The following is a 54,859-nucleotide window of genomic DNA, read 5'->3' as shown; positions in this document are numbered from 1 at the left end:
GCGGGGTGGAGCAGCTTGGTAGCTCGTCGGGCTCATAACCCGAAGGTCGTCGGTTCAAATCCGGCCCCCGCAACCAAATACAAGACGATAGATTGAGTACTTATTTAGTATACAATTGTTAAGTCGTCTACGGATGCGCCGCTTGATTCAACGCCTGCTTCTCGCAACCAATCACATCGCTCTTTTCATAATGCTGCGAAGCATGAATCCCCAAAAGCTAAACTTTTATCCGCATCATATGATGTCGGACGATTTCGTTTGTGTTTAAAACACGATATGAATCGGCTGACGTACAAGTATGATGAGGCTTCGCGTGTTTTATCTACTTTAATTAACAGAGTTATCCACATACGTCGTTCTGTGGATAAGTTGGTTGATAAAGTGTTTTTAGCTTGACTTTTTATGATGGGGAAGAAAGATCTTTTCTCTAAAGTGAAGTGGAAACAACAAAGAAATATCAATTAAATCTTTGTTATATAAAGAAAAAATAAGTTTTTTGTCGGATCGAGTACGTTAAAATACGATCATTAACTGGTATTGTTTTGATCCTAGTCATTTCTCCGAGCTGTGTTTAACTTTTTTCTGCTAGCTTGTTTTTCTTGAATCTCAAATTTTTTTCCACATTACAAAATTGAGAACAAGGTCATGAATTGAACATGCAAAAGTACTTTCAATCTCTTGCATATAGACTACGCTCTATGCGTCTCTCGGCAGTCCCTTCTCGACTATCCTTATTAAGCGTTGCTTTTTCGTCTCTATAGATGAATTACTCTCAGTGGGGAGTTGATTCAGTTGCTCTGTCAAAGCCCATTTAATGTGCTCATCAAGTAATTTATTTTCACCTTGCCGACTTTCCAGCGCATCTATGATTCGCTGACTATATTCTGCATTACCAAGTGCGACAGCGATGTTACGTAGCCACTGTATATGACCAATACGACGGATAGCGGAGCCTTCCATATTTTTTAGAAAAGTCGCTTCATCCCAGTTAAACATGTCGACGAGGTCAGGGTTTTTGAAACTGTCACGACGGTGGAAATCATCTTGCTCCGTTATGTCGGCGTAGCGGTTCCATGGGCAAACCAATTGACAGTCGTCACAACCATAAATGCGGTTACCCATTGGCTTTCGAAACTCTTCAGGAATCACGCCACCGAACTCGATGGTGAGATAAGAGATACAACGCCTGGCATCGACAACTTTGTCTTCAACGATGGCTTGTGTTGGGCATGATGTAATGCATGCTTTGCATTTACCGCACTGATCAACGCTTGGCTCATCAACGGGTAGTGGTAAGTCGATAAGTAGTTCACCTAAAAAGAACCACGATCCACAGTCTTGATCTAAAATCAGGGAATGTTTCCCGGTCCAACCTAAGCCCGCTTTTTGGGCGAGAGGTCGCTCTAATATTGGTGCGGAATCAACGAAAGGTCGGTAACCATATTGACCAACCTCTTGTTCAATAAGTTTGCCGAGCTTATTTAGCTGCTTTCTGACGAGCTTGTGATAATCGCGCCCTAGTGCGTAGCGGCTAATATAGGCATGACTTTTATTCGCGAGGTTCGAAGCGAATTGAGCCTCTGGTGGCAGATAGTCCATCCGGACGCTGATAACACGAACGGTTCCCGGGAGTAGCTCATGGGGTCTAGCACGCATCATACCGTGACGAGCCATCCAATCCATTGAGCCGTGATAGCCTGCATCAAGCCATTTTTGTAGTGCTGCTTCATGTTCACTCAGATCAACGTCGCAGATCCCAACTTTTTGGAAGCCGAGTTCTTTTCCCCAAACTTTGATTTGTTGTGCGAGTTGTTCGTAGTTCATGTTAACCACCGGAATAAAGGGGGGCGGATCTTAACGGATCTCTGGCTTTGGTGCTACCCAGTTAGGTACGTTTTTGATGTTGTGAATACTGCTTATTGACGTCATTTGCATATATTCTAAATCTAGGTCGATACTAAGATGATTAAGATACCGTTTATTGGATACTTTTTTCGCACATATGACATTTGAAAGCTTGTCTCTCAAAACCAACACGGTTTACTATTCCTGTTCTTTTGATTTTTATATAGTCAACGATCATTAGTTAGAGAAGCATCAATGAGCACGAAACAATTCAATTTAAAAGATGAGCATGAAACGGTTGCACTAGGCACCGCTTTGGCTCAGCTTTGTTCCCAGCAAACCACAATTTATCTGCATGGTGATTTGGGTGCAGGTAAAACAACCTTTAGTCGTGGTTTTGTCCGTGCTCTTGGTCATCAAGGTAACGTGAAAAGTCCAACTTATACTCTAGTCGAACCGTACCAGTTGGATCAGTGGCAAGTATATCACTTCGACCTTTATCGTCTTGCGGATCCTGAAGAGCTTGAGTTTATGGGTATTCGAGACTATTTCACAGACGATGCGATTTGCTTGGTTGAATGGCCTGAAAAAGGGCATGGCTTACTGCCACAACCGGATCTTGATGTAAACATTCGCTACCAAGGTGAGCAACGTGTAGCCGAACTAACAGCTAATAATGATTATGGTGTGCAGTTACTCAGTCGATTGGAGCTATGTTGAGTTTTTCAAATTTTAGAGTAGTGGCGACGTTTGTCGCCACTTTTCTCCTTCTCATCCCCAATTTAGCATTTGCTAACGTCGTTAAGAGTTTTCGAGTTTGGCCTTCACCTGATGAAACACGTGTTGTCATCGATTTAGGCTCGGAAGCTGACTATTCCTATTTCTCTTTATCAGGGCCGGATCGCCTTGTCGTGGATTTAAAAAGCACGACGATGCAGGCCAAACTGCCTGTTACTGTTACGGATAGCCCTGTTTTAAAACTGGTACGAAAAAGCTCGCCTCCAGAGAAGGGCACTTATCGTTTGGTGTTTGAACTAAAAAAGAGCGTTCAAGCGGAATTATTTAAATTAAGCCCAACACCAGGTGGGCAGTATGGTCACCGCTTGGTGATTGATTTACCGCACGGTAAGAAGGCATCGACCTCTAAACCGAGTAAGCCAGCGGCGGCCAGCAAAGACATGAGTTCAGTTCAACGAGCTCAAGAAGTGTTAATTGTTATCGACCCTGGTCACGGTGGGGAAGACCCTGGCTCTATTGGCCCTTCACGTCGTAAGTACGAGAAAGATGCGGTATTGAGTATCTCAAGAAAAATTGCTGCTCAGCTCGATGCGACTCCTGGTATTAAAACGCGCATGACTCGTACGGGAGATTATTTTGTAAACTTAAACCGTCGTGTCGCGATTGCTCGTGAAAATGATGCGCACTTGCTGATTTCCATTCACGCAGATGCGTTTACTTCACCGAAGCCTCGCGGTGGATCGGTCTTCGTACTAAATACTCGTCGTGCAAATACCGAAATTGCTCGTTGGGTCGAGAACCATGAGAAACAGTCTGAGTTATTGGGCGGCTCGGGTAATGCGTTCTTCACGAAGACAAAAGATCGTAACGTGAACCAAACTTTGTTGGACTTGCAGTTTAGTCATTCACAAAAAGAAGGCTATAAACTGGCAACAGAAATCCTAGGTGAGATGGGACGTGTTGCGCACCTGCATAACACCAAACCGATCAACACCAGCCTTGCGGTTTTACGCTCTCCACAGATTCCGTCTGTGCTAGTGGAAACGGGCTTTATTTCTAACCCAACAGAAGAGCGTTTACTGTTTCAACGAGCGCACCAAGATAAGTTAGCTCAGGCTATCACTAAGGCGGTCGTCAAGTACTTAAAAGATAACCCACCAGAGGGTACGGTGTTCTCGCCTTCAGCGAAGCCAATGGTACATATTGTAAAGCGTGGCGAGTCATTATCGGTGATCGCGAACAAATATGGGCTTAGCTCTAAAGCGCTGATGTCGGCAAACAACTTGAAGTCGACAGGCTTGGCAATTGGTCAGAAGCTCAACATTCCTTCTGCTGGTACGATTAAAGTGCCAAGTAAACCGATTACTGTTGAGACAGAAACCATTACGCACAAGGTTAAGTCTGGTGAGTTCTTAGGTAAGATTGCGAATCACTATAAAGTGAAGGTTTCAGATATCCGCCGAGAGAATAACTTGAAGTCAGATACCTTGTGGGTAGGGCAAAAGTTGAAGATAACGGTCGCGGTAAAAGATAAACCGATTCGTAAGCACAAGGTTTCTCGGGGTGAGTTCCTTGGCAAAATAGCGTCCAAATACGGCGTTAGCGTATCGAGCATTCGTAAAGCGAATAACTTACGCTCTGATCAGCTAGCGGTTGGGCAAGTCCTGATCATTCCAAACAAGTAGGTGAGCTTCTAACTCATTATGACGATTAAAATTTTGCCAGCCAGACTTGCAAACCAAATCGCCGCAGGGGAAGTGGTCGAAAGACCTGCTTCTGTGATTAAAGAACTGGTTGAAAATAGTCTTGATTCTGGTGCAACTCGAATCGATATCGATATCGAGAAAGGAGGCGCAAAGCTGATTCGTGTTCGTGATAACGGAAAAGGTATCGCGAAAGATGAACTTGGCTTAGCGCTCAGTCGTCATGCGACATCTAAGATACATACCTTAGATGATCTCGAAGCCATTATGAGTCTAGGTTTTCGCGGTGAAGCGTTAGCCAGTATTAGCTCAGTCTCGCGTTTGACGCTCACGTCGCGTCCTGCGGCACAAGAAGAAGCCTGGAGTGCCTACTCCGAAGGGCGTGATATGCAGGTGAAGCTTAAGCCAGCAGCGCACCCGATTGGCACGACTGTTGAGGTGTTGGACTTATTTTTTAATACTCCAGCGCGTCGCAAGTTTCTTCGTACGGAGAAAACCGAATTTGCTCATATTGATGAGTTATTGAAACGTATTGCGTTAAGCCGCTTTGATGTCACCATCAATGTGCGTCATAACGGCAAGATCATCCGTCAATATCGCGCGGCGAAAAATCAGCTTCAAACCGAAAAGCGTATTGCTGCTGTCTGCGGTAATGCGTTTGTGCGGCATATGCTCAGAATCGAGCTTGAGCATCAAGGGTTAAAGCTACATGGGTGGATTACCACGCCAGAGGGAGCAAGGCAGCAAAGCGATTTACAATATTGCTATGTGAATGGCCGAATGATGCGTGACAAATTAATCAATCACGCGATTCGTCAAAGCTATGAAATGAGCTTAAAGCCAGATCAGTTTGCTGCGTATGTGCTCTTTATTGAGCTAGATCCGCACCAAGTAGATGTGAATGTTCACCCTGCTAAGCATGAAGTGCGTTTCCACCAAGCTCGTTTGGTGCATGATTTCATCTATCAAGCTTTGACGGATGCACTTGCGCAAAGCGCCGTGATTGATAAACCACAGGTGAATGAATCGGCATTTCATCGCGTGGAACCGACTGAGTCCGAAGAGATTGAGCATTCGCCAGAGCCTGAAAATGTACAAGAGCCAGCATCTTCACCAGTACCAGAGCGGGTTTATCAAGCGATAGAGAGTACACCGGCTTATCCTGGACGCAGTGATTATGAAGTGAAGCCTCGTAATAGCGGTCCTAGTGAAACCTCCGTGCGAGAGGCGCGCGTAGTGGAGTCATTCAAACGTAATGATTGGGTGGAATCCAAACCTGCACCAAAGCCAAGTCACAGTAAAGAGCGCCACGTAGAACCAGCGCCAACTAAACAAGAAGTACGCGCTTATCACGAGCTGTTGAAAACGCCAGAGTTTGAGGCTCAGGCAGTCACTCCAATAGCGCCCCAAACGATAACTTCGCACACATCAATGCCATCGATTACTGCATTGGGCAAAGCGCTGATGGTGGTCGATGAACAATTTGTTTTGATGAGCAGTGACAGTGGGGCGGCGTTAGTCTCGTTACCTAGAGCAGAATTTTATCGTGTAAAAGGCCAGCTTTCTCCAAGCGATGGTGCACTCAAGGCACAACCTCTGCTTGTTCCTCTATCTATTAAGTTAGAGGCCGAATTAGTGAGACTGGCCCAAGATTATCAACAAGATTTGGCATTGCTTGGTATTCAATTGAAAGCGAGAAACGAGCACGCCTTAATGGTGATGGGCGTCCCAGCTCCGCTGCGTCAACAAAACTTACAAAATTTAGTACCAGATCTGTTATCTTACGCGCAATCTTGTGTGAACGAAGGTATAGCAGCGGCTCAGATGCTGTCTGAGTTGATAGATTGGCTCGCATTACAGGTCACGACAGTGAAGAGTCACTATACTTTTTCTGAAGCCATTCAAATTATTGCGGAACTTGAACAGCTAAGACATGGTCAATTGCCATTAGAAGATACAAAATTCGTATCCGCTGTTGATTTCTCTGCCACGATAGCCAAATTAAAACCATGACAGATAAACTACCTTTGGCGCTATTTTTAATGGGGCCAACTGCATCAGGCAAAACTGAGCTGGCGATTCGTCTTCGTCAAAAATTTCCGGTTGAGATCATCAGTGTTGATTCTGCTTTGATCTACAAAGGGATGGATATCGGTACGGCGAAACCGGATGAAAAAGAGTTAAGTTTGGCGCCTCATCGCTTGATAGATATTTTGGATCCAAGTGAATCTTACTCTGTCGCCGACTTTCGTCGAGATGCATTGAAAGCGATGGATGATATTGTTGCAGAAGGAAAAATTCCACTTCTTGTGGGTGGAACAATGCTGTATTACAAGGCGTTACTTGAAGGTTTATCACCACTTCCTGCTGCAAATCCTGAAATTCGTCAGCAAATTGAACAAGAGGCATTGACTAAAGGTTGGTCAGTGTTGCACGATGAACTCAAAGAGGTTGATCCTGTGTCAGCCGCGAGAATCCATCCCAATGATCCCCAACGTTTATCTCGGGCATTGGAAGTTTTTCGCATTTCAGGTAAAACTTTGACTGAATTGACTCAAACGAAAGGTGAAAGCCTACCATACCGAGTCAAGCAGTTTGCAATAGCTCCCAAGGATAGGGCAGAACTTCACCGTCGGATTGAACTCCGTTTCGAGAAGATGATGGAAGCGGGCTTTGAAGAAGAAATGAAAGCGTTACATTCGCGAAAAGATCTTCACCCCGATCTTCCTTCCATACGATGCGTCGGTTATCGACAGATGTGGGAGTATTTAGATGGGGAGTGTACACGTGACGAAGCGGTATTTCGTGGCGTATGCGCGACTCGTCAATTGGCCAAGCGTCAAATCACCTGGTTACGCAGCTGGGATGATTTAACTTGGTTGGATAGCGAGAACATTGAACAGGCATTAGAAACGATGTCGGAAGCAATAGCATCTGATTGACATAGCTGTGTATAATGTGATCGTTTTTGCGTGAACGCACTCTCAAAGGATCTGTTGTTGGCGGTTTTTATACTATGCTGCTAATTACTTAGAGTGCATTTTTGATTCGTTTAGCTCAGATGCAAAAGCCGTATCTTTTGCATTGCACCACTAGCTAAATAATTACAACTACAAATTAAATAAGGAAAATAAAAATGGCTAAGGGGCAATCTCTACAAGACCCATTTCTAAACGCGCTACGTCGTGAGCGTATCCCGGTATCTATCTACCTTGTGAATGGTATTAAACTACAAGGTCAGATCGAATCATTCGATCAATTTGTGATCCTGCTGAAGAATACTGTTAACCAAATGGTGTACAAGCACGCGATCTCAACAGTTGTGCCGGCTCGTCCAGTGAGCCATCACAGCGGTGAACGTCCACAAGGTGAGCGTCCACAAGAGAAATCAGAAGATTAATTCTTCATCGAGTATTTTTAAAATAAGGAGTTGATTGCTTGTTTGACCGTTATGAATCCGGTGAGCGAGCCGTACTTGTTCATATCAACTTCACGCAAGAAGGTGAATGGGAAGATCTGGCTGAGTTCGAAATGCTGGTTTCTTCTGCTGGGGTAGAGGCGCTACAAGTGGTAACTGGTAGTCGTCAATCCCCACACCCGAAATACTATGTCGGAGAGGGTAAGGCCCAAGAGATTGCTACAGCGGTACAATCAACGGGTGCCGAAATTGTGATTTTTAATCACGCCCTCTCTCCTGCCCAAGAACGTAACCTCGAAGCACTGTGCCAATGTCGAGTTCTCGACCGCACTGGTCTTATTCTCGATATCTTTGCTCAACGAGCTCGAACACACGAAGGTAAGCTACAGGTAGAGCTGGCTCAACTTCGTCATATCTCTACTCGTTTGATTCGTGGTTGGACGCACCTTGAAAGGCAGAAAGGTGGTATCGGTTTACGTGGCCCGGGTGAAACCCAGCTGGAAACCGACCGTCGCTTATTGCGTGACAGAATCAAAGCCATCCTGCGACGCTTAGACAAAGTAGCGAAGCAGCGTGAACAAGGGCGCCGCGCCCGAAATCGAGCTGAAATCCCAACGGTTTCACTTGTGGGTTACACCAACGCGGGTAAGTCGACACTCTTCAACCGTATTACAGAAGCTGGCGTGTACGCGGCTGATCAATTATTTGCTACTTTGGACCCGACTTTACGTAAGATAGAGTTAGCAGATGTTGGTCCTGCCATCTTGGCAGACACGGTTGGTTTTATTCGACATTTGCCACACGACTTGGTTGCGGCCTTCAAGGCAACCTTGCAGGAAACGCAAGAAGCTGACATTTTGTTACATGTTGTTGATGCCAGTGATGAGCGTTTTCGTGAGAATATTCAAGCTGTTCATGAAGTACTAGAAGAGATCGACGCGCATGAAGTGCCGACTCTGGTTGTCATGAATAAAATCGACAATCTAGATTCGCAGAAACCACGTATAGAACGAGACGAGGAAGGCGTACCTCGCGCAGTTTGGGTTTCAGCAATGGATGGGTTGGGCATTGATGTCCTGTTTGAGGCGCTGACGGAACGTCTGGCGTCACAAATGGTCGAGCATCAGTTGCGAATTCCTCCACAGTATCAAGGACGATTCCGTAGTACCTTCTTCCAAATGAAGTGTATTCAACGTGAGGAATATGACCAGGATGGTAACTTGTTGATCGATATTCGAATGCAGCAAGTAGATTGGTCTAGACTTGAAAAAAGAGAAGGGGCAGTTTTGACTGGCTTTATAGTCACTTAAAGGACTGCTACAGTATAACGTCATATCAAATGATGGAGCTTTCTAATGGCGTGGAATGAGCCTGGAAATAACAACGGCAACAATGGCCGCGATAATGACCCTTGGGGTAATAATAATCGTGGTGGCCAGCGTCCTGGTGGCCGAGATCAAGGTCCGCCAGATTTAGATGAAGTGTTCAACAAACTGAGTCAAAAGCTGGGCGGCAAGTTTGGTAAAAAAGGCGGCGGTGGTTCTCCAATCGGCGGCGGTGGTGGTAGTGCAATTGGCTTTGGCGTGATTGCTCTGATTGCTGTTGCAGTTTGGTTCTTCGCTGGTTTTTACACCATCGGTGAAGCAGAGCGTGGTGTTGTACTGCGTTTAGGTAAATACGATCGTATCGTAGACCCAGGTCTTAACTGGCGTCCTCGCTTTATTGATGAGTACGAAGCGGTAAACGTACAAGCGATTCGTTCACTACGTGCATCTGGTCTAATGCTGACCAAAGATGAAAACGTTGTAACAGTTGCGATGGATGTTCAGTACCGAGTGACTGACCCATACAAATACTTGTACCGTGTAACCAATGCAGACGACAGCTTGCGTCAAGCAACGGATTCTGCACTACGTGCAGTAATTGGTGACTCATTGATGGATAGCATTCTAACCAGTGGTCGTCAGCAAATTCGTCAAACTACGCAAGAAACACTGAACCAAATCATTGATAGCTATGATATGGGTCTGGTACTTGTTGATGTGAACTTCCAGTCTGCTCGTCCACCAGAGCAAGTGAAAGATGCGTTTGATGATGCAATCGCAGCACGTGAGGATGAAGAGCGTTTCATTCGTGAAGCTGAAGCATACAAGAACGAAATCTTGCCTAAGGCAACGGGTCGTGCAGAGCGTTTGAAGAAAGAAGCACAAGGTTACAATGAGCGTGTCACTAACGAGGCTCTTGGTCAGGTAGCACAGTTCGAAAAACTACTACCAGAATACCAAGCAGCGCCTGGTGTAACGCGTGATCGTCTGTACATTGACGCAATGGAAGAGGTGTACTCAAGCACTTCGAAAGTGTTGATTGACTCGGAATCAAGCGGCAATCTTCTTTACCTTCCAATCGATAAGTTGGCGGGACAAGAGGGCAAAGCAGATACCAAACGTAAATCGAAGTCATCTTCAACTTATGATCAAATTCAACTTGAGTCTGATCGTACACAAGAAGACACTTCGAACACGCAGTCTCGTTCAACAGGTTCACGTCAAGGGAGATACTAAGAATGCGTAAGTTAATGATCCCTGTACTGGTAATCGCACTGGCATTAATGTTGATGTCTTTGTTTGTGATTCCTGAAGGTGAGCGCGGTATCGTGGTTCGATTTGGTCGTGTCTTGAAAGACAACAACGACATCACTCGAATTTACGAGCCTGGTCTGCATTTCAAGATGCCTTTGTTTGACCGTGTGAAACAACTTGATGCACGTATCCAAACAATGGATGGTCGTGCAGACCGTTTCGTAACGTCTGAGAAAAAAGACGTTATCATTGATACCTACGTGAAGTGGCGTATTGAAGATTTTGGTCGCTACTACCTCGCGACAGGCGGTGGTAACTCGCTAACAGCAGAGGCACTACTTGAGCGTAAAGTGACGGACGTGCTTCGTTCTGAAATCGGTGCTCGTGAAATCAAACAGATCGTATCTGGTCCACGTAACGATGATGTGCTACCAGAAGACGCAAGTGCCGATGTTGTCGCAACTGAAGCGGCTCGTGAGGCGCTTGAGATTGATGGTGAACGCGACCTAATCATGTCTGAAGTATTGAAAGACACGCGTGAAAGCGCAATGAAAGACTTGGGTGTTCGTGTCGTTGATTTCCGAATGAAGAAAATCAACCTGCCTGATGAAATCAGTGAGTCTATCTACCGTCGTATGCGTGCGGAGCGTGAGTCCGTTGCTCGTAAGCACCGTTCTCAAGGTCGTGAAAAAGCGGAAGTTATTCGTGCTCAAGCAGAACTAGAAGTAGCAACTATTCTAGCTGAAGCTGATAAAACTGCGCGTGTGACACGAGGTGAGGCGGATGCTGAAGCTGCGAAGATTTATGCTGAAGCATACAACAAAGACCCTGAGTTCTTTAGCTTCCTACGCTCGCTACGTGCGTATGAGAAGTCCTTCAGCTCTAAGAGCGATATTCTGGTACTTGATCCGAAGAGTGAGTTCTTCCAATACATGAACCAGTCGAAGGGCAGCATGGAGAAATAATCTCCGCGTCTCATTGAAATAAAAGGCTCCTTAGGGAGCCTTTTTTGTATCTGATGCTAAGTGCTAGCTCATCATGATGGCGATTACGGCTCCAGCAACTACTAGGCAGCCACCGATGCGTCGTAGCTGATTGTTGGGTTGTTCACTTAATTGAGCCACCATATTCCGCCAACCGTTAGGAGCAATCAGTGGCCCAATGCCTTCCACGATCAAGACGAGCCCAATCGCCAACCATATGGATTCAGACATAGCGCTTTCCAGTCGAATAGAGAAAGCTAAATACTATCAGTGATATGCTGATTTCAAAATGAACAAAGCGGCAAGATGACATTCTGGTAGCAACTCTGTGAACAAAAAATGACTGCAAGAAGCGTGATTCGGTGCTAGAATCCATTTTTAACTAGCAATCAGACTTGGAAAGATGGGAAATAACGTAGTCGTTCTAGGCACCCAATGGGGTGACGAAGGTAAAGGTAAAATCGTAGACCTTTTAACTGAAGATGCAAAATACGTGGTACGCTACCAAGGCGGTCACAACGCAGGTCACACTCTCGTAATTGACGGTGAAAAAACCGTTCTTCACTTAATTCCATCAGGTATCCTTCGCGATAACGTAAAATGTGTTATCGGTAACGGTGTTGTACTATCACCTGAAGCTCTACTTAAAGAAATGAAGCCTCTTGAAGAGCGCGGTATTCCAGTACGCGAGCGTCTTTTCATTTCTGAAGCATGTCCGCTAATTCTTCCTTACCACGTTGCAATGGACCAAGCTCGCGAAATCGCTCGCGGTAAAAAAGCTATCGGTACTACTGGTCGTGGTATCGGTCCAGCATACGAAGATAAAGTTGCTCGTCGCGGTCTACGCGTTGGCGACCTATTCGATATGGCGACTTTCGCAGAGAAGCTAAAAGAAGTCATGGAGTTCCATAACTTCCAACTAGTTAACTTCTACAAAGCGGAGCCAGTAAGCTACGAAGAAGTACTTGAGCAAGCTAAAGGCTACGCTGAACTACTAACGTCAATGGTTATCGACGTAACTGACGAACTAGACGCAGCACGTAAGCGCGGCGACAAGATCATGTTCGAAGGTGCACAAGGTACACTACTTGATATCGACCACGGTACTTACCCGTACGTAACGTCTTCTAACACGACTGCTGGTGGTGTTGCTGCAGGTTCTGGTTTTGGTCCTCGTCACATCGGTTACATCTTGGGTATCGCAAAAGCGTACTGTACTCGCGTTGGTGCTGGTCCATTCCCGACTGAACTATACGACGGTTTAGATAAGCAAGATCCAATTGGTAAGCACTTAGGTGAAGTTGGCCACGAGTTCGGTGCGACAACTGGTCGTCTACGTCGTACAGGTTGGTTCGATGCTGTTGCTATGCGTCGTGCAATCCAAATCAACTCTGTATCTGGTTTCTGTCTAACTAAACTAGACGTACTAGATGGTCTAGAAGAGCTAAAAATCTGTACTGGTTACAAGATGGAAGATGGCTCTGTGCTAGAAGTTTCTCCGATGGCTGCTGAAGCATTCGAAAAAGCAACGCCAATCTACGAAACAATGCCTGGTTGGTCTGAGAACACATTTGGTGCTAAGTCACTAGATGCTCTACCACAAGCAGCTCTTGACTACATCAAGCGTATTGAAGAGCTAACTGGCGTTCCAGTAGACATCATCTCTACAGGTCCTGACCGTAACGAAACTATCATCAAAGTTCACCCATTCGAAGCTTAATTGATAGCCGTTAAAGATTGCAAAAGCCGACCTTCTGGTCGGCTTTTTTGTATCTGAACAAAAACAGCGTGACTCTCATATGGCAAGCTTTTGCCGCTGAGCCTAAATCAGAGGCAAAAATTGTCTAAAGCTTAGCTGTTTTTTGCCGATAAGGTTATCAAGCAGAGGAGATCCTTCATCGATCTTTGGTTTCTTAGATACCTTAAGGGTACGTTTATGAAGTTACGAACAGTGGCTGCTTCACTGTTGTTGACCTTGGTTGCTACCACAGTGAAAGCCAATGTTGCTGATGTGGGGACACCAGTTCCGATCTATACCGAAGCAGAGCTGATAAAGCTTATTGAGCAAAATAAGCACTTACAACGTGTGCGCGCTGATAACTGCCAGCTGGTGGAGGATATCGTAGCTCGTGCGACTCGAATTAACTTACCCGCTTATGAATTTCTGTACGGAGATATGTTGGCTTGGGGGGTGTGTGTCGAGCAAGATGTCGAACTGGGTCTTTACTACATCGAAAATGCAGCGCATCAGGGGTTACCTGCTGCACTAGAGCAGATTGGCCGATACTATTCGCGTGGCACTTTAGTACAGCAAGATAAAGAACGTGCAATTCCATATTTGCGAGAAGCTGCGTCAATGGGAAACCTAAACGCGCGTATTCATCTGGCCGAGTTGCTTTTACGTGATTATGGCAGTCCACTCGATTACGAAGATGCGTATCGTTGGTTATATAACTCTGTCACAGCAGATAAGCGGCAGCATAAGCGCATAACTGTATTGAGAAACGGCCTTGAACAGCGCATGCCACAAAACGTTATTGCTCGAGCTAAACGGCGAGACACCTTTTGGTAACGCTTCAATATTGCAAACAACTTCATACAACAAAGCCCACGTCACGTGGGCTTTGTTGTTTTCCCGATAGTTGGTAGCGCTTAAACCACTTTGTGTGGACCGAAGCATTCGTAATGGAATTGCTCTTCTGGTACGCCAAGTTCTAATAGCTGTTTCGCTACGTGCTGCATAAATCCTACAGGACCACAGAAGTATACCTGCACGTTATCTTGCTTTAATGCAGCTTCAATTTCATACAGATTGACAAAGCCCGTGAAGTGGAAGTCTTCGCCTAGCTTGTCTTCTGCCGTTGGTTGGTTATACCAAACGAGCGCGTTCATATTTTCTTTTTCTGCAACGAGTTGGTTTACGTGTTGCTTGAAAGCATGCTGTTGGCCATTTTCTGTTGCATGAACCCAAGTTACAGGTGCTTGATGTGCTGAGAGACTTTCTAGCATTGACAGCGTTGGAGTAAGTCCCACACCAGCAGAAATTAGAACAAGGGGTGTTTGTGGTTCGGCATCCATAAAGAAATCACCGGCAGGGGCCGCAAGCTGCACTTTTTCGCCAATGTTCAGGCTATCGTGCAGGTAGTTCGACACTTTTCCGCCTTCTTCACGTTTTACTGAGATACGGTAGGTGTTCTCTTGGACCGCAGAAGACAGGCTATATTGGCGAATTTCTTGGTTTTCTAACTGGTCACTGTTGATGTAGATGCCAAGGTATTGTCCCGGTTTATACGGCGCCACTTTTTGGCCATCGGTTGGCTTGAACACAAAGCTGCAAATGTGCTCGCTCTCAATCTTTTTATCGACTAATTCAAATTCGCGTAGACCGCGCCAGCCGCCTTCCAAAGCTTCATTTTGTTGGTAAATTTGTTCTTCGCGCTGAATAAATACATTCGCAAGTACGCCGTAAGCCTCAGCCCAAGCATCCAACACTTCTTGACCTGGATTAAAAAGCTCATCGATTGTCGCAAGTAAATGCTTACCAACGATTTGGTACTGATCTTCTGTGATCAAAAAGCTCGTGTGCTTATGCGCAATTTTCTCTACTGCGCCAAGCAGAGCTGGCAAATTTTCAATATTGGCAGCATAGGCACAGATAGCGTTGAATAATGCTTCACGCTGATCGCCGTTACGCTGGTTACTCATGTTAAAAATATCTTTCAACTCAGGGTTATGAGTAAACATACGCTCGTAAAAGTGCGCGGTCAGTTTTGGTCCTGTTTCGGCGATGAGTGGTGCGGTCGCTTTGACGATCTCGATAGTTTGATTGCTGAGCATAAGGGCTTCCTACTTTAAGTTGTATTTATAATGCATGTTTAAAGTTGTATCTCAAATGTATCTTTCGATCAAGAAAAGATTTACACTTTTATCGATAGCTCAAGTTTGGGGTTTTAGCATCACCAGCGGGTTATTGAGTCGCACTTTGGGAGAGAATATGCAGTTAACTAGTTTCACTGATTATGCGTTGAGAACCTTAATTTTCTTGGCTTCGTTGCCGGAAGATGAGTTAACCAGCATTACCGAAGTGACGGATTTATTTGGTGTGTCGCGCAACCATATGGTTAAAGTTATCAATCGGTTAGGGCAGTTGGGTTATGTCCATACCGTGCGCGGAAAAAACGGTGGTATCCGGCTGATGAAGCCAGCGTCTGAAATCACAGTCGGTGGTGTTGTGCGCGATTTAGAGCCGTTAGATTTAGTCAACTGTGGTGTGGATTTTTGCCATATTACCCCTGCTTGCCGCCTCAAAGATAAATTGGCGAAAGCAAAAAGTGCCTTTCTGGCGGAGTTGGATGACTGCACGATTGAATCCTTGCTCAGTGACAATTCTGAACTTTTGATCTTGCTGGCTCGTCCTTAACTCATTTGCATGCCTAGAGTCGATCTCGATCATTCTTTTTTCAAAGCAATTCTGTAGCTTATCGAGAGACTCAGATATACTAGCCATATACCTTCCTTGCTAGATAGGCGTGCCTATGTCAGACAATATTCCAAACGATCCTTTTGCAGATCGTGAATCCAAAAATTACGAAAATCCAATTCCAAGCCGAGAGTTTATCATCGAGTTTCTAGAGCAAGCGGGCGTTCCAATGAATCGTAACGACTTGTTTGAGGCACTAAAGCTTGAGGGCGAAGAGCAATACGAAGGGTTGCGTCGTCGGCTACGTGCGATGGAGCGAGATGGCCAACTGGTGTTTACCCGTCGTCAGTGCTATGCATTGCCTGAAAAACTTGAAATGGTGAAAGGTTACGTGATTGGTCATCGTGATGGCCATGGTTGGGTACGTCCAGAAGGCAGCGTCGGCAAGGATGATGATATTCTGTTACCGCACCATCAGATGAAGAACATCATCCACGGTGATTTTGTCTTAGTGCAACCGACAGACAACAGCAAGCGCGGCCGCCGTGAAGGACGTTTGGTGCGTGTGCTAGAGGAGCGCAATGATCAAATCGTTGGTCGTTTCTTCCTTGAATATGGATACTCCTATGTTGTCCCAGATGACTCGCGTATCAGCCAAGATATCCTGATCCCAAATGAGCACAAAGCGGGTGCACGCATGGGTAACGTAGTCGTAATTGAAATTACTGATCGTGGCTCACGCTCACGCGGCATGATGGGTAAAGTGGTTGAAGTCCTTGGTGAAAACATGGCACCAGGTATGGAAACACAAATTGCGATTCGTACACACCAAATCCCTCACGAATGGCCAGAAGCCGTCGATAAACAAATCGAAAACTTAGGCGAAGAAGTACCAGAAGAAGCGAAAGTTGGTCGTGTGGATCTACGTGATTTGCCACTAGTGACCATTGACGGCGAAGACGCACGAGACTTTGATGATGCCGTTTACTGTGAAAAGAACAAAGAAGGTGGTTGGCGTTTATGGGTAGCGATTGCTGACGTCAGTTACTACGTTCGTCCTGACTCTGCGTTGGACAAAGAAGCGATCAATCGTGGTAACTCAGTATATTTCCCTTCGCAAGTTGTGCCAATGTTGCCAGAAGTACTGTCGAACGGTCTATGTTCGCTTAACCCGCAAGTAGATCGCTTGTGTATGGTGTGCGAAATGACCATTTCCGATACAGGTAAGCTGTCTGGTTACAAGCATTACGAGGCGGTGATGAACTCGCACGCTCGTCTCACATATAGCAAAGTGAGCGCGATTCTAGAAGGGGATGAAGAACTACGTGAGCGCTACCAGCCGCTTGTTTCTCATCTAGAAGAGTTGCACAAGATGTACAAAGTGCTGAAAGAAGCACGAGATCAACGCGGTGCAATCGAATTTGAAACCGTTGAAACCAAATTTATTTTCAATGCGGAACGTAAAATCGAAAGCATTGAGCCAGTAATTCGTAATGACGCGCATAAGATCATCGAAGAATGTATGATTTTAGCCAACATTGCTTCGGCATCGCTGGTAGAAAAAGCGAAAGAGCCCGCGCTTTATCGTATCCACGAATCTCCAGGTGAATTACGCCTGCAAGGTTTCCGTGACTTCTTAAGTGAACTTGGTCTTGAGCTAAAAGGTGGTTTAGAGCCTTCACCAACGGACTATGCTGATCTCGCACGTCAAATCTCCGGGCGTCAAGATCAAGAGTTGATTCAGACCATGCTGCTACGCTCAATGAAGCAAGCGGTATACAACGCAGATAACGCGGGGCACTTTGGGTTGGCATTGAAACGCTATGCGCACTTTACGTCGCCAATTCGTCGTTACCCTGACTTGTTACTTCACCGTGCAATCAAGTATCTGATTGCTAAAGAAGAAGGTCGTAATCAAGATCGCTGGACACCAACAGGTGGCTATCATTACTCGTTTGACGACATGGATTTTTACGGCGAACAATGTTCGATGACAGAGCGCCGTGCTGATGATGCAACACGTGATGTTGCGGATTGGCTGAAGTGTGAATATATGCAAGACCACGTCGGTGACGAACTAGACGGTGTTATCGCTAATGTCACTAGCTTTGGCTTCTTTGTACGTTTAACGGATTTGCACATCGATGGTTTGGTACATATTTCTACCCTTGCGAACGACTACTATCAATTTGACCCGATTGGTCAACGACTTATTGGTGAAAGTTTCGGTAACATCTACCGCTTAGGTGATGCAGTAAAAGTAAAAGTACTGGCTGTTAACCTCGATGACAAGCAAATTGACTTTGAATTGGTCGAAACAAGTCGTAAGCTACGCGGCGAAGGTAAGACTGCGAAGAAACGCGCAGCGGAAGCAAAACGCAAAGCGAAAGATAAAAAACGCGCTGCGACTCGCTCTTCATCGAAAGAAGGTGGCGCGGCTCGTGCAATTCCTGCGATAGAGCCAACTAAACGCCCAGAAGAAACGGGCGCAACGAGTAAGCGTAATGGCCCAAAACGTGGTGACGCCCAAGGCAACGAGAAGCCTAAAGTGAAAAAAGCACGTAAAAAGAAGCCGCACAGTAAGCCGAAGAAAACCAAGCGCACTAAAAAAGAAGCGCAGTAGGTTGAAGCGCCAACTTAGTTCAAACTCGGTTGGCGCAGGCAATACGACCAGAACAACAGGTTAAACAATGAGTAACGAATTTATCTACGGCATTCACGCAGTGAAGGCGGTATTGGAGCGCGAACCAGAGCGTTTTATCGAGGCGTACGTTTTAAAAGGTCGTCAAGATGATCGCCTAATGCCAATCCTAAATGATCTTCAGGTTTGTGGTGTTTCTATTCAGCAGATGACACGTAAAACCTTGGATGACAAAGCACGCGGTGCAAATCACCAAGGCATCATCGCTCGTGTGAAACCAGCGAAGCAGCTGAATGAGAACGATATTGATGACATCCTTGCAAAGCACGAATCACCACTGCTCTTAGTGTTAGACGGCGTGACCGATCCACACAATCTTGGTGCGTGTTTACGTAACGCAGATGCGGCAGGTGCTGCGGCGATCATCGTACCGAAAGATCGTTCTGCGCCAATGAATGCGACGGTAAGTAAAGTCGCTTGTGGTGCAGCTGAAGTCGTACCATTGATCCGAGTGACTAACTTGGCTCGTACTATGCGTACATTGCAAGAGAAAGGCATCTGGTTTGTTGGTACTGCGGGCGAAGCAACGCACGACATCTACCAAGCAAAACTGACTGGACCCCTTGCTATCGTAATGGGGGCAGAAGGTGACGGTATGCGTCGTCTGACTCGTGAAACCTGCGACGATTTGATTAAGATCCCAATGGCTGGTAGCGTTTCAAGCTTGAACGTATCTGTGGCATCCGGCATCTGTTTGTTTGAGGCAGTTCGTCAGCGTATTGCTGCAAAGTAACGACGAAACAAACAGTTACTGTAGAATCAGACATAATGATAAAAACAAAGGATGGGGTGCCATCCTTTGTCGTTTTCACCGATTTATAAATAAAAATCCTCAGGGAAGTTATGACTCAACAAGACATTAAATTCATCGCCTTCGATCTAGATGGTACTTTGCTTGATAGCGTGCCAGATCTAGCTGTCGCGGCAGACCAAGCAGTACAGGCGCTTGGCTTTCCATCGGTTTCAGAAGAACAAGTTCGTGATTATGTGGGTAACGGCGCAGACGTGCTTATTGGTCGCTCATTAAGCCAAAGCCTGACCATCAACCCAGAGCTGAGTGAAGAGCTTCGTGCTAAAGCGCGTGTATTGTTTGATGACTACTACGAGCAAAGCGGTCACAAGCTAAGTCATCTTTACCCAACGGTAAAAGAGACACTAGCAGAGCTGCACAAAGCGGGCTTTGTTATGGCGTTGGTGACTAACAAACCTTCAAAGTTTGTGCCTGACGTTTTGGAAAAGCACGACATCGCAAAATACTTCGTTGATGTCCTTGGCGGTGATGCATTCCCAGAGAAAAAACCAAACCCAGTAGCATTGAACTGGTTGATGGAAAAGCACCAAATCCAACCAAGTGAAATGCTGATGGTTGGCGACTCGAAAAACGACATTCTCGCAGCAAAGAATGCAGGCTGTGCCTCATTTGGTCTGACATATGGTTACAACCACGGTGAACCTATTTCAGCATCAAATCCAGATTTCGTCGCTGACAGTTTGGCAGAATTATTGGACGTTGTAGCGGTTTCTGCATAACGGCTACAAAAGAGCTTCCAAAATACTCGTTAATGAGTACACTGAGTAAACCGTGCACCTATTACTGCACGGTTTTTTTCATTTAATTAGATTAAGAAGTCAAAGGAATCATTCTAATGAGCAAACCCATTGTATTGAGTGGTGTTCAACCTTCAGGTGAACTAAGTATCGGTAACTACTTGGGTGCTCTACGTCAATGGCAGCAGATGCAAGACGATTATGATTGCCAATATTGTGTGGTAGACCTTCACGCGATTACGGTTCGTCAGGACCCTAAAGCGCTGCATGAAGCAACTCTAGACGCACTGGCAATTTGTCTGGCAGTTGGTGTTGACCCGAAGAAGAGCACGCTATTTGTTCAGTCACATGTACCAGAGCATGCTCAATTAGGTTGGCTTCTTAACTGCTACACTCAAATGGGTGAGCTGAGCCGTATGACTCAGTTTAAAGACAAATCGGCACGTTACGCGAATGACGTAAACGTTGGTCTATTTGACTACCCGGTGTTGATGGCGGCTGACATTTTGCTTTACGGTGCACACCAAGTACCTGTAGGCAGTGACCAGAAGCAACATCTAGAATTAGCGCGCGATATCGCAACGCGTTTCAACAATATTTACTCGCCAGAGCAGCCAATCTTCCAAGTTCCAGAGCCTTACATTCCGACAGTAAATGCGCGTGTAATGAGCCTTCAAGACGCAACGAAGAAGATGTCTAAATCTGATGACAACCGTAAGAACGTTATCACGCTGCTGGAAGAGCCTAAGTCGATCCTTAAGAAGATCAACAAAGCGCAAACCGATACCGAAACGCCACCAAGTATCCGTCATGATATCGAGAACAAGGCGGGCATTGCTAACCTAATGGGTCTGTACTCCGCGGCGACAGGCATGAGCTTCGAAGAGATTGAAGCGAAGTACCAAGGCGTAGAAATGTATGGCCCATTTAAGAAAGATGTTGGTGAGGCAGTTGTAGCAATGCTTGAGCCAATTCAAGCAGAATATCACCGTATTCGCGCTGATCGTGCTTACATGGACGAGGTAATGCAGCAAGGCGCTGAGAAAGCCTCGGCACGAGCGGCTGAAACGCTTAAGAAAGCATACGAAGCAGTAGGTTTTGTAGCTCGCCCATAGTTGCTAAGAACGAATACGAAAAAGCTCCACTTTGGTGGAGCTTTTTTTATGCCTGTATTACTGAAATGGTGTGTCTTTCATACAGCGTTCCATGTCGTAATATTCAACACGTCCTCGAGCCCCTAGAAAGGCAGACTTCACAACCATGCCTCTATCAATGAAGTAACTAAGCTGTACGCATGATATATCGTAGCTGAGTTCTTTAATTCTCGCTGGAATCCAGTAGGTTCCTGGCGTTCTTAGACGCTGAGTAAAGGTAATAACACCCTCGTCACTGACTTCTAGCTCTTCAATACCATCCAGTTCATTTTTGGCTGATTCGATGATGTCTTGATTCGCCGTAGGTTGAAGTGGCTCACTGGCGGTCAACTGACACCCCGCTATCAAGCCAAGTAGGGAGAGAGCTAGCACACTGCGTTGAATTTTTTTCATTTGTCGTTCCTGGGTTTACAGCTAATGAGATCTTATTGTCTCGCGCAGGTGTTATATCTTTTGTGTATGTTTTTGGCTAGTGAGTAATGAAAAGTTATTGAATAAATCATGAAAACTTTGAAGTATGAGGGGCCTGTAAAAGAGAGAACGAAGCGAGTAATAGATTCTTGGGCTTGAACAGTGATACAAGTGAAAATTAAAGCATTCTAAATTAGTGACTAATTATATTTTTTATTTGTAACAGGAACGGTTGGGTTAATAAGCAACTCAACAAGTGATGTATTTTCTACTCCTTAACATGAAGTGAAAAAGTAAACTGAGTAATCAATCTAAATTCTGACTTGTTTATCAATAGCGCTCTGTATTTATTACAAAAAATGTTTGAATGGGATGCTCTGGCATATTTTCTCATATTCACATGTGATTCATTTCACGGCTTTAATTACTCATTCTTATTTATTTCATAAATAAACCTGATAGTAGACGCAAATGGCAGGCTCTAACCAGAGCTAAGTTTGCATTTACATAAATATCAGGTATGACAATGGACACGTTAATCAAACCCTCAATACTCGCATTAACCATCGCCAGTGCACTTAGTGCAAACGCGAACGCAGAGATTATTATTTCCCAATACGTAGAAGGCGGCGCTTATAATAAAGCGGTAGAGATCGCTAATACGGGTGATACTGCGGTGACACTCACTGGCTACGAGTTGGCGAAATCATCAAACGGTGGTGGTACTTGGGGTAGCACATTCGACCTTAGCCAAGTGACGCTACAAGCTAACCAAGTGTATGTACTGGCGCATGGTGACGCGAGCGATACCATCAAAGCTGTCTCGGATATCACAGATAAAAGCGTTGCGAACTTTAACGGTGACGACCCGATCGCACTGCTTAAAGATGGTGAAGTGCACGACATCATCGGTGTGATGGGTGACGTAGATTTTGGTAAAGACACCACATTAGTTCGTAACAGTGATGCACTAACCCCTTCTGCTACTTATGATGCATCTCAGTGGACGGCATTTGAGAAAGACAACATTGACGGCCTTGGTGAGCTAAATGCGACTGAGCCACCAGCACCATTCGCTTGTGAAGTAGACGGTCAGCAACCTAACTTCACTACCATCCAAGATATTCAAGGTGAAGGCGATACGTCTCCATTCATTGATGGTTACCCATACATTACTGACGAAGATCATTTCGTAACTGGTGTCGTGACTGCTGTTACCACTGGCCTAACCAAAGGTTTCTACCTACAAGCATTAGAAAGCGACAACAACGACAAGACCTCAGAAGGCTTGTTCATTCATACTGACGCGGCGGACACGGCGCTGAAAGCTGGTGACGTTGTTTGTGTGAAAGGTAAAGTTCAAGAGTATTACAGCAATACTCAGCTTGCTTCTGATGCTAACAGCTATGTGAAAACAGGCACCTCTGAAACCCCTCGAGTTACCGATCTTGTTATCAAAGAAGGTGAGACACTACGTGATGCGCTAGAGCGTCATGAAGGCATGCAAGTTGAGTTGACCTCGGCAAGTGACTTGTTTGTAACTCGAAACTTCTCTTACGACTACGATTCACGTCGTAACAATATGATGCTCTCTCATGAAGCGCCATTGTTAAAGCCGACTCAATTACACGCGGCAGAGAGCGATGCAGCCGTTGAGCTAGCAAAAGACAACGCAGCAAACCTCGTATACCTAGAATCAGATGGCAAAGCACCAAACGGCCAAGTTCCTTACTACCCAGATTTTGCTAAAGATGCAGACCAAGATGGCTCTTCTGAGCAGCACATTCGCCTTGGTTCTCGAGTAGAAGGTCTTCAGGGTGTCGTGGCTTACAGCTACAACGAATACCGCCTGATTGCGACCAATGAAGTCGATAACACCAACTTTGTGACTTCAGGTGAAGGCTTCGATGTGGCTCGTAAAGATGCCCCAGCGATTGCGGACTCAGATTTGCGTATTGCAAGCTTCAACGTACTGAACTACTTCAACTCCGTGGCTGACAGTGGCCATGAAAACCCAACCGGACAAAACCGTGGTGCGACTAACCTAGATGAGTTCCTGATCCAACAAGCGAAAATCGTTGCGGCGATGAACAAGATGGACGCTGACATCATTGGTTTGATGGAAGTGGAAAATAACGGCTTTGGTGATGGCAGTGCTATCCAAAACTTAGTTGATGCCCTAAATGCTGAGATTGATGACGCTGAAGATCATTACACGTATGTCGAAATCGAAGAGCAAGACAAATACCAAGACGAATACTTTGGCAGTGATGCGATCATGGTGGCGATTTTATATCGTGCTAACGCAGTAACGCCAAAAGACGCTGCAAAAGTGATCATCACGCCAGAGCAGCACATTGCAGAAAACACAATTACTCGTAAAGAGGGCACAGAAAGTAACCCTGCTTACGATAAGTACCAACGCCACAGTCTACTTCAGACCTTTACGGTGAAAGAGACGGGTGAAGATTTGTCTATTGTCGTAAACCACTTTAAGTCGAAAGGCTCTGAGTGTATTGAAGAGTGGATTGCTGGTGTAGAAGATTCTGAGCCAGCGGATCTGCAAGGCAACTGTAACAACTTCCGCGTTTCTGCTGCGCACGCAGTGGGTGAAGCGTTGAAAGAGGTGAAAGGCGATGTATTGCTCATGGGCGACCTCAATGCTTATGGCATGGAAGACCCACTTCTGACACTGACTGATTACTCGAAAGAGAAATACGGCCGTGACATTTATACTGCTGCTTACACAACCATTGGTGATGGTGAACTTCAAGTAGAGAAGACCAAAATTGAAAAAGGTTACGGTCTGCACAACTTAAACACGTTGCTGCACGGCACTGATACGTTTTCTTACACCTATTCGGGCGAGCTGGGTAATTTGGACCACGCATTGGCAAGCAGCAGCCTAGCGCAAAAAGTGGTAGCAATTGAAGATTGGCACATCAACTCACTAGAGAGTAACTTGTTCGAATACAGCAGCAAGTACACAGGTGATATGCCGAAGTACAAAGATGCGTTCTCTGCCTCTGACCACGATCCAGTGATCATCGCGATTGATTTACCAGATGATGACATCGATTTACCGAAAGCAGGTGACAACTTAGCCGTCGATGTCCGTTTACCACCAACGGCGGTTGTGGGCGATATTGTTACGGTGAACTTAACGCCATCCACACAAGCGGCTGCGGCAAGCAGCGATACGAAAGCTTACTCGGCTAGCCAAACTTTAGTTCAAGCTGATATTGATGCGCGTAGCGTGAATATTGAGTTTGAACAAACGCCAGAGCAAGGTAATTATCAGTTAGAAGAGAAAGTGACTGACTCGACAGGTAATATCGTGAAGTTTAGCTCTGTTCGTGATGTTTCAATGACGCAAACTGAAGCTGGAACAGAAGGGTCGAAGGATTCAGATGGTGGTTCGTTTGGTTTTGGTGCTCTATTTGCGCTGCTAGGTCTTGGCTTATTCCGTCGTCGCCGCTAAGCGAATTTACTTCCTGACAAACAGTTCCTAAATAGCTGTAAAGACCAAAGGCCAGCCTATGCTGGCCTTTATGTTCAGAAAAAATATAGAAATGGATAATCATATTGACGTATTAGTTACCAAGTTTGGGTATACTTTTTCAGCAGAGCAAAGGGTGAGACTACTAAATGGACATTAGCTATCGTCAGCTCAAAGCTTTTATCGCCTTGGCTGAGGAACAAAATTTTACTTATGCCGCTGAAAAGGTGCACATCACCCAGTCTGCGTTGAGCCAGATGATGAAAAAGCTGACCCAGCAACTTGCCAGCGAACTCTATCAGCGCCAAGGCAGGAAAATCATCCTCACCGAAGCGGGCGAGCAGTTGTATCAGGAAGCGCGATTTATCGTTAATCGCTTGGATAAACTAGTTCAGCAAAACAAAGACCGCCAGCACGGCTACAACAAGTCGCTGGTGGTTTCGTCGCTATATACGTTGTGTGCATCCTTAGCGCCGAAAACCCTCAATGACCTGAAAAAGCGCTATCCAGATTTTACTTTTCGCTTAATTGAAGAACGGGTTGATGACATTACCCATTCAGTACTACAAGGGCAGGCAGACATCGGCATCAACACCAATCCGAATCACCCAGAATTGAACTTTGATTTACTGTTTCGCGATTACCTGTGCTTTGTTTGCCGGCAAGACCATCCGCTCGCCGAGCATAAGCAAGTCAGTTGGGAACAAGCGCATCAATACGCGTCGATTGGTGTCAGCCCCGGGAACAGTTTACGCACACTTGCCGACGAAGCGTTTCAACGCATTGGTTTAACCTATGATCCGGAGTTGAGCGCTTCGCATACCTCAACGCTATTAGGGATGATTTCCAGCGGACTAGGTTCGACGATTCTGTCTTCCACTATCGGTGAGTTGAGCAACAACGTGGAAGTTCGCTTTATTCCGATTGTTCAACCGGTTCAGTACCGCTCAGTAGGGCTCATTACACGTAAAGAAACTCATCGAGAGTTAGTCGATGAGTTCAGTTTGATTTTGAAAAAGCATGTCAGCGACTGGGGCTTTGCTGAGTTTATCCCCAGTCGTTAAGCGACGTTACATTGGCCCGACGGGTAAACCTGTCAGCATGTAAATCAGGAATAGCCCGCCCCAAACACTAAATAGCACCAGAGCGTATGGCACCATCATCGCGAGGAAAGTACCAAATTTCACTTGCGGATTATATTTGGCGATCAGCGCCAGTACCATCGGAATATATGGATTGGTCGGTGAAATGATGTTGGTGGTGGAGTCGGCAATACGATAGCCCATTTGCGTAATTTGCGGGTCTACGCCAAGTAACATAAAGAGTGGGATAAATACCGGGGCCATGATCGCCCATTGCGCCGAACCACTAAACACAATCATGTTCATCACGCCAGCAAGCATCATAAACAGCGCCATCATCGCCAGCTTTGGCATCTCGACAGACGAAATCCATTCCGCACCATTCACCGCAATAAAGATAGCTAAATTAGACCACTTAAACCAAGCAATGAACTGGGCAATCACAAATACCAAGACAATGTAGCCGCCAACGCCCTTGAGCGCTTTGGACATCAAGTCAGGAATATCACTGGCTTGTTTGATCGTACCCGCTTTGACGCCGTAAACCACCGCATTCATAAAGAAGAATGCCATGATGATCGGGATAATCCCTTTTAGGAAAGGTGAAGGTACCAAACCGCCGTCTGCATTACGTAGAGGTGAATCGGCTGGCAGCAGGGCGGCCAAAAGCAAAGCGATAAACACCAAAGACGCTGCTCCAGCCCATTTCAACGCACTCTTTTGCTTAGTGGTAATTTCAAAAGACGGTTCACTATCGGCGTGGTTGGTTGTCACTTTATGCGCGAATTTAGGCTCGATGTATTTGTCGGTGATGAGCGTCCCTGTGACGACTAAAATCGGAACGGAAAGCAACATAAAGTACCAGTTTGCTGCCGGGCTAACTTCGACGTGTTCAACGATGGCAGACGCTTCGGTTGAAATACCGGAAAGTAATACATCGGTGCCAGCAATAAATAGGTTGGCGGTAAACCCAGCCGCGACCGCGACAAAACCTGCGGCGATGCCGACAATTGGGTTGCGGTTGGTTGCCGCAAAAATCAGACCTGCGAGAGGGGGAACCAAAATGAACGCAGCGTCTGAGGCGAGGTTACCGATGATACCAGTGACGAAAATCGACGCGGTGACAAACTGACGCGGCGCGTTGAGCAATGATTGCTTGATTGCACTGTCGGCCAAGCCTACTTCTTGCAATAGCCCCACCGCTAGCATCATACATAAGACCAATCCGAGTGGTTTAAACGAGACGAAGTTATTCACCGTCGATTGCAGGATGTAAACCAGACCTTCACCACTGATTAGGCTCTTAACGTGCACTACTTCACCCGTAGATGGATGGGTCACGCCGCCGCCAATAAACGAGAATAGGCAAGAGAGCAGCATGACGCTGAGGCACAGGAAGATAAACAGATAGAAGGGATGAGGGACTTTATCGCCCAGTCGCTCAATGCGGTCGATCATTGACGCGCCTGAACTCGATTTTTGCGTAATTGCAGTCGACATTGTTAGAACACTCCTTTGTGTAAAAAGGGGAGTCACTTCCCCTCATTTGTTGTTATTGCTGTTCAATCAAATTGATAAAGTAAGCGGCGCCAATCGGCAGCAGCCGGTCGTTAAAGTCGTAGGCTTTGTTGTGCAGGCCAACGCTGCATCCTTGCTCCTCAGTGCCGTTGCCGATAAAGCCGTAGCAACCCGGTACTTTGTTGAGGAAAAAGGCGAAGTCTTCGCTGGTTAGCATAGCTTCACAGCTTGGGTTAACGCGCTCAGCTCCAACGGTTTGAGCCGCTGCGTCGATCGCTCGCCGAGTTTCGTTTTCGGTGTTAACCGTCGGTGGGTGAGAAATTGGTCCGAGTTTAAATTCTGCTTGCATCCCGTGCGCCTTGGCGCTGTGAGCTACTAGTTGCTCGAGTCGTTCAACCAAGCTATCTCGTGTTTGTTGAGACAAAGTACGGAACGTACCGCTCATATGAGCTTGGTCGGCGATGGCGTTGGTTGTTTCTCCACAATGCAGCTGTGTGACCGAAACCACTAGTGGATCAAACGGGTCGTAGTTGCGGCTGACCATGCCTTGAATACCTTGGTAAATATGGGTCGCGACAAGCAATGGATCTTGGGTTGTGTGTGGTAAGCCAGCATGACCACTTTTTCCGTCGACAGTGACAAACAGACGGTCAGAGCTCGCCATTATTGGCCCCGTCTTAAATGCGAAATGCCCTTCAGGAATGCCCGGCATATTGTGCAGAGCGTAGCATTCGTCGATCGGGAAGCGCTCTAACACGCCGTCGGTGATCATGGTCTCGGCGCCACCGCGACCTTCTTCTGCCGGTTGGAATATCAGCACCGCTTTGCCTGCAAAGTTACGCGACCGGGCCAAGTAGCGCGCAGCGAGTAGCAACATAGTGGTGTGACCGTCATGGCCACAGGCGTGCATTTTACCGTCGTGGCACGAACGGTGGGCAAATGTGTTGGCTTCATGGATGGGTAGCGCGTCCATGTCGGCGCGAAGACCGATGCTCTTTCCGTCCCCGATCGAGCCGTGAATCACACCCACCACGCCCGTTTTGGCGAAATCAGTACAGATTTCATCGACGCCGTACTTTTCGAGCTCGGCAACCACTAACGCTTGAGTGTTATTTTCTTCAAAACCTAATTCTGGTTGCTTATGAATGGCATGACGGATACTAATCGCGTCGGCTAACCAAGGTTCTAAGACTTCAATAATGTTCATACATCTCCCCTTTAATTGAGAGTGATTTAACACTATTGAAACAATTCAAACAAACCGGATTTCTACTGAAACTATTAGCGTTGCTAATAGTTGCTTGGAGAGAGGTTAAACTAAAAGCCGCCGAATACTGAGCGGCTTGAATGACGATTACATCCCATAGGTAAATGGTTTACCGAGCGGCAGCATGTCCTGATGCACTGGTGCTAATGCGCTCGCGTAGCAGCTGAGCAGTTTCAAAGTGTATTGAGTGCGAGCGACAAAGTCACTGTCATCGCTGTGCGCCTCTTGATCAATGAGTTTATCACTGTCACGTACAATGAGATGGTCAGGCAAAAAGCACACATGGTTATTTTTGCTGCCAGTCATGCGTAATTCGCTGATCGGGTAAACACCGTTGATACTGACGCTAACACTCACCAATAGTGCTGGTTTATGTGCCAGTTCGTTTGCGGTCGTCAGCAATAGGAAGTTTTTCAGCGCTGGGGTCGCCATCCCGTGCCATTCCGGTGTGATAAAGACAAACGCGTCAGACTCTTTCAGTTTTTGCGCGATTGGCGTCCAGACACCCCACTCTTCGCTACCTTGCCAAACGCCTTCATTCCAAAATGGCAGGTTCAGTTCATGCAGATCGAGGATTTCCACTTGATCGAATTCTTGCAAACCGTGCTGTTTGATAAAACGAGCTACGTTGAGACTTTGTGAATTTGCCCTTTGGCTGCCAGAGACAATCGTTAGTTTCATAATCATTTCCTTTTGAATTTTATATCTTGTTTATTGGAGTTATGCATTTGCAGCTTTAGGACTATGGGAGGCCAAAAAGATCGAAACCAGTATTGCTCCTGCACCTAACAATTGCAGTGGTGTGAGTATTTCATCTAAAAATACGTAGCCCAACACGCTCGCCGAGACGCTACTCAGAAATCCTAGAAACGCGACGTTTGTTGCAGGAAGACGCTCGATTCCTTTAAACCACAGTGCGTAAGCGAGTACCGCACCCACTATGGTTAGGTAGCTGTATCCGGCCAAGTTTTTTAGCGAAATGGTCTCCGGTAGACCTTCAAACCATAGCGCTGCAGGTAATAAAAGGATGCCTCCGACGAGGAGTTGCCAGCCAGTGAACGCCAATGTCGACATATCCTTCGGACGTCCCCAGTATTTGGTTAGCACCACGCCACTTGCCATGCTTAATGTGCCTAGTACCGCCAGAGCAATTCCTTGCGCGCTGATCTGCACCGTTTCGTTGATGACGATAAGCGCTACACCGAGCACACCGAATATTGCTGCGATGCAGTGGCTCAAAGCGATCTTACTTTTTAATACCAGCCCACTGAGCAGCATCACGATGATCGGTTGGCTCGACATGACCAGTGCCGCGGTTCCTCCAGGTAGGTAACTTGCAGCAAAAAACAGGCAGTAAAAGAACAGTCCGATGTTGAGCACTCCAAGGCATGCGAGTTTTCCCCACCATTGCTGGTTCGGAAAGCACCGCGTATAAGCGATGAGTAATAATCCCGCCGGAAGTGCGCGTATCGCAGACGCGAGTAGGGGACTATCTGCGGGTAGCAACTCAGTAGTGACGATGTAGGTGCTGCCCCAAACGATGGGAGCAATCGCGGTGAGCAGTATTGCTTGAATCCTTTCTGCGTTGGTCATGATACCTCCTGTAAAAGTATCTTTTGTGAAAGATTGTTTTTTAAAAGTAATGGCGTTTTTTCTTTTGGTCAAGTATCTTTTTGAAAAGATTTTTAGTTGGTGATGATAATGGGGATGATGTAATGGACGGTGTAGATAAGATTCTTCAGCAGTGGCAGCAAGCACGACCTGACTTAGATTGTTCTTCGATGGGCGTGGTTGGGCGCATTCGTCGCGCGGCAAACTTCTGGGAACAGGTCCATGGCCAAGTGTGCGGTGATGCTGGGATCAGCGCAATTGAGTTCGATATTCTGGCCACGCTAAGACGTAGCATAGACCCCGTCACGCCGACAACGTTGTACAAAACGTTGATGATTTCGTCTGGTGCAGTGAGTACACGCTTAGAAGGCTTGGTACAAAAAGGTTGGGTGCACCGCGTAGCGAGCGAAAGCGACCGCAGAAGTAATCGAGTGACATTGACGGAAGACGGTGTTGCCTTTTTAGATCAGGTGCTTGAAGCGCATGTCGCGAGCATGGAACAGCACTTAACTTGTCTCGACTCTGAAGAAAGAAATGCGTTGGAAAGCCTGCTGAGTAAGTTCCTGCAAGCCGAGGTGGAATAACTGATCGTACTTGCGTTTAGATAAAAAGGCGGCACAATACTCGCTTTCAGGTTTCCACGATGTAGTCCCATGCTGTTAATTATCGATAATTATGATTCGTTTACCTACAACCTTTACCAATACTTCTGCGAGCTTGGTGCAGACGTAAAGGTGGTGCGTAACGATGAAATCGATATCCAAGGCATTGAGGCGCTCAACCCAACTCATTTGGTGATCTCGCCAGGGCCATGTACGCCGAACGAAGCAGGTATTTCACTGAAAGCGATAGAACACTTCGCTGGTAAGCTTCCAATATTGGGTGTTTGCCTTGGCCATCAAGCGATAGCGCAAGTGTTTGGGGGTGAAGTGGTACGTGCACGACAAGTGATGCACGGTAAGACCTCACCGATTCGTCATAACGGTCGTAGTGTGTTTAAAAATCTGAATAACCCACTCACGGTAACCCGTTATCACTCTCTTGTGGTGAAAAACGGTACTTTACCCGACGTGTTTGAACTGACTGCATGGACAGAACTGCCGGACGGAAGCATGGATGAAATAATGGGTTACCAACATAAAGCCTTGCCAATTGATGCGGTGCAGTTCCACCCAGAATCAATCAAAACTGAGCAAGGTCACGAGTTGCTTGCGAACTTTTTAGCACGCAAAGCGATCTGATCGCGATCACTTTTCTTAACAAATCATTCATCTTTTTGCTGAGGTGAGCGGATTGCAAAACTATGCGATTCTCTCGAGTCTCTTTGTCTATTCATGTCTTTTTAAACCTTCTATCCCCTGTATTACATAACATTTATAAAAAATCACTTCTCTATTTTACTTTCTTGATGCATAAATAGTCATAAGCAGTGATTAATGGAAGTTGCTTTCGAGAACGAAAAGAATAAATCACTATTGAAATGGTTAATTAAATGTAAATACAATGCCGCAATAGCTTAAATGCAAAACATTATTTGCTGGCAAAGAGAGCCGGTTAAATTCGCTTATCTGCTACGCATGCGGTATCAAGAAGGAATGTGCAATGACAACGGAAATTAAAGTAGAGCGCGGTTTATTCGATGAGGTAATGGTACCTTGCTATAACCCGATGGAAATGATCCCTGTTAAAGGTGAAGGTTCACGTGTTTGGGATCAGGAAGGTAATGAATACATCGACTTTGCTGGTGGTATTGCAGTGAGCTGTCTTGGCCATTGTCATCCAGTAATGGTAGACGCACTAACAGAGCAAGCTAACAAGCTTTGGCACTTAAGTAACGTTATGACGAACGAACCAGCCCTTCGTCTGGCGAAAAAGCTAACAGAAGTGAGTTTTGCTGAGCGAGTGTTCTTTGCTAACTCTGGCGCAGAAGCAAACGAAGCCGCTTTGAAGCTGGCACGTCGTTATGCAGCAGACGTTCATGGCACTGAGAAGTCTGAAATCATTGCATTCAAACAAGGTTTCCACGGTCGTACATTCTTTACCGTAACGGTTGGTGGCCAAGCTGCATACTCTGACGGTTTCGGTCCTAAGCCAGGCGACGTGACACACCTTTCTTACAACGATATCGAAGCTTTACAAGCGCACATGTCTGATCGTACTTGTGCGGTCATGATGGAGCCACTACAAGGTGAAGGCGGCATCGTGCCACCAACGCCTGAGTTCGCTCAAGCGGTTCGCGAGCTGTGTGACAAACACAACGCCTTACTGATCTTCGATGAAGTGCAAACTGGTAATGGCCGTACAGGTAACTTCTACGCTTACCAAGGTTTAGGTATCACGCCAGATATTCTAAGTACTGCGAAATCACTTGGTGGCGGTTTCCCAATCGGTGCAATGCTAACGACAGCAAAATTGGCAGAGCACATGAAAGTGGGCACTCACGGTTCTACATATGGCGGTAACCCACTAGCGTGTGCGGTTGCAGAAGCGGTTGTAAATGAAGTTACTAAGCCAGAGGTGTTGGCTGGTGTGCTAGAACGCGAAGCATTGTTCCGTGAAGGTCTAGAGAAGATCAACGCGAAGTACAACACCTTCTCAGAAGTGCGCGGTCAAGGCCTATTACTTGGCGCTGCACTAAATGAAGAATGGCAAGGCCGTGCGCGTGACGTGCTGGTTGCTGCAGGTAAACAAGGTCTCATGGTATTGGTTGCGGGTGCCAATGTCGTACGTTTCACACCATCACTCGTTATCACACAACAAGAAATTGAAGAAGGCTTGGCGAAACTGGATAAAGCGATCGCGACTTTAGTTTAAGCGCGATATCAGTTTAAACGTCAACGCAGACACCCCCGTCAAGGATCTCTGATGGGGGAATTGTTCCTACAATATAGTTAGGATCTTCTTGCATCTGGAGGGAGTATTGATGCTAGTAGTTCGCCCTATCGCGATGTCGGATTACGACGCACTGCACACTTGTGCGGTGGAGTCTGGTCACGGATTTACATCTCTACCGGTTAACGAAGAACTGTTAACCAATCGAATCAAACATTCAGAGTACAGCTTTGGTAAGCCAGATGTGGCAGAACCAGGCGATGAAGGCTACCTGATGGTTGGCTTTGACTCTGAAACGGGTGAGGTTGCGGGTACCACCGGAATCGAAGCATCTATCGGCTGGGATGTCCCATTTTACTCATATCACATTAGTAAAGTCGTGCACTCGTCGCCAAAGCTTGGCGTTAACAACGTCGTTAAACTGCTTACTTTTGGTAATAACTACACGGGTAACAGCGAAATTTGTACCTTGTTCTTGCGTGAGAAATTCCGCCAAGGTCTGAATGGTCGTCTAATGTCGAAGTGTCGTTTCCTAATGATGGCAGAGCACCCAGAGCGCTTCTCTGAAACGATCTTTGCGGAGATGCGTGGCGTTTCAGACGACGAGGGTAATTCACCATTCTGGCAATGGCTTCAAGAGCATTTCTTCTCTATCGATTTCACGCTTGCAGATTACCTGACAGGCATCGGCAAGAAAGGCTTTATCGCCGACTTGATGCCGAAACTGCCTATTTACATCAACCTGCTCAGCCCAGAAGCGCAAGCCGTGATTGGTCAAGTACATGACAACACGCGTCCAGCGCTGAAGCTGCTTGAGCGTGAAGGTTTTACCAACCGAGGCTACGTCGACATCTTCGATGGTGGCCCAACGGTTGAGTGTGATCTGCGTAATATTGAGTCGGTACGTCATTCATTCCGCGCGCAAGTCAAAATCTCTGGACATTCCAGCACACAAGACTTCTTGATGTGTAATTCATCTTTCGAGAACTTCCGTGCGACAGTCACTAAAGCGGCGTATGACGCAGAAACACAAAGCGTAATGATCGCACCAGACGTTGCGGATGCACTTTCGGTTGAAGAAGGGGATTTCGTTCGCCTTCTTCCGCAGTAACAGACGACAGAATTTAAGGATAGAAACAATGACACATTGGATTGCAGGTGAATGGGTACAAGGTCAGGGTGAAGCATTTACGTCTCTGTCGCCGTACAACCAAGAAGTGATCTGGCAAGGCAAAGGTGCAACGGCAGAGCAGGTGAACCAGGCGGTATCTGCAGCGCGTGAAGCGTTTATTGACTGGAAAAAGCGTCCATTTTCAGAGCGTGAGGCAATCGTGTTGGCTTTTGCGGAGAAAGTAAAAGAGAACAGCGAAAAAATCGCCGAAGTGATTGCCAAAGAAACCGGTAAGCCGATTTGGGAAACGCGCACTGAAGCAGCAGCCATGGCAGGTAAAATTGCCATTTCGATTCGCGCTTATCATGACCGCACTGGTGAGGCGAGCCGTGAAGCAGCAGGCAACCAAATCGTATTGCGCCACCGCCCATTGGGCGTGATGGCGGTGTTTGGTCCTTACAACTTCCCAGGCCACCTACCAAATGGTCACATTGTGCCTGCGCTACTGGCTGGTAACACGGTAGTCTTCAAACCGTCTGAGCAAACGCCATGGACGGGTGAATTGGCGATGAAGCTATGGGAAGAAGCCGGTCTGCCGAAAGGCGTGATTAACCTTGTTCAAGGCGCGAAAGAAACTGGTATCGCCCTAGCTGACGCAAAAGGCATTGATGGCGTACTGTTTACGGGTAGCGCGAATACGGGGCATGTATTACACCGTCAATTTGCGGGTCAACCAGGCAAGATGCTCGCACTAGAAATGGGTGGTAATAACCCGATGGTGATCTCTGATAAATATGGTGATTTGGATGCCACGGTTTACACCATCATCCAGTCAGCGTTTATCAGTGCTGGGCAGCGTTGTACGTGTGCTCGTCGTTTGTATGTGCCATTGGGTGAAAAAGGCGATGCGCTTATCACCAAACTCGTTGAAGCGACACGCAATATTCGCGTAGACCAACCATTTGCAGAACCTGCGCCATTTATGGGACCGCAAATTTCGGTCGCGGCAGCCAAGTTTATTCTTGATGCACAAGCTAATCTACAGTCTCTTGGCGGTGAAAGCTTGATTGAAGCGAAAGCAGGAGAGGCGGCGTTTGTTTCTCCTGGTATCATTGATGTAACGAACATTGCTGAGTTACCAGATGAAGAATACTTCGGCCCACTTCTGCAAGTGGTGCGCTACGAAGGATTAGACAAAGCCGTGGCGCTAGCAAACGATACGCGCTTTGGCTTATCTGCTGGTTTGGTTTCAACCGACGACCAAGAATGGGAATACTTCGTTGACCACATTCGTGCAGGAATCGTGAACCGTAACCGCCAGCTTACTGGTGCAAGCGGTGATGCGCCATTTGGTGGTCCGGGGGCGTCGGGTAACTTGCGCCCAAGCGCTTACTACGCAGCAGATTACTGTGCGTACCCAATGGCATCAATGGAAGGTCAAGAAACTGTCTTGCCTGCAACATTGAGTCCAGGTGTAGTGCTATAAGTTTTAATAATAGAGTCGCAACTATGCATTGCGGCTCACCTTGCCGGCGCATCATTTAGGTATGGGTTGTAGTGATCGTTGGCAGAACACGAAAAGTGAGCAAAGACTCGGAAAAGCGTGTTGACTGACTGGCATTTACCGTCACAGGTTGATGGTTGCTCGTTCATTATTCTGGACAACTTTTGTTGTGAACGAGCAGCCAACTTCCGCTTACCTTTAAACTCTACATCTCGTAACAAGGAGTCGTTATGACGCCCGATGTGTTATTTGAATCGCTATGGCAAGATTACATTCAACGTCTTTGCCCTTCGGCGGCTAAAGTGCATCAGCTGCTTCAAGAAGATGAGCCTCTGATTAATGATCATATAGCTTTACGTACCTTCAATATCGCGCCTCTTGATATTGAAACTCTAGCTAAGCCATTTGTAGCTATTGGTTACAAGGCGTGTGGTGATTACGTTTTCGAAAGCAAAAAGCTGGTTGCTAAGCACTATGAGCACCCAGATCCGAAGCAACCTAAAGTATTTATTAGTGAGCTAAAAGTTGAAGAGTGCTCGCCTGAGCTACAAGAGATTGTGAAAAATTTGGTGGCACAAGTCGATGCTGACAAGCTGAACGATAGCGCATTCTTACATGGTGGACGCTTGTGGGATTTAAGCTTTGCTGATTACCAAACGTTGGCTAAAGAAAGTGAGTACGCATCTTGGCTTGCGGCGCATGGTTACGGAGCAAACCACTTCACGGTGAGCGTTAACCAACTCAATGAATATGAAGAAGTGAAGCAGGTAAACGATCATCTGCGTACCGCTGGGTTTACCATTAATGAAAATGGTGGTGAAGTGAAGGGCACTCCTGAGGTGTTGCTAGAGCAGTCATCGACCATGGCAGATAAAGTAGCGGTTCGTTTTAGCGAAGGCACTGAAATTATCCCTGGCGGGTTTTATGAATTTGCTAAGCGCTATCCGATGGAAAATGGTGATTTGTACCCAGGTTTCGTGGCCGCTTCAGCTGACAAAATCTTTGAAAGTACGAATGGCTAAGTTTTAGGGTTAACCTGTTAAGCTTACTCATTAGTGTTCGCTGCACCCTATCTCATTTGGTCATGAGTAAATAAAAAGCCACCAATGTTGCCATTGGTGGCTTTTATAATTTTGTTCGTGTCACTCTAGTTCGAGATTAACGAGTACCGTAAACCACGATGGTTTTACCGTGAGCAGAGATTAGGTTCTGCTCTTCTAGCATCTTCAAGATACGACCCACTGTCTCACGAGAACAGCCAACAATTTGACCGATTTCTTGACGAGTGATCTTGATTTGCATGCCGTCTGGGTGAGTCATTGCGTCTGGTTGTTTTGCAAGGTTCAGAAGCGTCTGAGCGATACGACCAGTTACGTCTAGGAACGCCAGGTCACCTACTTTTTGGCTAGTTACTTGAAGACGACGAGCCATCTGCGCAGAAAGGCGCATTAGGATGTCTGGGTTTACTTGGATAAGCTGACGGAACTTCTTGAAAGAAATTTCAGCAACTTCACAAGGAGATTTAGCACGAACCCAAGCTGTGCGCTCTTGGTCTTCCTCGAATAGACCAAGTTCACCAATAAAGTCTCCTTGGTTTAGGTAAGAAAGGATCATCTCCTTACCTTCTTCGTCTTTGATAAGAACCGCAACAGAACCTTTAACGATGTAGTACAAAGTTTCTGCCTTTTCGCCCGCGTGAATTAGCGTGCTCTTTGAAGGGTACTTATGAATATGACAGTGTGAAAGAAACCACTCTAATGTTGGGTCGGTTTGAGGTTTACCTAGAACCATAATATCTCACTTCCTCTGCAGGGTACGCTTGCGCTATCCATATTTTAGCTAAGCCTGAATTAGGCCTACTAGAATAAGAGCACTTTTTATATGCTGCAAGCTCTCTTGTGTTTCGGTAAGAAATAGTATCCTTTTTCGAAAACGATTTCTTGATTTTAATCGTGCCATGATTGAGATTTTGTAAGCAAAACTGTGCACATGATCACGGTATGAAAAGTAAACATCTTCGCAGGCAGGTTTTTAGCCAATTTTCCCTGTTTCGATGAGCTGTTGTAGGATAGGCCGAACTATGAGCTCCATTGCAAAGCTCATCTTACCGCCGGGTACGACAATCGTGTTGTGGCGTGACATGAATGAGCCATCAATCATGGCCAGCAGATATGGGAAGTCGACATTCTTGATACCGCGTAGGCGAATCACCACAAAACTCTCATCCAAACTAGGGATGCCTTTTGCATTAAGTGGGTTGGAAGTATCAACGGTCGGTACGCGCTGGAAGTTGATGTGAGTACGAGAAAACTGCGGAGTGATATAGTTGAGGTAATCGTCCATGGATCGCACGATTGAGTCCATTACCGCTTCACGCGAATGGCCGCGATCGCGAGTGTCACGTACGAATTTTTGGATCCACTCTAAGTTCACAATCGGCACCATGCCAATTAAGAAATCCACATGTTGAGCAACATTAACATCGCCATCGACCACGCCACCATGTAACCCTTCATAAAACAGCACGTCGCTGTTTTCGGGTAAGTCTTGCCACGGTGTAAACGTGCCTGGCATTTGATTGTAGGGAACCGCTTCGTCAAACGTGTGCAGATAACGGCGCACGCTGCCAGTACCATCATGCCCGAACTTACGGAAAAACTCTTCTAATTCTGGGAAGTCATTAGCTTGTGGGCCAAAGTAGCTAATGTGTCGACCTTGCTCGCGGGCTTTGCGAATTTCGATGTCCATTTCTGGGCGAGTAAAGCGATGGAAGCTATCGCCTTCAACCCATGCGGGTTTAACGTTCATCATATTGAACATTTTACGGAAGGCTTCAGATGTAGTGGTCGTGCCGGCACCGGACGAACCAGTAACCGCAATAATTGGGTGTTTAGCTGACATGACAAACCTTGTCGAAAATTACTTACCTGTAATGTGCAGTAGAGTTACTACTGCACGGTCGATATCCCACTATAGCACGTAACAATACCTTGTCATCGAGTGGGATACGGTAAAATGTGAAGGGTCTAAAATTTTGTTTTATGCTGAATATCGACGGTTTCGTGTAGCTCAGAGAACACGATAACCGCTTCACCTTTTTCCAATTGAGCTTTAACTTGATCAATTTTGTCTTGCAAAGAAACCTCGACGGTTCCGTAATCCGTTCCTTCGCGTAAGACGAATTCACGAATTAAGTTTTCCAATGTTTCCGGCGCAATGTCTTGCCATGGAATGATCATAAATACCTCTAACTTTTATGATGAGCGGCTAGTTTACTGCGTTCGTTGCTTGGATACAGCAGAAAGGTAATCTGCGGCGATACTTTCGTAATACGCAGGCAGCGCTTCCTCCAACCAAAACTTAGGTTTTAACGCCGTTCCTGTCAGGAAGCCAACATGGCCGCCGTGCTCAAAGAGACGGTAATCAATGTTATCTGGCAGAACAAACTTCGGGATCACATCGTCGGTCATGAACGGATCGTCTTTGGCATGGATGATCAGTGTCGGTAGCGTGATTTGTTGTAGTTTACTTAAGCCAGAGCATTGGTCGTAATAATCTTGTGCGTCTTTGAAGCCATGCAGTGGTGCCGTGATCAAATCATCGAATTCATACAATCGTGTGACACGTTTTATTGAGTTGTAAGACAAAGCGAGCTCGCCATGCAACAAGTGATGTTTTTGCAACGCGTTGCGTTTGAGTGAAGAGAGTAGGTAACGGCGATACACTTTCGAAAAGCCTTGTTCAATACGGTTTGCACACGCTGCTAGGTCTAAAGGCGCTGAGATAATAGTCGCTGCATTCAAAATAGGGTGGTCTTTATATTGGGCTAAATAATTCGCCAACATGTTACCGCCAAGAGAAATACCAACCGCAACTTTGGGGTGATCAGGAAAACGTTGTTCAAGGTGCTCTAGGAAGTAACGAGCATCCGTCACTTCACCCGAATGGTAAGCTCGTGCTTTTTTGTTTGGTTTACCGCTGCAGCCACGAAAATGCATCATCACCGACAGCCATCCAGATTGAGCAAATGCATTCATTAACCCATTGGCATAAGGGCTATAGAAGCACCCCTCTAACCCATGAAATAAAACAAAAATCGGCTTTTTTTGTGCAGGCTCTTGGGTTGGGTCCTCGCTCCACGCGAGATCGAGAAAGTCGCCATCGGATGTATCGAGGGTTTGCCAAATCGGCGTAAATAACGCTTTTTTGCGAATAAAACGCGGCAAAAGCGTTTGGAGATGCGGGTTTTTGATCCCGGCGGCTGCGAAAAATTGTGTCATACCTAACTGCTCTTATGCGGTCCTTCGGTGTCCGTTGAAGAACTTATTAATATAATCCTTTATAAAGATTATAGGTATTCTACAGATTTATGGGCGTTTTGGTGGTTGAATGTTTGGCACCGGCATAGCAAAGGCTTGCTGCAAATGCTCCCCACCGAGTTGACGACAGTATCTCAACGTCAGTGGGTCACCATCATTTTTGAGTAGTGCAAGTGAGTTAATGCAGTCCACCAAATCCGCTTGTTGCTGCTTTTCTAGTTGCAGCTCAAACTGCAAGGTCTCACGATACAAAGCGTCATTGACTTGAGACTTAAGGTGGCGACGAAGGTCGCGAAAGGAGTGAAGTAAAGTTTCGCTCCTACCTAGACAGTCTTGCACCAAGGGCCAGTCTTTTTCTTGGAAAATGAGTTGCTGCTCATCGAGCCATCTGAGCAGCAGGAGTAGGTTCACGTTACCGTGGTAGTTGTTCTGTAATGATAAACACGCCTCTTTCACTTCTCGCACACCATAAAATTGCAGACTAAACTGCCAAAGGTGTTCTAGGGTGAGTGTGTATTCAGCGTGTTGATTACTCATTGATTAAACTCTAGCTCCATCTGCTCCAACGTTTCTTGAGCAGACATCCATTCCCTTTCAATTTCTTCGAGCTCAGCTTTACTGGAAGCTTGAAGTGCCAGCACTTGGTTAAGTTTAGCTTTATTTTCGGCCGCATACAGTGAGTTGTCCGCCAATTGTTCTTCAGCTTCGGCCAGTGCAGCACCTAACTTATCCATTTTATTTTCTAGTTGTGTCAGCGTTTTGCGAATTGGCGCTGTCTGTTTTCGAAACTCTGCATCGCGACGTTTTTGCTCTTTCTTCGCAGCTGCGCTGTTGGCCGTATCTTTGCTTGGCTGCGCAGCCTGCGCTTCTTTGCGTTCCGCTCTTTGTTGTTCGGTTAACCATTTATAATAGTCATTTAAATCACCGTCGAACGGAGCAACTTGTCGATCATGCACTAAATACAAGTCATCGGTCGTAGCGCGCAGTAAATAGCGGTCGTGCGAAACAATCACCATCGCACCTTCGAATGTTTGCAGTGCCATCGTAAGTGCTTGGCGCATGTCCAAGTCTAAGTGGTTGGTCGGTTCATCAAGTAGCAACAGGTTTGGCTTTTGCCACACAATTAAAGCCAATACCAAACGGGCTTTTTCGCCACCAGAAAACGGCGCAACTTTTTCTAGTGCTTTGTCACCTTGGAAGCCAAAGCTACCTAGGTAATCACGTAGCTGCTGTTCGGTTTGATCGGGTGCGATTTGCATCATGTGTTGCAGCGGCGTTTCTTCAGGGTGAAGCGTTTCTAACTGGTGCTGAGCGAAGTAACCAATTTTCACGCCTTGTGAGTAAGTTAGGTCACCACCTTGCGCGTTAAGTTCACCAGAGAGCAGCTTGATTAATGTCGATTTACCCGCACCATTACGGCCGAGTAGACCAATACGACTGCCAGGAACCAAGTTCAAGCGGATCTTCTCTAAGATGAGGTTGTCACCGTAACCTGCAGATACTTCATCCATCATCATGATTGGGTTTGGCAGCGCAGCTGGCTCACGGAATTGGAAGCTAAATGGGTTATCGAATTGAGCTGGTAACACTTTCTCCATGCGCTCCAAAGCTTTAATACGGCTTTGAGCCTGGCGTGCTTTAGAGGCTTTGTAACGGAAGCGGTCGATGTAGCTTTGCATGTGAGACATCTGCTTCTGTTGCTTTTCAAACATCGCTTGTTGTAACACCATCTTTTGTGCGCGTTGGTTTTCGAATGACGAGTAGTTACCCGTGTATTCGTTCAGCTGCTGATTCTCGATGTGAATGATGCGACCAACGATCGGATCCAAGAAGTCACGGTCGTGCGAGATCAGAATCAGCGTGCCAGGGTAGTTTTGTAGCCAACGCTCTAACCACATTACCGCGTCCAAATCCAAGTGGTTGGTTGGTTCGTCGAGTAGCAGTAGATCAGAACGACACAATAGCGCTTGAGCCAAGTTAAGACGCATACGCCAACCACCCGAGAATTGGGTCAAACTCCAACTCATTTGCTCTTGGCTGAACCCTAAACCATCGAGCAGTTCTGCCGCGCGAGCGCGAATGCTGTAACCACCAATGGTTTCAATTTTACCGTGTATCTCGGCAACTAGGGTTCCGTTGTCTTGTGTTTCTGCTTCAGCTAACTGCTTTTCGAGAGAGCGGTACTCGCGATCACCATCAATGACGTATTCCAGTGCAGTGCGCTCTAGCGCAGGCGTTTCCTGTGCGACCCAGGCCAACTCCCAGTGTTGAGGTTGGCTAAATGAGCCAGCATCAATTGACAGTTCATCTTTCAGTAGGGCAAACAGCGTTGATTTACCGCAGCCGTTTTTGCCCACAAGACCGACTTTATCGCCAGGGTGAATAGTCGCAGAAGCTTGGTCTAAAAGAGGTTTACCGCCACGCAGTAACTGAATATCAGAGAAGGTAATCATAAAGTTTTCATTCACTTTGCGCAGTGCGCGTTGCTTGGTTACATAGCGAAGTGGTTTCAATCGTTTTTAAAGCCACTTGGGTATATATCTAGCGGTGAATAGTAGGGGTATTGGCCGGAAAAGTCGATTGATTCGCTTTAATTGCATTATGCTGTACAAAAAAGTATAACAATTTGATAACGGATAAAAATAACCACAAGGACGACCATTTGGCTGTTGCACCGTCTATTCTCCCAAAAGTTCTGGTCATTTATGCTCATCCAGAGCCACATAACTCGATTGCCAATCAAGTGATGATAAAAAAAGCTCAGTCGCTTGATCACGTCACTGTGCACGATCTTTACGGTGTTTACCCCGATTTCTTTATTGATGTGAATTACGAACATGAGTTGTTGCTCGCTCACGATGTGATTGTATTTCACCACCCACTTTATATGTATTCATGTCCAGCCCTATTAAAAGAGTGGCTAGACCGAGTGTTAGGTAAAGGCTTTGCGTTTGGCGGAGGTGCGGCGCTAGAAGGAAAATACTGGCGCAGTGTCATTACAACAGGTGGTAAAGAAGAAGCCTTCAGCGCGAAGGGGTACAACAAATACCCACTTGAGCAAATCTTGCAACCGTTTGAACTGACGGCAGCCCTATGTCAAATGCACTGGATTGAACCACTGGTGTTGTATTGGTCAAGAAATGTTTCAGATATTGAACGCTACGAACATGCCGAGTTATACCGTGGATGGCTGAGTAACCCACTTGAAAACTGGCAAGCGGCAGAGCGAGGAGGTCAGTATGGCGATCACCAGTGAGTTTCTTCAAAGCAGTGTGGTCTTTCTTTCGGCTGCGGTTATTGCGGTGCCGATTGCTCAGCGCCTTGGGCTTGGCTCGGTTTTAGGTTATTTACTCGCTGGTGTGTTGATTGGCCCATGGGGGCTTGGCTTAATTAGCGACGTTGATGCCATTTTGCATTTTGCCGAGCTTGGGGTTGTGTTGTTACTGTTTTTGATAGGGCTGGAATTAAACCCTAAAAAATTGTGGCAGATGCGAGGGCCGATTTTAGGTTTAGGCGGTGCGCAGGTTGTGGTCACGACCGCCGTGATTGGTAGTGTCGTCAGTATGTTTGGCGTAAGCATGCAAGTGAGTTTAGTGATCGGGATGGGGTTGGCGCTATCCTCGACGGCGATTGCGCTTAAAGTCATTGAAGAGCAAGGGCTTAATGGTACCGAAACGGGGCAATCTGGTTTTGCGGTGCTGCTCTTTCAAGATATTGCAGTGATCCCGATGCTGGCGATGTTGCCCTTGCTAGCAGGCGGGCATAGTGGTGGAAGTTGGTTGGATGTCTTCACTATTTTAGGCAGTGTGGTAGCACTGTTGATTGGTGGTCACTTTTTACTACGTCCGCTATTTCGTTTTGTCGTGATGAGCGGCGTTCGTGAACTCTTTACCGTTGCTGCACTTTTAGTCGTGCTTGGCATTTCGGTCGTGATGCAAAAGCTCGGCCTTTCGATGGCATTGGGGACTTTTTTAGCAGGCGTTTTGCTGGCAGAGAGTGAGTATCGCCATGAGTTGGAAATCGCTATCGAGCCATTTAAAGGTCTGTTGTTGGGGTTATTCTTTATTGCGGTGGGCATGGCGGTAAACTTGGGGTTATTGGCATTACATCCTTTAGAGATTCTCGGTGCGGTGGTGGCTTTGGTCGTGGTTAAGGGTTTGGTTTTGTATGCATTGGCGAGAGCTGCCCGTGTCGGAGCCAAAGCGAGAAGCCGTATGGCTGCAATTTTGAGCCAAGGCGGTGAGTTTGCCTTTGTCATATTTACCGCGGCGAGCCAAGAGGGCATTTTGTCCAAAGAGCAAGTGGCGTTTCTGTTGGTGGTGGTCAGTCTATCCATGGTGACGACTCCTCTTTTGCTGATGGGACAAAAGAAGTGGTTTGCTCATACCCTGAATCAAGAAGAAGAGGGCATGACCACGAAAGTCGTGGATCGCCGACCACGCGTTATCATTGCAGGCTTTGGACGTTTCGGTCAGATCGTCGGACGTTTAATGTATGCCAATAAAATCAAAGTGACAGTATTAGAAAGTGATGCCAGCCAAATCCACCTATTACGTAAGTATGGTTACAAAGTGTTTTATGGCGATGCTACACAAATTGACCTATTGAGGGCTGCTGGCGCTGATAAAGCGGAAGCATTGGTTATTTGTACTGATTCACCTGATGAGGTGATGGCTATCGTGGACATTTGTCGCGTGCACTTCCCGAAACTTAAGTTGTTAGCCCGAGCAAGAAGCCGTGTCGAGGCTTACCAGTTAATGAGTCATGGTGTAGAGAATTACTCTCGTGAAACATTTTTAGGGGCGCTAGATCTCGGTCGCCAAGCGCTCGTAGAACTGGGTATGCATCCTTATCAAGCAAAGCGGGCAGAAGCACATTTTCGCAAGTTGGATAATGCTATGCTTAAGGACTTATTGCCTCAACACAATGAAGATAAGAAATTAGCTCAAAGAGCGAAAGAGGCCCGCAAAGAGCTAGAAGAAATATTTGGTCGTGAAATGGAGAGCGACCATCAGTCACCTAATCATTGGAAGTAGTACTTGAGCCAAGACTCAAGCTAAGGAAATAGCGTGAAAATCAAGAAACGTTTTATTGCCGGCGCTAGCTGCCCAAATTGCAGCCAGCAAGATACCCTGCGCTGGTGGATTGAAAATAACATCGAATTAGTTGAGTGTGTCGAGTGTGAGTTTACAGAGCAGCGTAAACCACAATCTGTAGAGAAAAATAAACACTCAGATCAGGAAATGATCGGAATTTTTAAGCCGGAGTAATTGAACTTCGATAATTGATCCCCATAATACACCCAGATATCTCAGTACTTAACCCCATTCAGGTTAAGTCAATTAATCTCCCTGGAGTTAGTATGAAAATTGAAAAGAACGTTGTTGCAAGCCTTGCATACAAAGTAATGATGGAAGACGGTGTCGTTGTTGATCAATCAACAGCAGAAGCACCTCTAGATTACCTTCACGGTCACAACAACCTAATCACAGGTCTTGAAAAAGAACTTGAAGGTAAAGTGGCTGGCGACAAGTTCTCAGTAACGGTAGCTCCTGAAGAAGCTTACGGTGAGCACAACGATGCGCTAGTACAGCGCGTTCCTGCGGACGTGTTCCAAGGCGTTGAGCAAATCGAAGTGGGCATGCGCTTCCTAGCTGACACTGACCAAGGTCCAATCCCTGTTGAAGTAACAGAAGTTGACGGCAACGAAGTGGTTGTTGACGGTAACCATATGTTAGCTGGTCAAACACTAACTTTCGAAGTAGAAGTTATGTCTACACGTGAAGCAACAGCAGAAGAGATCGAACACGGTCACATCCACCAAGGTGGTGGCTGTTGTGGTGGTCACGATCATGACCACGATCACGAAGAAGAAGGCGGCTGCTGTGGCGGCGGTAGCTGTGGTTCTCACTAATCATAAGCTCCTTCACTAGATAATCTTATCTAGCAAAGCTTTGAAAAGCGCAAGTTGAGTTTTCAACTTGCGCTTTTTGTTTATCTAAGGTGTAGTGCCAACCATACAAGGAATAACAGTTGGACAAAGTGATGACGAAACCTTTCTCGATTGCCATTCATGGTGGTGCGGGCACCATCTTGCGTGAACAGATGAGCGATGAGCTGCAACAATCCATCTTGGCGGATTTAGAAGCTGCGGTAAAAGCGGGACATCAAATTCTAGAAACGGGCGGTGAAGCCTTAGATGCAGTCGTAGCGGCAGTGAAAGTATTGGAAGACTCTCCTAACTTTAATGCGGGTAAAGGCTCAGTGCTGACCAACAACGAAATGGTTGAAATGGACGCTTCTGTGATGGATGGGCGAAACCTTGCAGCAGGCGCGGTCGCTGGGGTTCGTCATATCAGAAACCCAATTGAGCTCGCTCGTGACGTGATGCGAAACAGCAATCATGTGTTGTTGGTGGGTGAGGGCGCAGAGAAGTTTGCTTTTGAGCAAGGCCATGAGTATACCGAGCAAGATTACTTCTTTACTGATCGCCGTTATGAGCAGTTGCTGTCTATGCGTGAGAAAGGACTGTTTGCTTTGTCGGAATCTCGTTACCCAGATGACCGTAAGCACGGTACGGTTGGTGCGGTAGCGTTAGATCAACAAGGCAACTTAGCCGCTGCCACCAGTACGGGTGGCGTGACGAATAAGAAATACAACCGAGTCGGAGATTCGGCTCTTATTGGTTGTGGTACGGTGGCCGAAAATGGCGTTGTGGCAGTTTCCACTACGGGTGTCGGTGAGTTCTTTATTCGTAAACGTGTTGCGGAAGACGTTGCAGCACGTATGCGTTACTTACAAGAAGATATTCATACGGCTTGTGAACACATTATCCAAGGTGATCTCAAACAGATGGGCGGAGAGGGCGGTTTGATTGCCATTGATGCTAAAGGTGAGATGCACTTTGCGATGAACAGTTCTGGCATGTACCGAGCAGGCATTAATACGCAAGGCGAGCTGAGCGTTAAAATCTACGCCGACGAATAGCTTCCTCTTGAGTACCTTCTTAAGTAATTAATACAACAAAGCCCAGAACATGTTCTGGGCTTTATGCTATTTGAGCCTGCATTTTAATAATGCGGTGGTGGGGTTTCTTCTGACGGATCGGCTAAATTCGACGAGTCCATATTTTTTACTTTACCTACCACATATTTCATCTGATCGAGCATCTTGGTAATTTGCAGTTGTTGCTGCGATAAAGCTCCGTTCAGATCTTCAATAGTCTGTTCTTGGAACGCAAGCTGACATTCTAAGTCATTAATGCGTGCTTCCAATTGCTGAATGATTTTTTCTGTCATGATCCGTTCTCTAACTGCCAAGCTTGGGCAATACCTGCTGAAGTAGCAGTAATTACGCGTTGTTTTGAATCAAAGGCTGCATCATACACGACCGCACGGGGAGGGCGAGTGTCTTTTTTGGGCTCCACTTCAAATCCACTCATTCGTTTTCCGGTTTGAGTATCCCATATCGACACACGGCCAGAAGGGCTTCCTGTGACTAGTTGAGTCCCGTCGTCAGAAAATCGTGCGGTAGAGAAAATTAATTGGCGTGACCAACTGCTCAACTGTGTGACTTCTTGTCCAGTTTTTAAATTCCAAACAATCGCTTGGTTTCCGCCATCAGATGTCATTGCTAATTTTCCATCTCTTTGCAGGGCCACGCGAACAATTCGTTGTTCATGTTCGAAGGTTCGTAGTACTTGTCCGGTTTCGGTATCCCACAGATACGCTTTATAGTCATTACCTCCGGTTAGGGCGAAGCGCCCATTAGGAGAAATGGCCACGGAATTGACTTTTTCACGATGCGCAAGGAACTCCATGCGACGCCCGGTGACTAAGTTGACATAAATTGCTTTACCGTTGGATAACCCAAGCAGAACTTGTTCACCATTACTGGTGATATCAACGTCGCGAATGAGCGCATCAGAGATAGACCAAAGGCCTTCGGATTGCGTCCAGCCTAGGTCCCAAACTGCGAAGTTCATTTGGCTTGCTGTAATTGCGTAGCGACCATTGTCAGATATGCGGATATGGGAAACCACATTGGCATCGGCATCGAGTTCACCCAGGTTGGCTAGTTGTTCATTTTGCTCTAGGTCCCACAACATCAAATGACGTTGTTGAGAATAGAGCAGAGCAAACCGTCCATCTCTGCTAAGTGCGAAGCTCGTCGCACCTTGAGGTTCTATCGGCCAACGCTGCACTTCACGCTCGGCGAAAAAGCAACCATTTAACGTGGTGATGACAATTAAATATAGGAATAAATGAGAAATTCTTTGCATCACATCTAATAATCCGGTTTGTGTCTTAAGACATATAGCTAGTATATTGGTATAACGATTGTCTTCACTAGTCTCATAGAAGATTTGTGCACAACAACCAATGGCAGAGCCATTATTGGGAGAATTTAATGAAATCAGTTTTAAAAGTGTCGCTACTTGCTGCAACAGTTATGCTAGCGGTAGGTTGTCAGAAAGAAGAAACTAAAACAGAAACCGCACCTCAAGCAGAACAAGTTCAAGCAGAAACCGGTAAAGCGGTTCACTTTAAAACCGACGACGACAAAGCGGCATACGCAATCGGTGTTTCATTTGCTAACTACCTAAGCACAAGCATCGACAAGCCAAGCGAAATCGGCATTAATCTTAACAAAGATTTGGTACTAAAAGGTATCGAAGACGTCTTCAAAGGCAATGCTGAATTGAATGAAGAAGAAACACGTGCAGCACTAGAATCTCTAGACAAGCGTGTTGCAGAAAAGATGCAAGCACAAGCGGCTGAGAAAGCAGCTGAAGCGAAAAAAGCTGGCGATGATTTCCGAGCTGAGTTTGAGAAGCAAGAAGGCGTAGTGAAGACAGATACAGGTCTTCTATACCAAGTAATGACACCAGCTGAAGGTGAGAAGCCAAAAGACACTGATACGGTTCAAGTACACTACAAAGGTACTCTGATCGACGGTACTCAGTTCGACAGCTCATACGATCGTGGTGAACCTGCAACGTTCCCACTTAACCGTGTAATCCCAGGTTGGACAGAGGGTGTTCAGCTAATGCCTGTGGGTTCTAAATTCAAATTCGTTATCCCGCCAGAGCTCGCATACGGTGACCAAGACACACCAAGCATTCCTGCTAACTCAACGCTAGTATTTGAAGTTGAGCTGCTAAAAGTTGAGAACGACAACGCAGAGCAATAACAATAAGCTGCGATATGTTATTGAAAAAGGTCCGTTTAACGGGCCTTTTTTGTTCTAGGTCACTAGTTGGTGAGTTTGCTAGGTTGCTTTTCAAATTTTCTGATAAACTTACACCAATTTGTTGATTTTTCGCTCGAAGGCTTATGACAACTACAGAAACAATAAACGCGGAGATGTTGCTCGAAATGGAATCCGTTAACGTGATGCCGTTTACCGAGCACGACAAAATCATTTTAAGATCTTATGAGGCGGTCGTGGATGGTATCGCCAGCCTGATAGGTCCATTTTGTGAAATCGTTCTTCACTCTCTAGAAGACTTAAATACCTCTGCAATTAAAATCGCTAACGGTGAAAATACGGGGCGCCAAGTCGGCTCACCAATCACTGATTTAGCGCTTAAGATGCTAAAAGACATCGAAGGCTCGGAGCGCAACTTCTCACGTTCGTACTTTACCCGTGCAAAAGGTGGCGTGTTGATGAAGTCGATTACTGTCGCCATTCGTAATGGCGAAAATCGCGTGATTGGTTTGTTGTGTATCAACGTCAACTTGGATGCGCCTTTCTCGCAAGTTCTTCAGTCTTTCATGCCGACGCAAGAAGCGAAAGAAGCGGCTTCCTCGGTCAACTTTGCTAGTGACGTAGAAGAGCTGGTGGACCAAACTGTTGAACGCACCATCGAAGAGATCAATGCGGATAAATCCGTGTCTAACAACACCAAAAATCGCCAGATCGTGATGGAGTTGTACGACAAAGGTATCTTCGATATTAAAGATGCCATCAACCGTGTTGCGGATCGCCTTAATATTTCAAAACACACCGTTTACTTGTACATTCGTCAACGTAAAACCGAGGATGATGAAAGGTGAGTAAACTGACTTACACGTTAGTGGTGAATGGTCCCGTTTATGGCAGCCAGTCAGCGCGCAGTGCTTATCAGTTCGCCAAAGCGTTGATAGAGCAAGGCCATCAGCTAGTGAGCGTCTTCTTTTATCAAGATGGTGTGACTAATGGTACTGCTTTGAGTGTGCCAGCCAACGATGAATTTGATCTCAATAAGGCGTGGCAGTCTTTGGCTAAAGAGCATGGTGTTCGCCTAGAAACTTGTGTCGCGGCCGCTTTGCGTCGCGGGATTGTAAGTGAAGAAGAAGCGAATCAACATGGTTTGGTTCAGAACAATCTAGCCGATGGTTTTGAACAAGCAGGCTTAGGTAGCCTAGCTGAAGCGATGTTAACCCAAGACAGAGTGGTACAGTTTTGAGTCAGTTAACTTATCTATTTCGTAGTGCGCCACATGGCTGTGCAGCTGGTCGTGAAGGTGTGGATGCACTGTTAGCCGCGTCGGCTTACTGTGAAGATATCAGCGTCATTTTCATGGGTGACGGGGTATACCAGCTTCTACTCGGGCAAGACCCCAACAATATTTTGAGTAAAGATTACGCGCCGATGTTAAAGCTTTTCGATTTATACGACATCGAACAAGTCTTTGTGTGTTCAGAGTCGTTAACCCAGCGAGGTTTGGCGCAAGCGGATTTAGTCATTGAAGCCCAAGCGTTAAGCTCAGAACAGCTCAAAGATAAGTTACAACACGCTGGCAAGCTACTGTCTTTTTGAGGAAGTTATGTTACACATCATAAAAACAGTCTCTGCTCTAGAAGACGCTATGCCTTTATGCAGTGAACAGGATGACATCTTACTTATAGAAGATGCAGTGTACGCTGCTAACTCGCAACATAAAGCATTTTCCCATCTAAAAAACCGCAGCGTATTGGTGTTAGAGAGCGATGCGCAAGCTCGCGGTATTGCAAATCGTATCAGTCCATCGCTGACGATTGTGAATTACTCAGGCTTCGTTGAACTAACAGCAAAACAGGATAAATCCCTAACTTGGGATTGAACAAGATTTGCTGTCGACAAAGCTTTACGGATGAATTGTTCTAATTGAACAAAAAAGATCCGTATATTTCTTGACACACCTCTCACTGCTGCATAGAATTTTGCGTCCCTAACTGCATTGGCAGTTGGGGATAGATTTTTCACAAAGCTTACTTTCAAGTAAATCAGGAGCTAGTTAATGGCAACTATTAACCAGTTGGTACGTAAGCCACGTGCAAAGCAAGTTGTTAAAAGCAACGTGCCTGCACTAGAAGCGTGCCCACAAAAACGTGGTGTATGTACTCGTGTTTACACTACTACACCTAAAAAACCTAACTCAGCACTTCGTAAAGTTTGTCGTGTACGTCTGACAAACGGCTTCGAAGTTACATCGTACATCGGCGGTGAAGGTCACAACCTTCAAGAGCACTCAGTTGTTCTAATCCGTGGTGGTCGTGTTAAAGACCTTCCAGGTGTGCGTTACCACACTGTTCGCGGCGCACTAGACTGTGCTGGCGTAAATGACCGTAAACAAGGTCGTTCTAAGTACGGTGTGAAGCGTCCTAAGTCTTAATGGATTCCGTTAAGTAAGGCCAAACACTAAATTATTTTTAATTTTTTGAAAAAACTGAAAAGTTTTGGATAAAACCTGAAGAAGACAACGGAGATAAATCCATGCCACGTCGTCGCGTCATTGGTCAGCGTAAGATCCTTCCAGATCCAAAATTCAAATCTGAATTGCTGGCAAAATTCGTTAACATCCTAATGGTTGACGGTAAAAAATCTACTGCAGAGAAAATCGTTTACACTGCACTAGATGCTATGGCTGAAAAGTCTGGTAAAGACCACTTAGCTATTTTTGAAGAAGCTCTTGAAAACGTTCGCCCAGCGGTAGAGGTTAAATCTCGCCGTGTTGGTGGTTCAACTTACCAAGTACCTGTAGAAGTACGTCCGGTTCGCCGTAACGCACTTGCTATGCGTTGGTTGGTTGAAGCTGCGCGCAAGCGTGGTGAAAAATCTATGGCTCAACGCCTAGCTGCTGAAATGCTAGACGCGTCTGAGAACAAAGGTACTGCGGTTAAGAAACGTGAAGACGTTCACCGCATGGCTGACGCAAACAAAGCGTTCGCTCATTACCGTTGGTAATACCTTCTGTGCTGCGAGGTTCTCTCGCAGCACTTTTCTATACTCTAAGGTACACCTTAGTAAGAGGATACAATCGTGGCTCGTAAAACTCCTATTGAGCTATACCGTAATATCGGTATCTGTGCTCACGTAGATGCAGGAAAAACAACCACAACTGAGCGTATTCTGTTCTACACTGGCCTTTCTCACAAAATCGGCGAAGTTCACGATGGTGCAGCAACCATGGACTGGATGGAGCAGGAGCAGGAGCGTGGTATCACTATCACATCCGCTGCGACTACTACATTCTGGCGTGGTATGGAAGCACAGTTCCCTGAGCATCGCGTAAACATCATTGATACCCCTGGACACGTTGACTTTACTATCGAAGTAGAGCGTTCTCTTCGTGTACTTGATGGTGCTGTGGTTGTGTTCTGTGGCTCATCTGGTGTTGAACCTCAGTCTGAAACTGTATGGCGTCAAGCAGACAAATACCACGTTCCACGTTTGGTATTTGTAAACAAGATGGACCGTGCGGGCGCAGACTTCCTACGCGTTGTGAACCAAATTAAGAATCGTCTTGGTGCGACTCCTGTTCCAATCCAGCTGAACGTTGGTGCGGAAGATGAGTTCAGAGGTGTCATCGACCTTATCAAGATGAAAATGATCAACTGGAATGATGCCGATCAAGGCACTTCGTTTACTTACGAAGACATCCCAGCTGACATGATTGAACTTGCTGAAGAGTGGCGCAACCACATGGTTGAATCCGCTGCTGAAGCTAGCGAAGAGCTGATGGACAAGTACCTTGAAGAAGGTGAATTGACTGAAGCTGAGCTCAAACAAGCTCTACGTACTCGCACACTAAATAACGAAATCGTACTGGCTACTTGTGGTAGTGCGTTTAAGAACAAAGGTGTTCAAGCGGTACTGGATGCAGTAGTTGAGTTCTTGCCATCGCCTGTTGACGTACCTGCAATTAAAGGTGTCGACGAAAGAGAAAATGAAGTTGAGCGTCATGCTGACGACAACGAACCTTTCTCAGCGCTAGCGTTTAAGATTGCGACTGACCCATTCGTGGGCACGCTAACTTTCATGCGTGTTTACTCCGGTGTTGTAAACTCGGGTGACGCTGTTTACAACTCAGTAAAAGAGAAGAAAGAGCGTTTTGGTCGTATCGTTCAGATGCATGCGAATAAGCGTGAAGAAGTTAAAGAAGTTCGCGCTGGTGATATTGCAGCTGCTATCGGTCTGAAAGACGTAACAACAGGTGACACACTGTGTGATCAGAACCACAAAGTGATTCTAGAACGCATGGAGTTCCCTGAACCAGTTATTCAGATTGCTGTAGAGCCTCGTTCTAAGGCAGACCAAGAGAAAATGGCTATCGCGCTAGGTAAACTAGCCGCGGAAGATCCATCATTCCGCGTGGAAACGGACGACGAATCAGGTCAGACTCTGATCTCAGGTATGGGTGAACTTCACCTAGACATTATCGTTGATCGTATGAAGCGTGAATTCAGCGTTGATTGTAACGTTGGTAAACCTCAGGTTGCTTACCGTGAAACCATTCGTGGTAAAGCGGAAGTTGAAGGTAAGTTTGTTCGTCAATCAGGTGGTCGTGGTCAATACGGTCATGTTTGGGTCAAACTTGAGCCTTCTGAGCCTGGTGAAGGTTTCGTATTCGTAGACGAAATCGTGGGCGGTGTGATTCCTAAGGAATACATCAGTTCGGTATCGAAAGGTATCGAAGAGCAAATGAATAGTGGTGTTCTAGCGGGTTACCCTGTACTAGATATTAAAGCTACACTATTTGATGGTTCTTACCACGATGTAGACTCAAGCGAGATGGCGTTTAAGATCGCTGGCTCGATGGCATTCAAGAAAGGTGCACTAGAAGCACAACCTGTGATTCTAGAACCTATGATGAATGTCGAAGTAACCACTCCGGAAGACTGGATGGGTGACGTTGTTGGTGACCTAAACCGTCGTCGCGGTATCATTGAAGGCATGGACGAAGGTGTGGCTGGTCTTAAGATCATCCGTGCTCAAGTACCACTATCCGAAATGTTCGGTTACGCAACTGATCTACGTTCTGCAACTCAAGGCCGTGCGTCTTACTCTATGGAGTTTCACGAGTACGCTGAAGTGCCGAAAAACTTCGCAGATAAAATTATTGCAGAGCGTGGTTACTAATTGACGATTGAACTGCAAAAAGTTTACGACTTTTTGCGAGATCAGGGCGTCCAAATATTGCGCTAACGGGCGTTGGCGCATAAAATAACAATTTCTGGCGCGTCGTCGATCAATAATGATCACGACGAATCATAACTAGGAAGGAACACGATCGTGTCTAAAGAAAAATTTGAACGTACGAAACCGCACGTTAACGTTGGTACTATCGGCCACGTTGACCACGGTAAAACA

52 protein-coding genes are annotated in these 54,859 nt (G+C 46.2%); 36 read left to right on the top strand and 16 right to left on the bottom strand.

Annotation, left to right across the window (positions count from 1 at the left end; all coding sequences use genetic code 11):
• Window positions 1–696 precede the first annotated feature (696 nt).
• Complete coding sequence (gene queG, locus R7M72_RS22095; RefSeq protein ID WP_065274931.1) at window positions 697–1,824, bottom strand: tRNA epoxyqueuosine(34) reductase QueG; 1,128 nt, start codon at window positions 1,822–1,824, stop codon at window positions 697–699.
• Between the two features lie 276 nt (window positions 1,825–2,100).
• Here queG and tsaE point away from each other — a divergent pair, with 276 nt between their 5' ends.
• The 8 genes from tsaE (at window position 2,101) to hflC (ending at window position 11,248) form a co-directional block, all read left to right on the top strand.
• Window positions 2,101–2,565 carry a tRNA (adenosine(37)-N6)-threonylcarbamoyltransferase complex ATPase subunit type 1 TsaE gene (tsaE, locus tag R7M72_RS22090; RefSeq protein ID WP_005381372.1) on the top strand — a complete coding sequence of 155 codons (465 nt, stop codon included), beginning with the start codon at window positions 2,101–2,103 and terminating at the stop codon, window positions 2,563–2,565.
• Window positions 2,559–4,268 (top strand): N-acetylmuramoyl-L-alanine amidase, encoded by a 1,710-nt coding sequence (locus R7M72_RS22085; RefSeq protein ID WP_005381374.1) that lies wholly within the window; start codon window positions 2,559–2,561, stop codon window positions 4,266–4,268. The genes tsaE and R7M72_RS22085 overlap by 7 nt, the downstream gene beginning before the upstream one ends.
• An 18-nt stretch (window positions 4,269–4,286) precedes the next feature.
• Entirely contained in the window at window positions 4,287–6,299 is a 2,013-nt protein-coding gene (mutL, locus tag R7M72_RS22080; RefSeq protein WP_017633727.1) for a DNA mismatch repair endonuclease MutL, read from the top strand.
• Entirely contained in the window at window positions 6,296–7,228 is a 933-nt protein-coding gene (gene miaA, locus R7M72_RS22075) for a tRNA (adenosine(37)-N6)-dimethylallyltransferase MiaA (protein ID WP_005395375.1), read from the top strand. Before mutL ends, miaA begins: the two co-directional genes overlap by 4 nt.
• Before the next feature lie 194 nt (window positions 7,229–7,422).
• Window positions 7,423–7,686, top strand: a complete 264-nt coding sequence (hfq, locus tag R7M72_RS22070) for an RNA chaperone Hfq (protein WP_005381379.1) — start codon at window positions 7,423–7,425, stop codon at window positions 7,684–7,686.
• 38 nt (window positions 7,687–7,724) lie between these two features.
• Complete coding sequence (gene hflX, locus R7M72_RS22065) at window positions 7,725–9,014, top strand: ribosome rescue GTPase HflX (protein ID WP_005381380.1); 1,290 nt, start codon at window positions 7,725–7,727, stop codon at window positions 9,012–9,014.
• A gap of 45 nt (window positions 9,015–9,059) precedes the next feature.
• Window positions 9,060–10,265 (top strand): FtsH protease activity modulator HflK, encoded by a 1,206-nt coding sequence (hflK, locus tag R7M72_RS22060; protein ID WP_017633728.1) that lies wholly within the window; start codon window positions 9,060–9,062, stop codon window positions 10,263–10,265.
• Window positions 10,266–10,267: 2 nt separating this feature from the next.
• Entirely contained in the window at window positions 10,268–11,248 is a 981-nt protein-coding gene (gene hflC, locus R7M72_RS22055) for a protease modulator HflC (RefSeq protein ID WP_005381382.1), read from the top strand.
• 63 nt (window positions 11,249–11,311) lie between these two features.
• Here the strand turns inward: hflC and R7M72_RS22050 are convergent, their stop codons facing one another.
• Window positions 11,312–11,497, bottom strand: coding sequence for a DUF2065 domain-containing protein (locus R7M72_RS22050; RefSeq protein WP_005381383.1), 186 nt, complete (start codon window positions 11,495–11,497; stop codon window positions 11,312–11,314).
• Window positions 11,498–11,669: 172 nt separating this feature from the next.
• Here R7M72_RS22050 and R7M72_RS22045 point away from each other — a divergent pair, with 172 nt between their 5' ends.
• Complete coding sequence (locus R7M72_RS22045; protein WP_005381385.1) at window positions 11,670–12,986, top strand: adenylosuccinate synthase; 1,317 nt, start codon at window positions 11,670–11,672, stop codon at window positions 12,984–12,986.
• A 216-nt stretch (window positions 12,987–13,202) separates the two neighbouring features.
• Window positions 13,203–13,838, top strand: coding sequence for a flagellar protein MotX (gene motX, locus R7M72_RS22040; protein ID WP_167415495.1), 636 nt, complete (start codon window positions 13,203–13,205; stop codon window positions 13,836–13,838).
• A gap of 80 nt (window positions 13,839–13,918) precedes the next feature.
• On the opposite strand, the gene hmpA is transcribed toward motX, so the two are convergent.
• Window positions 13,919–15,103, bottom strand: coding sequence for an NO-inducible flavohemoprotein (gene hmpA, locus R7M72_RS22035; protein ID WP_318056329.1), 1,185 nt, complete (start codon window positions 15,101–15,103; stop codon window positions 13,919–13,921).
• A 157-nt stretch (window positions 15,104–15,260) separates the two neighbouring features.
• On the opposite strand from hmpA, the gene nsrR reads away from it, so the two are divergent.
• The 5 genes from nsrR (at window position 15,261) to trpS (ending at window position 21,050) form a co-directional block, all read left to right on the top strand.
• Window positions 15,261–15,686: a nitric oxide-sensing transcriptional repressor NsrR gene (nsrR, locus tag R7M72_RS22030; protein WP_005381392.1), complete on the top strand. Its 426-nt coding sequence runs from the start codon at window positions 15,261–15,263 to the stop codon at window positions 15,684–15,686.
• Window positions 15,687–15,801: 115 nt separating this feature from the next.
• A complete protein-coding gene (gene rnr, locus R7M72_RS22025; protein ID WP_053303036.1) occupies window positions 15,802–18,309 on the top strand; it encodes a ribonuclease R in 2,508 nt (835 codons plus the stop codon).
• Between the two features lie 67 nt (window positions 18,310–18,376).
• A complete protein-coding gene (rlmB, locus tag R7M72_RS22020) occupies window positions 18,377–19,120 on the top strand; it encodes a 23S rRNA (guanosine(2251)-2'-O)-methyltransferase RlmB (protein WP_047103967.1) in 744 nt (247 codons plus the stop codon).
• Between the two features lie 110 nt (window positions 19,121–19,230).
• Complete coding sequence (locus R7M72_RS22015; protein WP_005382834.1) at window positions 19,231–19,917, top strand: phosphoglycolate phosphatase; 687 nt, start codon at window positions 19,231–19,233, stop codon at window positions 19,915–19,917.
• Window positions 19,918–20,033: 116 nt separating this feature from the next.
• Window positions 20,034–21,050: a tryptophan--tRNA ligase gene (trpS, locus tag R7M72_RS22010; RefSeq protein WP_005381398.1), complete on the top strand. Its 1,017-nt coding sequence runs from the start codon at window positions 20,034–20,036 to the stop codon at window positions 21,048–21,050.
• Window positions 21,051–21,107: 57 nt separating this feature from the next.
• On the opposite strand, the gene R7M72_RS22005 is transcribed toward trpS, so the two are convergent.
• Window positions 21,108–21,482 carry a hypothetical protein gene (locus R7M72_RS22005; RefSeq protein ID WP_005381401.1) on the bottom strand — a complete coding sequence of 125 codons (375 nt, stop codon included), beginning with the start codon at window positions 21,480–21,482 and terminating at the stop codon, window positions 21,108–21,110.
• Window positions 21,483–22,026: 544 nt separating this feature from the next.
• Between R7M72_RS22005 and R7M72_RS22000 the strand changes: the two genes are divergently transcribed.
• Window positions 22,027–24,981, top strand: coding sequence for an ExeM/NucH family extracellular endonuclease (locus tag R7M72_RS22000; protein WP_318056328.1), 2,955 nt, complete (start codon window positions 22,027–22,029; stop codon window positions 24,979–24,981).
• Between the two features lie 167 nt (window positions 24,982–25,148).
• A complete protein-coding gene (locus R7M72_RS21995; protein WP_033907171.1) occupies window positions 25,149–26,063 on the top strand; it encodes a LysR family transcriptional regulator in 915 nt (304 codons plus the stop codon).
• Between the two features lie 6 nt (window positions 26,064–26,069).
• Here R7M72_RS21995 and R7M72_RS21990 read toward each other — a convergent pair whose 3' ends face one another.
• The 4 genes from R7M72_RS21990 to R7M72_RS21975 all read right to left on the bottom strand — a co-directional run bounded on the left by R7M72_RS21990 (window position 26,070) and on the right by R7M72_RS21975 (window position 30,459).
• Window positions 26,070–27,581 (bottom strand): AbgT family transporter, encoded by a 1,512-nt coding sequence (locus R7M72_RS21990; RefSeq protein WP_053303039.1) that lies wholly within the window; start codon window positions 27,579–27,581, stop codon window positions 26,070–26,072.
• Window positions 27,582–27,633: 52 nt separating this feature from the next.
• Window positions 27,634–28,806, bottom strand: a complete 1,173-nt coding sequence (locus R7M72_RS21985; RefSeq protein ID WP_053303040.1) for a M20 aminoacylase family protein — start codon at window positions 28,804–28,806, stop codon at window positions 27,634–27,636.
• A gap of 147 nt (window positions 28,807–28,953) precedes the next feature.
• Window positions 28,954–29,547, bottom strand: coding sequence for an NADPH-dependent FMN reductase (locus tag R7M72_RS21980; protein ID WP_053303041.1), 594 nt, complete (start codon window positions 29,545–29,547; stop codon window positions 28,954–28,956).
• A 39-nt stretch (window positions 29,548–29,586) separates the two neighbouring features.
• Window positions 29,587–30,459: an EamA family transporter gene (locus tag R7M72_RS21975; protein ID WP_053303042.1), complete on the bottom strand. Its 873-nt coding sequence runs from the start codon at window positions 30,457–30,459 to the stop codon at window positions 29,587–29,589.
• A gap of 122 nt (window positions 30,460–30,581) precedes the next feature.
• On the opposite strand from R7M72_RS21975, the gene R7M72_RS21970 reads away from it, so the two are divergent.
• The 6 genes from R7M72_RS21970 to R7M72_RS21945 all read left to right on the top strand — a co-directional run bounded on the left by R7M72_RS21970 (window position 30,582) and on the right by R7M72_RS21945 (window position 36,946).
• Complete coding sequence (locus R7M72_RS21970) at window positions 30,582–31,061, top strand: MarR family winged helix-turn-helix transcriptional regulator (protein WP_033907165.1); 480 nt, start codon at window positions 30,582–30,584, stop codon at window positions 31,059–31,061.
• 69 nt (window positions 31,062–31,130) lie between these two features.
• Entirely contained in the window at window positions 31,131–31,718 is a 588-nt protein-coding gene (locus R7M72_RS21965) for an aminodeoxychorismate/anthranilate synthase component II (protein ID WP_031780782.1), read from the top strand.
• Window positions 31,719–32,079: 361 nt separating this feature from the next.
• Complete coding sequence (locus R7M72_RS21960) at window positions 32,080–33,291, top strand: aspartate aminotransferase family protein (RefSeq protein ID WP_318056327.1); 1,212 nt, start codon at window positions 32,080–32,082, stop codon at window positions 33,289–33,291.
• Between the two features lie 109 nt (window positions 33,292–33,400).
• A complete protein-coding gene (gene astA, locus R7M72_RS21955) occupies window positions 33,401–34,420 on the top strand; it encodes an arginine N-succinyltransferase (protein WP_042523637.1) in 1,020 nt (339 codons plus the stop codon).
• Window positions 34,421–34,448: 28 nt separating this feature from the next.
• Window positions 34,449–35,906, top strand: coding sequence for a succinylglutamate-semialdehyde dehydrogenase (gene astD, locus R7M72_RS21950; RefSeq protein ID WP_025768787.1), 1,458 nt, complete (start codon window positions 34,449–34,451; stop codon window positions 35,904–35,906).
• A gap of 248 nt (window positions 35,907–36,154) precedes the next feature.
• Window positions 36,155–36,946: a DUF1338 domain-containing protein gene (locus R7M72_RS21945; RefSeq protein WP_238854842.1), complete on the top strand. Its 792-nt coding sequence runs from the start codon at window positions 36,155–36,157 to the stop codon at window positions 36,944–36,946.
• A gap of 136 nt (window positions 36,947–37,082) precedes the next feature.
• Here the strand turns inward: R7M72_RS21945 and crp are convergent, their stop codons facing one another.
• The 6 genes from crp to R7M72_RS21915 all read right to left on the bottom strand — a co-directional run bounded on the left by crp (window position 37,083) and on the right by R7M72_RS21915 (window position 42,696).
• Window positions 37,083–37,715: a cAMP-activated global transcriptional regulator CRP gene (gene crp, locus R7M72_RS21940; protein WP_005381432.1), complete on the bottom strand. Its 633-nt coding sequence runs from the start codon at window positions 37,713–37,715 to the stop codon at window positions 37,083–37,085.
• 240 nt (window positions 37,716–37,955) lie between these two features.
• The gene (locus tag R7M72_RS21935; protein WP_318056326.1) at window positions 37,956–38,825 is read right to left on the bottom strand and encodes a phosphoribulokinase; all 870 of its coding nucleotides are present in this window, start codon (window positions 38,823–38,825) and stop codon (window positions 37,956–37,958) included.
• A 125-nt stretch (window positions 38,826–38,950) separates the two neighbouring features.
• Complete coding sequence (locus R7M72_RS21930; RefSeq protein WP_005382815.1) at window positions 38,951–39,163, bottom strand: YheU family protein; 213 nt, start codon at window positions 39,161–39,163, stop codon at window positions 38,951–38,953.
• Between the two features lie 33 nt (window positions 39,164–39,196).
• The gene (locus R7M72_RS21925; protein WP_017821747.1) at window positions 39,197–40,204 is read right to left on the bottom strand and encodes a hydrolase; all 1,008 of its coding nucleotides are present in this window, start codon (window positions 40,202–40,204) and stop codon (window positions 39,197–39,199) included.
• Between the two features lie 87 nt (window positions 40,205–40,291).
• On the bottom strand, window positions 40,292–40,780 hold the full coding sequence (locus R7M72_RS21920; RefSeq protein WP_005382813.1) for a TIGR02444 family protein: 489 nt from the start codon (window positions 40,778–40,780) through the stop codon (window positions 40,292–40,294).
• Window positions 40,777–42,696 carry an ABC transporter ATP-binding protein gene (locus tag R7M72_RS21915; RefSeq protein ID WP_318056325.1) on the bottom strand — a complete coding sequence of 640 codons (1,920 nt, stop codon included), beginning with the start codon at window positions 42,694–42,696 and terminating at the stop codon, window positions 40,777–40,779. Before R7M72_RS21915 ends, R7M72_RS21920 begins: the two co-directional genes overlap by 4 nt.
• Before the next feature lie 209 nt (window positions 42,697–42,905).
• On the opposite strand from R7M72_RS21915, the gene kefG reads away from it, so the two are divergent.
• The 5 genes from kefG to R7M72_RS21890 all read left to right on the top strand — a co-directional run bounded on the left by kefG (window position 42,906) and on the right by R7M72_RS21890 (window position 47,230).
• Entirely contained in the window at window positions 42,906–43,499 is a 594-nt protein-coding gene (kefG, locus tag R7M72_RS21910) for a glutathione-regulated potassium-efflux system ancillary protein KefG (protein WP_017821749.1), read from the top strand.
• The gene (gene kefB, locus R7M72_RS21905) at window positions 43,483–45,279 is read left to right on the top strand and encodes a glutathione-regulated potassium-efflux system protein KefB (RefSeq protein ID WP_005382809.1); all 1,797 of its coding nucleotides are present in this window, start codon (window positions 43,483–43,485) and stop codon (window positions 45,277–45,279) included. The genes kefG and kefB overlap by 17 nt, the downstream gene beginning before the upstream one ends.
• A 33-nt stretch (window positions 45,280–45,312) precedes the next feature.
• Window positions 45,313–45,513 carry a YheV family putative zinc ribbon protein gene (locus tag R7M72_RS21900; protein WP_005381449.1) on the top strand — a complete coding sequence of 67 codons (201 nt, stop codon included), beginning with the start codon at window positions 45,313–45,315 and terminating at the stop codon, window positions 45,511–45,513.
• A 92-nt stretch (window positions 45,514–45,605) separates the two neighbouring features.
• Window positions 45,606–46,157 carry a peptidylprolyl isomerase gene (gene slyD / locus R7M72_RS21895; RefSeq protein ID WP_005381451.1) on the top strand — a complete coding sequence of 184 codons (552 nt, stop codon included), beginning with the start codon at window positions 45,606–45,608 and terminating at the stop codon, window positions 46,155–46,157.
• A 131-nt stretch (window positions 46,158–46,288) separates the two neighbouring features.
• On the top strand, window positions 46,289–47,230 hold the full coding sequence (locus R7M72_RS21890) for an isoaspartyl peptidase/L-asparaginase family protein (RefSeq protein ID WP_053303049.1): 942 nt from the start codon (window positions 46,289–46,291) through the stop codon (window positions 47,228–47,230).
• A gap of 83 nt (window positions 47,231–47,313) precedes the next feature.
• Here the strand turns inward: R7M72_RS21890 and R7M72_RS21885 are convergent, their stop codons facing one another.
• A complete protein-coding gene (locus R7M72_RS21885) occupies window positions 47,314–47,541 on the bottom strand; it encodes a SlyX family protein (RefSeq protein WP_005381455.1) in 228 nt (75 codons plus the stop codon).
• Window positions 47,538–48,524, bottom strand: a complete 987-nt coding sequence (locus R7M72_RS21880) for a WD40 repeat domain-containing protein (RefSeq protein ID WP_065274920.1) — start codon at window positions 48,522–48,524, stop codon at window positions 47,538–47,540. Before R7M72_RS21880 ends, R7M72_RS21885 begins: the two co-directional genes overlap by 4 nt.
• Before the next feature lie 128 nt (window positions 48,525–48,652).
• Here R7M72_RS21880 and fkpA point away from each other — a divergent pair, with 128 nt between their 5' ends.
• The 8 genes from fkpA to fusA all read left to right on the top strand — a co-directional run bounded on the left by fkpA (window position 48,653) and on the right by fusA (window position 54,628).
• Window positions 48,653–49,435: an FKBP-type peptidyl-prolyl cis-trans isomerase gene (gene fkpA / locus R7M72_RS21875; protein ID WP_017821751.1), complete on the top strand. Its 783-nt coding sequence runs from the start codon at window positions 48,653–48,655 to the stop codon at window positions 49,433–49,435.
• A 143-nt stretch (window positions 49,436–49,578) separates the two neighbouring features.
• Window positions 49,579–50,301: a transcriptional regulator gene (locus R7M72_RS21870; protein ID WP_005382804.1), complete on the top strand. Its 723-nt coding sequence runs from the start codon at window positions 49,579–49,581 to the stop codon at window positions 50,299–50,301.
• On the top strand, window positions 50,298–50,693 hold the full coding sequence (gene tusD, locus R7M72_RS21865; RefSeq protein WP_017633744.1) for a sulfurtransferase complex subunit TusD: 396 nt from the start codon (window positions 50,298–50,300) through the stop codon (window positions 50,691–50,693). The genes R7M72_RS21870 and tusD overlap by 4 nt, the downstream gene beginning before the upstream one ends.
• The gene (tusC, locus tag R7M72_RS21860) at window positions 50,690–51,046 is read left to right on the top strand and encodes a sulfurtransferase complex subunit TusC (RefSeq protein ID WP_054702275.1); all 357 of its coding nucleotides are present in this window, start codon (window positions 50,690–50,692) and stop codon (window positions 51,044–51,046) included. Before tusD ends, tusC begins: the two co-directional genes overlap by 4 nt.
• Before the next feature lie 7 nt (window positions 51,047–51,053).
• On the top strand, window positions 51,054–51,329 hold the full coding sequence (gene tusB, locus R7M72_RS21855; RefSeq protein ID WP_318056324.1) for a sulfurtransferase complex subunit TusB: 276 nt from the start codon (window positions 51,054–51,056) through the stop codon (window positions 51,327–51,329).
• A 177-nt stretch (window positions 51,330–51,506) separates the two neighbouring features.
• Window positions 51,507–51,881 carry a 30S ribosomal protein S12 gene (gene rpsL / locus R7M72_RS21850; RefSeq protein ID WP_004399892.1) on the top strand — a complete coding sequence of 125 codons (375 nt, stop codon included), beginning with the start codon at window positions 51,507–51,509 and terminating at the stop codon, window positions 51,879–51,881.
• Between the two features lie 101 nt (window positions 51,882–51,982).
• Entirely contained in the window at window positions 51,983–52,453 is a 471-nt protein-coding gene (gene rpsG, locus R7M72_RS21845) for a 30S ribosomal protein S7 (RefSeq protein WP_005382796.1), read from the top strand.
• 75 nt (window positions 52,454–52,528) lie between these two features.
• Entirely contained in the window at window positions 52,529–54,628 is a 2,100-nt protein-coding gene (fusA, locus tag R7M72_RS21840) for an elongation factor G (RefSeq protein ID WP_005382794.1), read from the top strand.
• Window positions 54,629–54,859 lie beyond the last annotated feature (231 nt).

It is taken from the genome of Vibrio sp. YT-18, assembly GCF_033337345.1.
Lineage (GTDB): Bacteria > Pseudomonadota > Gammaproteobacteria > Enterobacterales > Vibrionaceae > Vibrio > Vibrio alginolyticus.
Note: the sequence above shows the minus strand (reverse complement) of the source record. Positions and strands in the feature narration are given on the sequence as shown.

What these genes read in the sequence shown, in the direction of transcription:
- R7M72_RS21930 (WP_005382815.1), bottom strand. Translation starts at nt 39,163, where the DNA reads ATGATCATTCCATGGCAAGACATTGCGCCGGAAACATTGGAAAACTTA.
- R7M72_RS21990 (WP_053303039.1), bottom strand. Translation starts at nt 27,581, where the DNA reads ATGTCGACTGCAATTACGCAAAAATCGAGTTCAGGCGCGTCAATGATC.
- hflK (WP_017633728.1), top strand. Translation starts at nt 9,060, where the DNA reads ATGGCGTGGAATGAGCCTGGAAATAACAACGGCAACAATGGCCGCGAT.
- kefB (WP_005382809.1), top strand. Translation starts at nt 43,483, where the DNA reads ATGGCGATCACCAGTGAGTTTCTTCAAAGCAGTGTGGTCTTTCTTTCG.
- R7M72_RS22015 (WP_005382834.1), top strand. Translation starts at nt 19,231, where the DNA reads ATGACTCAACAAGACATTAAATTCATCGCCTTCGATCTAGATGGTACT.
- R7M72_RS21920 (WP_005382813.1), bottom strand. Translation starts at nt 40,780, where the DNA reads ATGAGTAATCAACACGCTGAATACACACTCACCCTAGAACACCTTTGG.
- hfq (WP_005381379.1), top strand. Translation starts at nt 7,423, where the DNA reads ATGGCTAAGGGGCAATCTCTACAAGACCCATTTCTAAACGCGCTACGT.
- tusB (WP_318056324.1), top strand. Translation starts at nt 51,054, where the DNA reads ATGTTACACATCATAAAAACAGTCTCTGCTCTAGAAGACGCTATGCCT.
- R7M72_RS22085 (WP_005381374.1), top strand. Translation starts at nt 2,559, where the DNA reads ATGTTGAGTTTTTCAAATTTTAGAGTAGTGGCGACGTTTGTCGCCACT.
- R7M72_RS21995 (WP_033907171.1), top strand. Translation starts at nt 25,149, where the DNA reads ATGGACATTAGCTATCGTCAGCTCAAAGCTTTTATCGCCTTGGCTGAG.
- astD (WP_025768787.1), top strand. Translation starts at nt 34,449, where the DNA reads ATGACACATTGGATTGCAGGTGAATGGGTACAAGGTCAGGGTGAAGCA.
- rnr (WP_053303036.1), top strand. Translation starts at nt 15,802, where the DNA reads ATGTCAGACAATATTCCAAACGATCCTTTTGCAGATCGTGAATCCAAA.
- mutL (WP_017633727.1), top strand. Translation starts at nt 4,287, where the DNA reads ATGACGATTAAAATTTTGCCAGCCAGACTTGCAAACCAAATCGCCGCA.
- queG (WP_065274931.1), bottom strand. Translation starts at nt 1,824, where the DNA reads ATGAACTACGAACAACTCGCACAACAAATCAAAGTTTGGGGAAAAGAA.
- motX (WP_167415495.1), top strand. Translation starts at nt 13,203, where the DNA reads ATGAAGTTACGAACAGTGGCTGCTTCACTGTTGTTGACCTTGGTTGCT.
- fkpA (WP_017821751.1), top strand. Translation starts at nt 48,653, where the DNA reads ATGAAATCAGTTTTAAAAGTGTCGCTACTTGCTGCAACAGTTATGCTA.
- R7M72_RS21925 (WP_017821747.1), bottom strand. Translation starts at nt 40,204, where the DNA reads ATGACACAATTTTTCGCAGCCGCCGGGATCAAAAACCCGCATCTCCAA.
- R7M72_RS21870 (WP_005382804.1), top strand. Translation starts at nt 49,579, where the DNA reads ATGACAACTACAGAAACAATAAACGCGGAGATGTTGCTCGAAATGGAA.
- R7M72_RS21880 (WP_065274920.1), bottom strand. Translation starts at nt 48,524, where the DNA reads ATGCAAAGAATTTCTCATTTATTCCTATATTTAATTGTCATCACCACG.
- hmpA (WP_318056329.1), bottom strand. Translation starts at nt 15,103, where the DNA reads ATGCTCAGCAATCAAACTATCGAGATCGTCAAAGCGACCGCACCACTC.
- R7M72_RS21915 (WP_318056325.1), bottom strand. Translation starts at nt 42,696, where the DNA reads ATGATTACCTTCTCTGATATTCAGTTACTGCGTGGCGGTAAACCTCTT.
- slyD (WP_005381451.1), top strand. Translation starts at nt 45,606, where the DNA reads ATGAAAATTGAAAAGAACGTTGTTGCAAGCCTTGCATACAAAGTAATG.
- R7M72_RS21965 (WP_031780782.1), top strand. Translation starts at nt 31,131, where the DNA reads ATGCTGTTAATTATCGATAATTATGATTCGTTTACCTACAACCTTTAC.
- nsrR (WP_005381392.1), top strand. Translation starts at nt 15,261, where the DNA reads ATGCAGTTAACTAGTTTCACTGATTATGCGTTGAGAACCTTAATTTTC.
- R7M72_RS22000 (WP_318056328.1), top strand. Translation starts at nt 22,027, where the DNA reads ATGGACACGTTAATCAAACCCTCAATACTCGCATTAACCATCGCCAGT.
- astA (WP_042523637.1), top strand. Translation starts at nt 33,401, where the DNA reads ATGCTAGTAGTTCGCCCTATCGCGATGTCGGATTACGACGCACTGCAC.
- R7M72_RS21980 (WP_053303041.1), bottom strand. Translation starts at nt 29,547, where the DNA reads ATGAAACTAACGATTGTCTCTGGCAGCCAAAGGGCAAATTCACAAAGT.
- R7M72_RS22050 (WP_005381383.1), bottom strand. Translation starts at nt 11,497, where the DNA reads ATGTCTGAATCCATATGGTTGGCGATTGGGCTCGTCTTGATCGTGGAA.
- R7M72_RS22045 (WP_005381385.1), top strand. Translation starts at nt 11,670, where the DNA reads ATGGGAAATAACGTAGTCGTTCTAGGCACCCAATGGGGTGACGAAGGT.
- R7M72_RS21970 (WP_033907165.1), top strand. Translation starts at nt 30,582, where the DNA reads ATGGACGGTGTAGATAAGATTCTTCAGCAGTGGCAGCAAGCACGACCT.
- R7M72_RS21985 (WP_053303040.1), bottom strand. Translation starts at nt 28,806, where the DNA reads ATGAACATTATTGAAGTCTTAGAACCTTGGTTAGCCGACGCGATTAGT.
- rpsL (WP_004399892.1), top strand. Translation starts at nt 51,507, where the DNA reads ATGGCAACTATTAACCAGTTGGTACGTAAGCCACGTGCAAAGCAAGTT.
- R7M72_RS21935 (WP_318056326.1), bottom strand. Translation starts at nt 38,825, where the DNA reads ATGTCAGCTAAACACCCAATTATTGCGGTTACTGGTTCGTCCGGTGCC.
- R7M72_RS21975 (WP_053303042.1), bottom strand. Translation starts at nt 30,459, where the DNA reads ATGACCAACGCAGAAAGGATTCAAGCAATACTGCTCACCGCGATTGCT.
- R7M72_RS21890 (WP_053303049.1), top strand. Translation starts at nt 46,289, where the DNA reads ATGACGAAACCTTTCTCGATTGCCATTCATGGTGGTGCGGGCACCATC.
- R7M72_RS21960 (WP_318056327.1), top strand. Translation starts at nt 32,080, where the DNA reads ATGACAACGGAAATTAAAGTAGAGCGCGGTTTATTCGATGAGGTAATG.
- rpsG (WP_005382796.1), top strand. Translation starts at nt 51,983, where the DNA reads ATGCCACGTCGTCGCGTCATTGGTCAGCGTAAGATCCTTCCAGATCCA.
- R7M72_RS21945 (WP_238854842.1), top strand. Translation starts at nt 36,155, where the DNA reads ATGACGCCCGATGTGTTATTTGAATCGCTATGGCAAGATTACATTCAA.
- tsaE (WP_005381372.1), top strand. Translation starts at nt 2,101, where the DNA reads ATGAGCACGAAACAATTCAATTTAAAAGATGAGCATGAAACGGTTGCA.
- rlmB (WP_047103967.1), top strand. Translation starts at nt 18,377, where the DNA reads ATGAGTAACGAATTTATCTACGGCATTCACGCAGTGAAGGCGGTATTG.
- hflC (WP_005381382.1), top strand. Translation starts at nt 10,268, where the DNA reads ATGCGTAAGTTAATGATCCCTGTACTGGTAATCGCACTGGCATTAATG.
- R7M72_RS21885 (WP_005381455.1), bottom strand. Translation starts at nt 47,541, where the DNA reads ATGACAGAAAAAATCATTCAGCAATTGGAAGCACGCATTAATGACTTA.
- crp (WP_005381432.1), bottom strand. Translation starts at nt 37,715, where the DNA reads ATGGTTCTAGGTAAACCTCAAACCGACCCAACATTAGAGTGGTTTCTT.
- R7M72_RS22005 (WP_005381401.1), bottom strand. Translation starts at nt 21,482, where the DNA reads ATGAAAAAAATTCAACGCAGTGTGCTAGCTCTCTCCCTACTTGGCTTG.
- miaA (WP_005395375.1), top strand. Translation starts at nt 6,296, where the DNA reads ATGACAGATAAACTACCTTTGGCGCTATTTTTAATGGGGCCAACTGCA.
- trpS (WP_005381398.1), top strand. Translation starts at nt 20,034, where the DNA reads ATGAGCAAACCCATTGTATTGAGTGGTGTTCAACCTTCAGGTGAACTA.